Origin of the sequence: Streptomyces sp. NPDC048664 (assembly GCF_040650555.1) — a bacterium.
Classification (GTDB): domain Bacteria; phylum Actinomycetota; class Actinomycetes; order Streptomycetales; family Streptomycetaceae; genus Streptomyces.
Map to the genome: position 1 here is coordinate 230,303 of NZ_JBEZHK010000006.1, position 57,252 is coordinate 287,554.

Here is a 57,252-nt window from a genome sequence, read left to right on the forward strand (position 1 = left end):
CGCAGGACGCCGCGACCAGCAGGGCCACGAGTTTCACCACCGCCATGTCCGCGAACTGCGCGGCCGACCAGCCCTCCGGGTTCCGCGCCAGCTCCGCCACCTCGTCGAGCCCCTTGAACAAGGTCAGCCGGCCGCCCATGATCCCCAGCAGCCCCAGGAGCAGGCCGCCGACCGACAGCGCCAGAACGGGGTGCCGCAGGCGGGCGAAGGCGGCGTGGGCATAGGGGAGGGCGTACACGGCGGCCATCGCGAGCAGCGCGGCCGCGGAGGCGATCGCCATCGCGCTCACCACGTCCTGCCAGCCGGGGCGCCCGAAGGGGGGCAGGTTCAGGTCGAAGCTCGGCCGCCCCAGCAGGGTGGTGGTCAGCGCGCCCGCCGCGGCGGCGATCAGCGGCGCGAACACGTTGTCCCACAGCAGCCCCTTGACCGGCCTGCCCGCCAGCGCCTCGGAGAGCAGCAGCGCCGCCGCGACCGGCGTGCCGAACAGGGCGCCGATGGTCGCCGACTCCGCGAGCGACACCCACAGGTTCTCCGGCAGCCGGGGTGCCAGCCTGCGGCCCAGCCAGAAGGCCAGGGCGGCGTTCGACACGAGGACCGGGTTCTCCGGGCCCAGGCTCGGGCCGCCCGCCAGCATCAGCATCGCCGCCACCAGCAGGCCCGGCAGGACGCGGGGCGCCAGCGGGGTCGTCACGGACAGCCCGACGGTCGCCGGGTCGGGTCCGGCGTGCCCCGGGGCCTTCCAGACGACCAGACCGACCAGGGCGCCCGTCGCGGTGAGCACGACGAGCATCCACGGCGCCGTGTAGGGGCCGATGCCCAGGGCGTCGGGAAGGGCGCCCCACAGCACGTGCTGGAGCTGCGTGGCGAGCCCGCTCACCGCCAGGTAGAGCAGACTGGCGCCGACGCCGACGGCGAGCGCGGGAGCCACCAAGGGCAGCAGATCGCGCGCGGGGGTCGCCGGGGAGGCGGGTGCCTGCTGCGCGGTGTCCTGGGCCACTGGCCCACCATAAGGGGACACAACCGGCGTAACGCCCCTGGCGCGCGGACATCGGCGCGGTGTCCCGCGAGACGCGGGAGAAGGCCCCGGGACCGCGCTTGCACCTCACGCGGGGTGAGGACGCACCGTGGAGCGCGTACCGAGAAAGAAGTAAGGAGCGGAAGTGAGCTATTCCGTGGGACAGGTCGCCGACTTCGCCGGGGTCACGGTGCGCACGCTGCACCACTACGACGAGATCGGCCTGCTCACCCCGGGTGAGCGCAGCCACGCGGGCCACCGGCGCTACGACGACGCCGATCTGGACCGGCTGCAGCAGATCCTGTTCTACCGGGAGCTCGGCTTCCCGCTCGAGGAAGTGGCCGCCCTGCTCGACGACCCGGACGCGGACCCGCGCGCGCAGCTGCGCCGGCAGCACGAGCTGCTGACCGCCCGGATCGAGAGGCTGCGGAAGATGGCGGCGGCCGTGGAGCACGCGATGGAGGCACGCGAGATGGGCATCGACCTCACACCCGAGGAGAGGTTCGAGGTGTTCGGGGACAACGATCCGGAGCAGTACGCGCAGGAGGTGCGCCGGCGCTGGGGCGACACCGGGGAGTATGCGGAGTCCCGGCGCCGGACCGCCCGCTACACCAAGGACGACTGGAAGCGCGCGCAGGCCGAGACCGACGCCTGGGGGGAGCGCTACGCCGCCCTGATGGCCGCCGGTGAGCCGCCGACCGGGCAGGCGGCGATGGATCTGGCCGAGGAGCACCGCCGGCACATCTGCCGGTGGTTCTACACGTGCTCGTACGAGCTGCACCGGTGCCTGGGCGACATGTACGTGTCCGACGAGCGCTTCACGGCGTACTACGAGGCCATGCGACCGGGCCTCGCCGCGCATCTCCACGAGGCGATCGCGGCGAACGCGGCGCGGCACACGGCCTGAGGGCGGCGGCGAGGGGCACCCACCGCACCGTGGGCCCCGGGGTCATCGCTGGAACCCGGAGGGGACACCGAGCGTTGATAGCTTTGTCAGGCCATCGTCTGGCGGCAGCTCTCAGGACGCCGCACTTCCCCGACCCATCAGGAGCCCGGAACCGTGACGACGCTTGCCCTCGGACCGAGCTGGCTGGATCCGAACAACCTGCTGGACACCTTCGGAATCTGGGGCCTGCTCCTGGTGGTGTTCGCCGAGTCCGGCCTGCTGATCGGCTTCTTCCTGCCGGGTGACTCGCTGCTGTTCACCTGCGGCCTGCTGATCACGTCCCACCAGCTCGACTTCCCCCTGTGGGCCGCCATAGCCCTGATCTGCCTCGCCGCGATCCTCGGCGACCAGGCGGGATACATGTTCGGCAAGAAGGTCGGCCCCTCGCTGTTCAACCGCCCGGACTCGCGCCTGTTCAAGCAGGAGAACGTGGTCAAGGCGCACGAGTTCTTCGAGAAGTACGGTCCGAAGTCCCTGGTCCTGGCCCGGTTCGTGCCCATCGTGCGCACCTTCACGCCGATCATCGCCGGCGTCAGCGGGATGAAGTACCGCTCCTTCGTCGTGTTCAACGTCATCGGCGGCGTCCTGTGGGGCGCGGGCGTGACCCTGCTCGGCTCCTGGCTCGGCAACATCGCCTTCGTGAAGAGCAACATCGAGGCGATCCTCATCCTGGTCGTCCTCGTGTCGGTCGTCCCCATCGCCATCGAGTTCCTGCGCGCGCGCTCCAAGGCCCGGAAGAACCCCGCGCAGGCCCCGGCGGCCGAGCCGCGGCCCTCCTTCCCGCAGGACGCCGCCTACTCGCAGGGACGGTCCGGCTTCCAGAACCCGCCGGTCATGGACGACGCGACCACGCGGCTGCGCCCCGTGACCCAGGACCACGGCGGGTACGGGAACGGGAACCAGAACCACGGCCACCCCGCGCCGTCGTACGGCGAGCAGGGCCACGCCCCTCGGCCGGGCGCCGCCCAGCAGCCCTACGGCGGGGACCCGTACCCGAACCCGTACCGGAACCAGGGCGGCCACGACCAGCACCAGGGCCCTTACGACGAGTACCAGCACCAGGGCCACTACGGCGAGTACCAGGGCTACCCGCAGCAGCAGCCGTACGGCGCCGGGCAGGACCAGTACTGGGACCAGCACCAGCACCAGGACCCGGACGCCCATCACGACCCCCGGCAGGGCGAGCAGCCCCCCCACGGCCAGAGGTAGAGCCCCGCGCCCCGCGCCTCAGAAGCCGCGGGTCCGCTTGGCCGCGCGCCGGACCCCGGCGGAGCCCACGCGCACGAACAGTCGCGAGATCTCGGCTCCCAGGTTCACGCCGATCGCGATGGCCATGGCGAGCGAGGCGGCCTTGGCCAGGGACACCAGGCCCTTGTCGACGTCGTTCTGGGCCATCGCCAGCAGCCCGAAGTACGTCGCGGAACCGGGCAGCAGCGGCCCGATCGCGGCCGTGGTGTAGGGCAGCGCGGACGCGAACCGGTAGCGCGACAGCAACTGCCCGAACAGACCCACCAGCCCCGCCGCCACGGCCGTGGAGGCGACCGGCGAGAGGTGGCCCGGGTAGACCATGGCGCCGTAGATGACCCAGGCGACGCCCCCGTTGAGGGTCACCCACAGCACCGTGGACCGCTCCTGCTGGAGCAGCACGGCGAAGGTCAGCGACAGCAGCATCGACGCGATGATCTGCACGACGGGCCGCGAGGTGGCGCTCAGCGCCGCGTCGGGGTTGAGCGGGGCGCCCAGCTTCACGCCGAAGTACAGGATCACCAGGACCCCGATGACGATGCCGACGAAGAAGTACATGACCTCCAGCAGGCGGGCCGCGGCGGTGATGTAGAAGCCGGTCAGGCCGTCCTGCACGCCCGCCACCAGGGCCCGCCCCGGCAGCAGGGCGAACAGTCCACCGGTGACCACCGCGGACGCGTTCACGTTCACCCCCCCGACCGTCAGCGCGACGCCGATCGCGGCCGGGGGCATCGCGGCCATCGTGAACTGGTAGAACTCCGGCAGTCCGCGCCCCGCGCACAGCCAGGCCAGGCGGTCGCCGAGCATCGCGCCGATCGCGGCCGCGACGAACACGAGCAGATCGCCGCCGACCAGCACGGAGGCCGCGCCGGCGAGCAGCCCGCTGGCCCCGGTCAGCGCCCAGCCGGGGTAGGGGTGGCGGTTACGGCGGATCTCGGCGAGCCGCCGGTAGGCCTCCTCCAGGGAGATCGTCGTCTCCGGGTCGCTGAGATCGGCCAGCAGCGCGAACACGGCCGCCAGACGCGTGTAGTCCGTGCCGCGGCGCCGCACGGTCCGTGACGCGGTGACCGGGTCGTCGACCAGGGAGGGCTGGTAGGAGACCGACAGCAGGGTGAAGGTGGCGGTGGGCTCGCAGCGGTCCAGTCCGTAGGACCGGCAGACCGCGAACATCGCCGCCTCCACGTCCTCGGCGCCCTCGCCGCCCGCGAGCAGCAGCTCGCCGATACGGAGGGTCAGGTCGAGCACACGCGGCACGGCCGGGTTGTTCTCGCCGGTCCGCTGCACCGGCTCGGGAGCGGGCCGCTCGGCCACCGGCATGCGCAGCATGGTGCGCATCCGGTCCTGCCAGGGCGCCTCCTTGGTCAGCCGGACCGCGGGGAACCCCGCGGGCGGGGTGAACGCGGTCGGGGCCTGTCCCGCGAGATAGGTGCTGGGAAAGCTGAACGCCGACCCCTCCGCGTCCGCTCCGGCGGACTGCGGCGCCTGGAAGCCCTCCGGGAGGACGAAGTCGGAGGTCGTCTCCGGCTCGCCGCCCACCACCGGGGGCAGGGCGAGCCCCTCGGGCACGGCGAACTCGGACGTCGTGGACCCGTCCGCGACGAACGACGGCGACGACGCGGACGAGGACGGCAGGACCGTGGGAATCGTGAGCTCGGACGTCAGCGACGAGACGGACTCCGCGTCCGGGCCCGAGACGCTCTCCTCCTCGTCCCGGCCCTCGGGCGCGAACGCGCTCCTCGCCTCGTCCGACGGCGGCTTGCGGTCGTCCTCCTCCGCGTCCGCCGACCCCGTCTCGCGGCCCTCCGCGTCCGCCTCCGCCACCTGCTCCCGCCTCGTCTCGCCTGCGTGTACGTCTCTCGCCTACCTCCCGTACGCCTCAGTATGCGCACCGGTACGAGAACGGGCCGCGCAACCCCACCAGGGTCACGCGGCCCGCAAGGCTACGACGGTCAGTGACCGCCCTCCTCCTCGAACCGCTTGTAGGAGCGCTCGATCTCCTGCTCGGCCTCCACACGGCCCACCCAGTTGGCGCCCTCGACGGACTTGCCGGGCTCCAGGTCCTTGTAGACCTCGAAGAAGTGCTGGATCTCCAGGCGGTCGAACTCCGACACGTGGTGGATGTCACGCAGGTGCTCCACACGCGGGTCGGTCGCCGGGACGCACAGCAGCTTGTCGTCGCCGCCGGCCTCGTCCGTCATGCGGAACATGCCGATGGCGCGGCACTTGATCAGGCAGCCCGGGAACGTCGGCTCGTCCAGGATGACCAGCGCGTCCAGCGGGTCACCGTCCTCGCCGAGGGTGTTCTCGACGAATCCGTAGTCGGTCGGGTAGGCGGTCGAGGTGAAGAGTCGACGGTCGAGGCGGATCCGACCGGTCTCGTGGTCCACCTCGTACTTGTTCCGCGAACCCTTCGGGATCTCGATCGTGACGTCGAACTCCACCGGTGGCTCCTCCATGATCAGCACATAGTTCTGGTGATTAAGTGTCCCTCACGCAGCTGTGTGATCGCGAAAGGGGCTGGTGGTCATGCCGGAGCCGAGGGCCTGGCGGGCCGCGGGGCCGCGTCTGGCGCGACTCGCGCGAGCCGTGGAGCCGCGCCTGAAGCATCTGGCCCGGTCCGTGCGCCCGGGTGCGCGGCGGGACACCGAGACCGCCGCACCGCGCGTGGCACGGCTCGGCGGGGTGGTGAAACCGCACGTCGCGCGGGTCGCGCGCGCCGTGCGCCCGCGCTCCGGGGGGCTCACCACCCCCCAGCTCGCGGCCGTCGCGACCGTCGCCGGCCTCGCGCTCGCGGCGGGGGCCGTGACCGCCGCCGGTCCCTGGGACTCCGCGGGTCAGCGTACGGCCGAGCGGGAGCGGGCCGCGGCGTGGGGCGGCGAGGGTGGCGCAGATCACGCGGGTGATTCCGGTACGGCGGCCCGGACGCCGGTGGCCGCGCCGAGCGCCGTCCCGGTGCTCGCCGGGATCGGCGACGGTGCCGCGAACACAGCGAAGTCCGCGCCGCTCGGGCCGGAGCTGTCGACCGTGCTCGGCAGGTTCCTGAGCGACGGCGCGCTCGGCCCCCGGCGCTCCGCCGCCGTCGTGGACGTGGCCACGGGGCGGCGCCTGTACGGCAGGGACGTCTCCGGCGCGCTGACCCCCGCTTCCACGACGAAGATCGCCACGGCCGTCGCCGCGCTCTCCGCGGCCGGCGCGGACCACCGCTTCACCACCCGCACCGCGCTGGAGCCCGGGACCGGCAAGCTGGTGCTCGTCGGCGGCGGCGACCCGACCCTGACGGCCCGCGCGAAGGCCGACGGCTGGGCGAGCCTGCGCACGCTCGCGGACCGCACCGCGGCGGCCCTGAAGAAGCGCCACACGGCCTCGGTGACCCTCTCCTACGACGCCTCCCTCTTCACCGGGCCGGCGCTGCACCCGATCGGGGCCAACGAGAACCTCGCACCGGTCACCGCGCTGGCGGTCGACGAGGGCCGCCGGGACGGCTCCTCCAGCGGACCGGCCGAGCGGGGCACGGACCCGGCGGGGGACGCCGCCCGGGCCTTCGGCACGCTGCTGCGCGCGCGGGGCGTCACCACCACGGGCGGCACGGCCGCCGCCGCGGTCCCGGCCGCCAAGGCGAGCGCGCGCGCCGCCACGTTGGCCTCCGTCCAGTCGCCGCCCCTGTCGGAGGTGGTCGAGCGGATGCTGACCAACAGCGACAACGACATCGCCGAGGCCCTCGCCCGCCAGACCGCCCTGGCCCTGGGAGGGCAGCCGAGCTTCGACGGCGGCGCCGCGGCGATCCGCGCCCAGCTGGACAAGCTCGGACTCCCGCTCGCCGGGGCGGCGTTCCACGACGGCAGCGGTCTGAACCGGGACGACAGGCTCACCGCCGACCTGCTGACCCGGCTGCTGGCGACCGCGGGCTCCCGCGCGCACCCCGAACTCCGTCCGGTCCTGACCGGGCTGCCGGTGGCGGGCTTCACGGGCACGCTCAGCGACCGCTACGCGGACGCGGCCGACTACGCGGGCGTGGGGCTCGTCCGCGCCAAGACGGGCACCCTGACCGGCGTCAACACCCTTGCGGGGACGGTGGTGGACGCCGACGGCCGCCTGCTGGCCTTCGCCTTCCTGACGGACGGCTCGCCGGACCAGCAGGGGGCCAGAGCGGCCCTGGACCGCACAGCCGCGGCCCTGGCGGGCTGCGGCTGCCGCTGAGGACCGCTTCATCGGACCTGCACCTGCCTGGTGGCGCGGGGAACTGCGCGCCGAGCCACGGCGTGCCCGCACCTGCCGGAGGGAGGCGGGCTACCGTCCAGGGGCGCGGGGAACTGCGCGCTGAGCCACGGCGGACCCGCACCTGACCCGCTCCCCCCCGGAGGGGCACCGCGCGACAGGCGCCGGGGGACCCGCACCTGCCGGCGAGGGTGGGTCCTTGCTGGGGGCGCGGGGACCTGCGCGCCGAGCCACGGCGTGCCCGCACCTGACGGGAGGAGGCCGGCTCCGGCCCCGGGGGCGCGGGGAACTGCGTGACGAGCCACAGGTGCCCGCGCCTGACCCGCTCCCCCCGGAGGGGCACCGCGTCCGCACATCAGCACGTACGGTTGACACATGACGAGCATCGGTGGTGCCGAGATGGTCGACTGGAATCTCGCGGTGGCGACCGCGACCCGACTCGCGCGGCCGGGACCCGAGGTGACCCGCGACGAGGCACGAGCCGTCGTGGCGGAGCTGCGCCGCCACGCGAAGGCCTCCGAGGAGCACGTCCGCGGCTTCACCCGCATGGGTGACGAGAGCACCCACGACACCCCGGTCCTCGTCGTGGACCGCCCCGGCTGGGTCCGCGCGAACGTGGCCGGCTTCCGCGAGATCCTCAGGCCGCTCCTCGACAAGATGCAGGAACGGCGGGGGAGCACCACCGGCGGAGCCGTCCTCGGGGCCGTCGGCGGCAAGGTCACCGGGGTGGAACTGGGCATGCTCCTGTCGTTCCTGTCCTCCCGCGTCCTCGGCCAGTACGAGACCTTCGCCCCGCCCACCCGCGACCTGCCCGCCGGGCAGAACGGCGGTGGGCGCCTCCTGCTGGTCGCGCCCAACATCGTGCACGTGGAGCGCGAACTCGACGTGCGCCCTCACGACTTCCGCCTCTGGGTCTGCCTGCACGAGGAGACCCACCGCACCCAGTTCACCGCGGTGCCCTGGCTGCGCGATCACCTGGAGGGTGAGATCCAGTCGTTCCTCGGCGAGACCGAGGTGGACCCCATGACGGTCCTGGAACGCGTCCGGGAGGCCGCCCAGTCGTTCGCGGGCGGCCGCCCGGAGTCGGAGGAGGGCGAGGAGGACGGGCGATCCCTCGTGGAGCTGGTGCAGACACCCGCCCAGCGGGAGATCCTCGGCCGGCTGACGGCGGTCATGTCCCTGCTGGAGGGCCACGCCGACTTCGTGATGGACGGTGTCGGGCCGGACGTCGTCCCCTCCGTCGCCGAGATCCGCGAGAAGTTCCAGCAGCGCCGCGCGAAGGGTGCGTCCCGGCTCGACCTCGCCCTGCGCAAACTCCTGGGACTGGACGCCAAGCTGCGTCAGTACCGCGACGGCGAGCGGTTCGTACGGGCGGTCGTCGAACAGGTCGGCATGGACGGCTTCAACCGCGTGTGGACGTCACCGAACACACTTCCGACGAAGTCGGAGATCGCCAAGCCCGCGGAGTGGATCGCACGGGTGCACCGCAAGGCGGACTCGTGAGAGCCGGATCCACGCGAGCGTAGTCAAACGAATCCGGCCGTCGGCAGGTGAACGCCTCGCCAATCACCCGTCCGAGGGACCGTGAGCCATGCGTAGGCGTGCAATGCTCGGGGAACGGCCCGTTTCTGTCACCATCGACACACTCTGAGTGACCAGCTTCGGGTTCACCCCCCCGACAACTTCAGAAGGGAACCGGACATGGGTCCCCATCCTGCGGTCGCGGCGATACGCCTGGCGGTCCGCCGCGTCCTTCACGACATCCTCATCGAGCACACCGCGCAGCAGCGCACCGAACAGCGTCCGGCGGAACAGCTCGCCGGGCAGCGCACCGAGCCGCCCGGCGAGTGGCGCACCGGCCGCCAGGCCCCGCACCAGCGAGCGGCCGAGCCGCCCGCACCGGCCGCGCCACTCGTCCTCGTGGCGTGCTCCGGCGGCGCCGACTCCATGGCGCTGGCCTCCGCCCTCGCCTTCGAAGCCCCCAAGATCGGCGTCAGGGCCGGCGGCGTCACCATCGACCACGGCCTGCAGCCGGGTTCCGGGCTGCGCGCCGAGGAAGTCGTCCTGCGCCTGCGTGAACTGGGCCTGTCGCCGGTCGAGTCCGTCGCCGTGACCGTCGGCCGCGACGGCGGCCCCGAAGCGGCCGCCCGCGACGCGCGCTACGCCGCCCTGGACGCCGCCGCCGCCCGCCACGGCGCCACCGCGATCCTCCTCGGACACACCCGGGACGACCAAGCTGAAACCGTCCTGCTGGGTCTCGCCCGCGGCTCCGGCATCAGGTCGCTGTCCGGGATGGCCGCGGTCTCGGGGGCCGACGGCCGCTACCGCCGCCCGTTCCTGCACATCGACCGCCAGACCGCCCGCAAGGCCTGCATGGCCCAGTCCCTGCCCGTCTGGGACGACCCGCACAACACCGACCCCTCCTACACCCGCTCCCGCCTGCGCCACGAGGGCCTGCCCGCCCTGGAGAAGGCGCTCGGCAAGGGAGTCGTGGAAGCCCTCGCCCGCACGGCGCAGCTCTCCCGCGACGACGCCGACGCCCTCGACGCCTGGGCGAGCCAGGCGGAGTCCGCCGTGCGCGACGCCACCGGCCTGCTGGAATGCGCCAAGCTCTACGCGCTGCCGCCCGCCGTGCGCCGCCGGATCCTGCGCCGCGCCGCCATCGAGGCCGGCGCCCCGGCGGGCTCCCTCTTCGCCCGCCACATCGAGGAGATCGACCGTCTGATCACCGGCTGGCGCGGCCAGGGGGCCATCAATCTCCCGGGCAAGGTGGTCGCTCAGCGGCAGGGTGGCAGACTGGTGATCCGGCAAGGCTGAAAACGCGCCCCCCAGGGGGCGCCCGGCCGCCCCTCGGGGCAGGACCGGTCGGCCACGCGCGCGGGCCTCGACAGGCGCGCCGCGGCCGAAAGGGAGAGCGCGCTTGGGCCGTACGGGCCGCAGTCGCAACACTGCGGGCGTGTGCGGACCTCTCCGGGAACAGGCGGCCGCCGGCGACGGCGGCCACCGCACCTCGGCGGCGAGTGCGCGACAAGTGCGGGACGACCGAAAGTGATGCGGGTGGACGCGAAAGACATGGGTGCCGACCTCCAGCAGGTGCTCATCACCAAAGAAGAGATCGACGCGAAGCTCGCGGAGCTCGCCGCGAAGATCGACGCTGAGTACGCGGGCAAGGACCTGCTGATCGTCGGCGTGCTCAAGGGCGCGGTCATGGTCATGGCCGACCTCGCCAGGGCGCTGTCCACCCCGCTCACCATGGACTGGATGGCCGTGTCCTCCTACGGAGCGGGCACCCAGTCCTCCGGCGTCGTGCGGATCCTCAAGGACCTCGACGCCGACATCAAGGGCCGGCACGTCCTGATCGTCGAGGACATCATCGACTCGGGCCTGACCCTGTCGTGGCTGATCTCCAACCTCGGCTCCCGCGAGCCCGCCTCCCTGAAGGTGTGCACGCTGCTGCGCAAGCCCGACGCCGCCAAGGTCGCCATCGACGTGGAGTGGGTCGGCTTCGACATCCCGAACGAGTTCGTGGTCGGCTACGGCCTCGACTACGCCGAGAAGTACCGCAACCTCCCGTTCGTCGGTACGCTCGCGCCTCACGTCTACGGCGGCTGACGCCACGGGGTACGGCCGTCCGGGCGGCGGCCGTACCCGCGGGGCACGGTCCGTTCGAGACGAGCGGGAACCCTTCCGGGTCTCCCGCCGTTGGAGCATGCGTGAACGGTATGCCGGGAGTCCCCTGCGGCTTCGGGTGACCATCCTGGGGTACCGTCAGAAGAACTGTCTTTATCAAACTCACTATGGCAGGAGGGACGGGGCGACACCGCTCCGTATGGATGGACGTGAAGCGATACTTCCGTGGGCCGGTCATGTGGATCGTGCTGGCCGTCCTTGCCGTGGTCGTGTTGATGCAGGTCGTCGGGTCGTCCGGCGGCTACAAGACGGTTGACACCGGCAAGGTCGTCGCAGCGATCAACGAGAACAAGGCGCAGTCGGCCAAGCTGACCACCGGTGACGAGCAGATCCTCAAGGTCTCGCTCAAGAACGGTGTCAAGGTCGATGGCAGCTCCAAGATCCAGGCGAGCTACATCGGCAACCAGGGCGTGACCATCGCCAAGACGTTGCAGGACAAGTACCAGAGCAAGCAGATCCCGGACGGCTACACGGTCTCGCCGTCCAAGCAGAATCCCTTCGTCTCGATCCTGCTCTCGCTGCTGCCGTTCGTCCTGATCGTGGTCGTGTTCCTGTTCCTGATGAACCAGATGCAGGGCGGCGGCTCCCGGGTCATGAACTTCGGGAAGTCCAAGGCCAAGCTCATCACCAAGGACACTCCCAAGACGACGTTCACGGACGTCGCGGGCGCCGACGAGGCGGTCGAGGAGCTCCAGGAGATCAAGGAGTTCCTCCAGGAGCCGGCCAAGTTCCAGGCCGTCGGCGCCAAGATCCCCAAGGGCGTGCTCCTGTACGGGCCCCCCGGAACGGGCAAGACCCTCCTCGCGCGCGCCGTGGCGGGCGAGGCCGGCGTGCCCTTCTACTCGATCTCGGGCTCCGACTTCGTCGAGATGTTCGTCGGTGTCGGTGCCTCCCGGGTCCGCGACCTGTTCGAGCAGGCCAAGGCGAACGCCCCGGCGATCGTCTTCGTCGACGAGATCGACGCGGTCGGCCGCCACCGCGGCGCCGGCCTCGGCGGCGGTCACGACGAGCGCGAGCAGACGCTGAACCAGCTGCTGGTCGAGATGGACGGCTTCGACGTGAAGGGCGGCGTGATCCTCATCGCCGCCACGAACCGGCCCGACATCCTCGACCCCGCCCTGCTGCGCCCCGGCCGCTTCGACCGCCAGATCGCGGTGGACCGCCCGGACATGCAGGGCCGTCTCGAGATCCTCAAGGTCCACCAGAAGGGCAAGCCGGTCGCCCCGGACGTCGACCTGTCGGCCGTCGCCCGCCGCACCCCCGGCTTCACCGGCGCGGACCTGTCGAACGTGCTGAACGAGGCGGCGCTCCTGACGGCGCGCAGCGACCGCAAGCTCATCGACAACCTGATGCTCGACGAGGCGATCGACCGTGTGGTCGCGGGCCCGCAGAAGCGGACCCGGATCATGTCGGACAAGGAGAAGAAGATCACCGCGTACCACGAGGGCGGTCACGCCCTGGTCGCGGCGGCCTCGCCGAACTCCGACCCGGTCCACAAGATCACGATCCTGTCCCGCGGCCGGGCCCTCGGGTACACGATGGTGCTGCCGGACGAGGACAAGTACTCCACGACCCGCAACGAGATGCTGGACCAGCTGGCCTACATGCTGGGCGGCCGCGCGGCCGAGGAGCTCGTCTTCCACGACCCCACCACGGGTGCCGCGAACGACATCGAGAAGGCCACGTCCACGGCCCGCGCGATGGTCACGCAGTACGGCATGACCGAGCGGCTGGGAGCGATCAAGTTCGGTGGCGACAACACCGAGCCGTTCCTCGGACGCGAGATGGCGCACCAGCGCGACTACTCGGAAGAGGTCGCGGCGCTCGTCGACGAAGAGGTCAAGAAGCTCATCGAGAACGCGCACAACGAGGCCTGGGAGATCCTGGTCGAGAACCGCGACGTCCTCGACAACCTCGTCCTGGCCCTCCTGGAGAAGGAGACCCTGGGCAAGGAGGAGATCGCCGAGGTCTTCGCGCCGATCGTCAAGCGTCCGCCGCGGCCCGCGTGGACCGGCTCCTCGCGCCGCACGCCGTCCACCCGCCCGCCAGTGCTCTCCCCGAAGGAGCTCGCGCTGACGAACGGGGCGAACGGCGCGACGGCCGCGATCGCCAACGCCACGGAGTCCCTGCCCACGGAGTCCGCTCCGGAGGACCACCGGGACAGCTGACCGGCGCTTTCGCGCAGGGGCCCGAGGGCCCCGGGCTTCCAGCCGCGCCCCCCAGGGTTCTAGCCTGGGGGGCGCGGCCATGCGTGGACCCGCATCCGGCGCGTGTCATCCGCCGCGTCGCACAAGCAGGAACGAGGCACCCAGATGACCGACCCGGTGACGCTGGACGGCGACGGAGAGATCGGCGAGTTCGACGAGAAGCGCGCGGAGAACGCCGTACGGGAACTGCTCCTGGCGATCGGGGAGGACCCCGACCGCGAGGGGCTGCGCGAGACCCCCGGCCGGGTCGCCCGCGCCTATCGGGAGATATTCGCGGGTCTGTGGCAGCAGCCCGAGGACGTCCTCACGACGACGTTCGACCTCGGTCACGACGAGATGGTGCTGGTGAAGGACATCGAGGTGTTCTCCACCTGCGAGCACCACCTCGTGCCGTTCCGCGGGGTCGCGCATGTCGGCTACATCCCGTCCACCAGCGGGAAGATCACGGGACTGTCCAAGCTGGCCAGGCTCGTGGACGTCTTCGCCCGCCGGCCGCAGGTGCAGGAGCGGCTGACCACGCAGATCGCCGACTCGCTGATGGAGATCCTGGAGCCGCGCGGGGTGATCGTGGTGGTCGAGTGCGAGCACATGTGCATGTCGATGCGGGGGATCCGCAAGCCCGGGGCGAAGACGATCACGTCGGCGGTGCGGGGGCAGCTGCGGGACGCCGCCACGCGGAACGAGGCGATGAGCCTGATCATGGCGAGGTAGCGCCGCCGGGCGCGGGCCCCGGGGGGACCCGGCTCCAGGGCCTGTTGCGGGCCCTAGGCCGGGGCGGAGGTGTCGTCCTCGTCGTCCGGGAGCTTGCACACCCGCTCCAGGAAGAACGCCGCCGCTATGACGGCGATGCCGGCCACCGTCGAGAACCCGGCGTAGATGGCCTGGTCACGGATGGCCGGAACGTCCAGGGACTGGAGGAGGAAGACGCCCGTCCCGCCGTACATCCCCGCCACCAGCGACGCCACCAGGGCGCTCGCCTGGCCGAAGACGACCGCTCGGGCCGCCATCAGCGGGTCGACGCCCTTCGCGCCGGTCCGCCGCTCCCGCTGAGCCTTGAACCGCGCCCGCAGCGACAGCGCCGTGGCCAGCAGGACCACGGCGATCAGCGCCAGGACGATGGGCGCGGCCAGCGGGACGCTCGGCAGGGTGCCCACCGAGCTCCACAACCGGGCCCCCGACCAGGACAGCACCCCCGCCACGACGAACACCGCTGCCAGCGTCCTGATGCGCAGCTCTTTCACGATGCCCCTTCGTCAGCCCACAGCCCTGCTCGCTCGGTAGACCTTAACGACTACTCGGGCAGCCGGAGTTCCAGGTCCGCGCGCGGGGTGACGCCTTCCCGGGTGACGGCGGCGAGCAGTTCGGCCACCGGGCCATGGCCGGGCAGTCGGGCCTCCTGGTCGAGGTCGTGCCAGGGGGCGAGCACGAAGGCCCGCTCATGGGCCCGGGGGTGGGGCAGGGTGAGGACGGGGTCGTCGGAGACGATCTCGGCGTACGCGACGATGTCCACGTCCAGGGTGCGGGCCGCCCACCGCTCGTCACGCACCCGGTGGAAGGCCTCCTCGACGGCCTGGGCGCGCTCCAGCAGGGAGGAGGGCGGCAGGGTCGTCTTCACGACGATCACCGCGTTGAAGTACGCGGGCTGGCTGCCCGGCTCCACGCCCCACGGCTCCGTCTCGTACACGGGCGAGACGCCCTTGACCCGCATGCCCGGGGTGTCCTCGAACGCGTCGATGGCGCCCTGGAGGGTCTCCAGGCGGTTGCCCAGGTTGGCACCCAGGGAGATCACCGCCAGTTTGGGGTTCTGCAGGGTGGTGTCGGCGGCGTCCACGCGCTCCACCACGGACGTCGGCACCGGCTGGACGGTCGGGTCGCTCTGACCCCCGGTGAAGAATGCGGTCATACTCGGCTCCGGGTGATGGTGACGGTCACGTCGTCGAAGGGGACCGTGATCGGTGCGTCCGGCTTGTGGACGCAGACCTCGACCTCCAGGACGGGGGCATGCCCCAGGCAGGAGAACGCGATGCGTTCGGCGAGCGTCTCGATCAGGTCGACGGGCTCGCCCTCGATCAACGCCGCCACCTCCTCCGCGACGATGCCGTAGTGCACGGTCTTCGAGAGGTCGTCGCCGGCCGCGGCCGCCCGGGTGTCCAGGCTCAGGACGAGATCCACGACGAAGGTCTGGCCCTCCTCGCGTTCCTTGGGGAACACGCCGTGGTGCCCACGGGCCCTCAGGCCGCGCAGCGCGACACGATCCACGCGAATCACTCCTGCAATCGTCGGTAGCGGCAGGTCCTCACCGGGTGCGGTCGGAACACCGGTCTCGACGAATCTACCTGCGAGCACTGACAGCACCCGTGCGCGGGGGCACGCGACCCCGCGCCGTCCAGGCAGTCCCACCGACCGTTTTCCCCGGGGTACCGGGCGGCCTGCCGAATGGCCCGCCGTCCGTACCCGGGAGTAGGTGATTCCGACCACGTACCCGCCGCCTACCCAATCCCGGGCGGCTGACCACCCCCTCGTCCGGGGGATTCGTCCTCTTCCTCCTCGCCGGACTCCGTCAGCACGGGTGAGGCGTGGTGCGACCAGAGTTTCCAGCCGCCGGGTGTGCGCCGGAACACGTTCGTGGCGACCACCAGCTGACCGACCAGCGGGCCGAGCTCGGCGCCGTCCTCGGGCGCCGGGCCCCCGCTGAGGATGTTCTCGGTGCAGGTCACCAGGGCGGTGTCGCCGGTGACGGAGACATGGACGTCGGTCAGGAAGAACTGGATGTAGTCGGTGTTCGCCATGATCAGCGCGTACGACCGCAGCACCTCGCCGCGTCCGGTCAGTACCGGCCAGCCCGGGTGCACGCAGGAGATCACACCGGTGTCCGCCGGGTCGTGGTACTCCTCGTCCACGCCCAGGTCGGCGGGCGTGAGCCAGAGCGCGGACACCTCGTCGAAGTCTCCCCGCTCCATCGCCTCGTAGAAGGCGGTGTTGGCCCGCTCGACCTCTTCGACGTCGGTGTGGGCGGTGCTCACCTGGCTCCTTCGATGGCGCGTGCGACGCGTACGGCGTCGGCCGTGGCCCGGACCTCGTGCACGCGCACCGCCCAGGCGCCGGCCTGCGCGGCGAGGGCGGAGACGGCGGCCGTGGCGGCGTCCCGCTCGCGCGCGGGGGGCGGCGCGCCGTCGGCACCGGCCAGGACCCGGCCCAGGAACCGTTTGCGGGAGGCCGCCACCAGGAGCGGGTGCCCGAGCGTGCGCAGCCGGTCGAGCTGGGCGAGCAGCGCCAGATCGTGCTCGGCCTCCTTGGAGAAGCCGAGACCGGGGTCCACCACGATCCGGTCGGCGGCGACACCGCCCTCCAGCACGGCCTCCACGCGCGCGTGCAGCTCGTCCGCCACCTCGGCGACGACGTCCTCGTACACACCCCTGACGTTGCCCCCCTCCAGGAAGCCGCGCCAGTGCATGACGACGAAGGGGGCCCCGGAGGCGGCGACGGTCGGGATCATGTCGGGGTCGGCGAGGCCGCCGCTCACGTCGTTGACGAGGGCGGCGCCGGCGGCGAGGGCCTGTTCGGCGACCCGGGCGCGCACGGTGTCCACGGACACCGCGACGCCCTCGGCGGCGAGGCCGCGGACGACCGGGACGACGCGCCGCAGTTCCTCGGCCTCGTCCACGCGGGTGGCACCGGGGCGGGTCGACTCGCCGCCGACGTCGACCAGGTCCGCGCCCTCGGCGACCAGGTCCAGGCCGTGCTTGACGGCCGCGGTGGTGTCGAACCAGCGTCCGCCGTCGGAGAAGGAGTCGGGGGTGACGTTGACCACCCCCATGACCGCACAGCGGTCCCATGTCGGAAGCCCTGCCACGTGGCCCCGCCCGGTTTTGGTGCTCATACGTTCAGCGTAGGCCCCGCCGCCGGCCGCCTCGGCGGACCGCCCCCGCGGGACCGCCCCACCCGCCGGGTGCCGGGGCCCCGGACGGATGGTCGGGGCCCCGGACGCGGAGTGGCGGGTCAGGCCGGGCTGGTCTTCGAGACGCCGTGGGCGCAGGGGCGGGGCGACGACGAGCGGCGCAGCAGGCGGGGCAGGGCCAGGGTCACGAAGCCCTCCGCCTGCATCGCCGCGATGCCGATCCGCGGCAGGTCGCGGGAGGAGGCGTAGACCACGAAGCGCGGCTCCCAGCGCGGCTGGAACTTCGCGTTGAACTTGTACAGCGACTCGATCTGGAACCACCGGGAGAGGAAGACCAGCAGCCCGCGCCAGGCCCGCAGCACGGGCCCCGCGCCGATCTTCTCGCCGCGGGCCAGCGCAGAGCGGAACATCGCGAAGTTCAGCGAGACGCGGGCGATGCCCAGCTTGGGGGCGGCCTGGAGCGCGGCCACGATGAGCAGTTCGTTCATGCCCGGGTCCGCCGAGCGGTCGCGGCGCATGAGGTCCAGGGAGGCTCCGTCCGTGCCCCACGGCACGAAGTGCAGCACGGCCTTCAGGTCCCCGTACGAGCCCGTCTCCGCGTCGGCCTTGTGGGCCGTCGCGATCAGGCAGTCGCCGTCGGCCGCGTCACCGATGCGTCCCAGGGCCATCGAGAAGCCGCGCTCGGTGTCGGTGCCGCGCCAGTCCTCCGCGGCGCGTCGTATGCGGTCGAGTTCACCGTCGCTGAGGTCACGGATGCGCCGCACCCGGGTTTCGTAACCCGCGCGTTCGATGCGCTTCACCATCTGGCGCACGTTCCGCATCGCACGCCCGGACAGGGAGAAATCCGCGACATCCACCACCGCCTCGTCGCCCAGTTCGAGGGCGTCCAGGCCGGTCTCCCGGGTCCACACCTCACCGCCCGTCTCCGAGCAGCCCATGACCGCCGGGGTCCAGGAGTGGGCCTTGGCCTCGTCCATGAAGCGCTCGATGGCGCCGGGCCACGCCTCCACGTCGCCGATGGGGTCGCCGCTGGCCAGCATCACGCCCGACACGACGCGGTAGGTGACCGCGGCCTTGCCGCTGGGCGAGAAGACGACCGCCTTGTCGCGGCGCAGCGCGAAGTGGCCGAGGGAGTCGCGGGCGCCGTGCTTGGCCAGCAGCGCGCGCAGCTGCACCTCGTCCTCCTCGGTGAGCCGGGCGGCCGGGTGCTCGGGCCGGAAGGCGAGGTAGATCGTGGTGACCGAGGTCAGCAGGCCGAGCGCGCCGAGCGAGAAGCCCACCGTCCAGGAGGCGTTGCCGGTGTAGTCGACCGGGCCCTCGAACCCGAGCAGGCCGTACAGGACGTGCTCGATACGGTCCGACAGGCTCGGGTCGCCGACCATGCGGCGGGTGTGGACGCTGACGATGACCAGGCCCAGGCCCAGGGAACCGGCGCCCATGAGGATGAAGTTGGCGAGCGCCCGCCAGCGGCTGCGCGGATCGGGCAGGGCCGCGAACTCGTCGCGGTGGATCACCAGCGGCACCAGCAGCAGCACGGCGATCAGCACGCCGATCACCGAGTGGCGGTAGACGAACTCCGCGACGGCACCCGCCGGCAGCAGGACCACCGCCGCGCGCCAGGCACGGCGCTTGCGCCGCCGCAGTCCGTGCGCGAGCAGCAGCAGTAGAATGCCCACGCTCAGCGACAGGGCCGCGGCGAACGGGCCGAGTGAGCCCGGAAGGACCTCGGCCACCTGGTGCATGCGGCTGTTCCTGAACCGCGGGAAGACACCCGCCGCGATGTCCAGGAAGCCCACGAGCGTGCACGCCCCGGCGATCAGCGCGGGGACGGACTCCGGGCGGGGGCCGCGGAGTATGCGGCGTACCGCTGATCGCTCCGGAACCTGAGCCGGCTTTTCCCCATCTATCCTGACAGACATCGCATCCCGTAGTTCTGCGAGAGACCTTGAGTCCGGCGCCATTCGGGCATCCGGCGACATTGCGCCCTCTAGGACGGTGTCTTGGGGAGAGAGGTTCACTCCCCATCACAAAGCCGGTTCAAAACCGAAGGAAAGTCCGGGGCAAGTCCGCGCGAAAGCGTGGGGCGGGTCCGGGGCGGAAAGCGCAGTCGGGAAGAGCTCATGGGTCTCACGAGCAACAAGGTGCTGGTGCTGGCGGTCACGTTTGCCGTGCTTCTGTTCGTCGGTACGGTCTGGATCTGGCCGCGCCTGGCACGCCGCGGCTGGCTGCCCGTCAGCGGCCGGGTCGGTCTGCTGTTCGCCACTCAGCTCGCGCTCTTCGCGTCGGTCGGGCTGGCCTCCAACCAGGCCTTCGGGTTCTACGCCAGCTGGGCGGACCTGTTCGGCCAGGAGAACGAGCAGGGCCTGGTCATCGACCACGGCGCCGGGGGTGCGACCGGCGGTCCCCTCCAGGTGCTCGGCACGCAGCCGGTGTCCGTCTCGGGCGGGTCGCGCAAGGAGCTCGGCGGCCAGATCCAGAAGGTGGACATCACGGGCGGCGCCTCCCACCTCACCTCGCAGGCCTACGTCTACCTTCCGCCCGAGTACTTCCAGCCGCAGTACCGCACGCGGACCTTCCCGGCGGCCGTCGTGCTCACCGGCTACCCGGGCACGGCGGAGGCGCTCTACAAGGGGCTGAAGTTCCCCCAGACGGCACACGACCTGGCCAAGGAAGGCAAGGCGCAGCCGATGATCCTGGTGATGCTGCGCCCGACCGTGGCCCCGCCGCGTGACACGGAGTGCGTGGACGTGCCGCGCGGTCCGCAGTCCGAGTCGTTCTTCGCCAAGGACCTCCCCGAGGCGGTCCTGTCGCACTACCGGGCGGGCAGGAAGCCGGGCAGCTGGGGGATCATAGGCGACTCGACGGGCGGCTACTGCGCGTTGAAGCTCGCGATGCACCACCCGGAGGTGTACGCCGCCGGAGCGGGCCTCTCGCCGTACTACAAGGCACCGATCGACCCGACCACGGGCGATCTGTTCCGTGGGAACAAGGATCTGCAGAACCGTTCCGACCTCTTCTGGTGCCTCAAGAACCTGCCGGCGCCCGACACCTCACTGCTCGTCACCAGCAGCAAGGTGGGCGAGCACAACTACAAGTCGACGCTCAAGTTCATAGACGAGGTCCAGGCCAAGAACCGGACCCGGATCTCGTCGATCATCCTCGACAGCGGTGGCCACAACTTCAACACCTGGCGGCGGGAGATCCCGGCGGCGCTCCAGTGGATGAGCACGCGGCTCAGCGACCGCTGAGCGGCCGGGCCCCCGCACTGCTGTGAAGAATCCGTGGTGGCCGTGTTTTTACCGGGTGGGCCACCATGATTCGCCTACGCGCGGTAAGTTTCTGGCCATGCCACGTGGACGCCACCGCCATTCTCCGCCCTTGCACAGGCTGTTGCCGCCGTCGGTGATAGCCGGCGTCTCGGTCGTCTGCGCCGCGGGGCCCTGGCTGTTCACGGAGCCGACGGGGCTCCGTGTGCTGGCCGCGGCCGCCGCGGTGACGACGGCTGTGGGCGCCTTCGTCATGCGCAGCTGGGACGTGGCCGCGGGCAAACAGGTGGCCGACCTCACGCGCGCGCGGGTGAGCGACGAGTGGCAGTACGAGGAGCGGGTCGCCGAGCTGGAGGGCGATCTGGAGGAGTCGCGCGAGCTGCGGACCAAGCTGGAGCACAAGCTTCGGGCCAAGCGCACGGAACTCGCGAAGCTGCGCAACGAGCACGCCGCCCTGCTGCGCCGGTACGCCACGGCCGAGACGGAGCGGGCGAGCGCTCTGGAAGGCCGGCGGCTGCTCTCCGTCGAGACGGTGCCGGCCGCGAGGGCGCTGCCGGCGGCGGAGGCGGACAGGGCGGGCGCGCACACGGCGCCGGAGGCCGTGGAGGCCGCGTCCGAGAAGTCCGAGAGGTTCGAGAAGTCCGGGGCGGACGAGCAGGACACGGACGGCGGCCCGGGCGGGCCGCGCGCGTTCTCGCCGGAGGGTGCCGCGCTCTACCTGCGGGCCGGTTCCGCGCTGGCGCGCATGCTCCAGGCCGCCGAGGACGAGGAGGCCGCCCTGGACGAGGAGGCCGAGTCCTTCTCGGACACCCCGCCCGGCAGCGACGACCCCGGTGACGGAGGCGGCGGCCGGCCCCGCACCGCCGAGACCGCCGACGAATCCGAGACCGCCGAGGCTCCCGAGGCCACCGAGGCGGGTGGGGCTCCTGAGGCTCCCGAGCCGACGGCGACGGCGGAGCCGGAGCGGTCCCAGCAGTCCCCCGCCAAGCCGGCGCGCCCCAGCGGGCACTTCGCGGTGCCGACCGCCGTGGCCGTCGTACCCGAGGAGCCGCCGCGGCGACGCACCTCGGTGCAGGGCGGTTTCGACTTCTTCGGCGCGCAGCGGACGAGCGAGGCCATGGAGTCCGTGCAGAACGAGGACCTCGCCGACGTCGTCGGCCAGGAGGCCCTCGCGATGCACAAGGCGGAGTCCGAGTCCGGCTTCAAGCCCGCGCTCCCGAAGGAGCACGGCGCGGGCCAGGTCATCGACCTGACGGCCCACGACGAGACCGAGCAGATAGACGTCCAGAACCTCCGCACGGCGGCCTCCTGACCCCGCCCCGCCCCAGGGGGCCGGGGGGACCGCGGGCTCCCCGTGCGCCAGACTGTCCCCATGACCCCAACGTCGGAGACCACGGTCGGCATCGGCGGCGCAGCGGACCGCACCGACATGGTGCTCAACATCGGCCCCCAGCACCCCTCCACCCACGGAGTGCTCCGTCTGCGCCTCGTCCTGGACGGCGAACGCATCGTGCACGCGGAGCCGGTGATCGGCTACATGCACCGGGGCGCGGAGAAGCTCTTCGAGGCCCGCGACTACCGCCAGATCATCATGCTCGCCAACCGCCACGACTGGCTCTCCGCCTTCTCCAACGAGCTGGGCGTGGTCCTCGCCGTGGAGCGGATGCTCGGCATGGAGGTCCCCGAGCGCGCGGTGTGGATGCGCACGCTCCTCGCGGAGCTGAACCGGGTCCTGAACCACCTGATGTTCCTCGGCTCCTACCCGCTGGAACTGGGCGGCATCACCCCGGTCTTCTACGCCTTCCAGGAGCGCGAGGAGCTCCAGAACGTGATGGAGGAGATCTCCGGCGGCCGCATGCACTACATGTTCAACCGCGTGGGCGGCCTCAAGGAGGACCTGCCGGCGGGCTGGACGGCACGGGCGCGCACGGCGGTCCGCGACGTGCGCTCCCGCATGGACCGGTTCGACGACCTGGTGCTCGGCAACGAGATCTTCCGCGGACGCACCCGCGGCGTGGGCACCCTGGCGGCGGAGGCCGTCCACGCCTACGGGGTCAGCGGGCCGATCGCCCGGGCCTCCGGCGTGGACTTCGACCTGCGCCGCGACGAGCCGTACCTGGCCTACCCGCAGCTCCAGGACACCCTCAGGGTGGTCACCCGGCACGAGGGCGACTGCCTGGCCCGCTTCGAGTGCCTGCTGGAGCAGACGCACGTCGCGCTCGACCTCGCCGACGCCTGCCTGGACCGGCTCGCCCAGCTGCCGCCGGGGCCCGTCAACCAGCGCCTGCCCAAGGTGCTCAAGGCGCCCGAGGGCCACACCTACGCCTGGACCGAGAACCCGCTCGGCATCAACGGCTACTACCTGGTCAGCAAGGGGGAGAAGACCCCGTACCGCCTCAAGCTGCGCTCCGCGTCGTACAACAACATCCAGGTGCTGACGGAGCTGCTGCCGGGCACCCTGGTCGCGGACATGGTGGCCATCCTGGGCTCAATGTTCTTCGTGGTCGGCGACATCGACAAGTAGCCCGCCGAGCGGTGCGTCCGGGATCCCGACGGGCTGGAGCAGCCAGCCGAAGTCGCCCAGGCCCCCGGGCGCGGTCAGCTCGGCGGCGGCCCCGGCCTCGGCGAGGGCGTGCACATAGGCGACCGGGTGCGTGGAGGCGAGCGTCAGCGGGGGCCGCGCGCCGGTGACCCCGAGCGCGTGGAGCGCCGCGCGCTGGGTCAGCGGCCGCGCACCGGGCAGGGCGCACGCGTCCAGTGCCACGTGTGCGGTGAGGTCGCACGAGCCGTCGGGCACGGGCGCCGTCTCCCGGCCCGCGCGAAAGCCGGTGAGCGTCCCGAAGGGCGGCCGGGCGCCCGCGTGGTGGGTGTAGTCGACGGCGACGGCGAGCCCCCGGGTCAGGGAGGCGACGGCGGCGGCCCAGGCGGTGTCCCTGGGCCGGCCGATCTCGGCGCGGAAGCCCTCGCCGGGCAGCCGCCACCAGCGGGCCAGCCAGGCCGCGTCCGCGCCGGTCACCGGCTCGCCCAGGCGTTCGGTGCCGTCGGGTCGTACGAGGACCAGCCGGGGCACCCCGTCCGCGTCCGCCTCGGCCACGTCGAGCGGCACGTTGTCCAGCCACTCGTTGGCGAACAGCAGCCCCTCGACGCCCGTCGGGGGCTCGGACCGCCAGTCGATCCGGGGGTCGAGGCCGTCGGGCCGGGCGGCGATCTCCACGGCGCAGGCCCGTGTCCGTGCTGCGACCTCGGGCGGCAGGGCGTCGAGAACGCCGGTGACCAGTTCCCCGCGGCCGGCCGCCATGTCCACGAACGCCAGCTCGTCGGGCCGCCCGAGCGCGTCGTCGACCCGGCACAGCAGCCTGGCCACGGCGGTGGCGAAGAGCGGCGAGGCATGGACGGAGGTGCGGAAGTGCCCCGCCGGCCCCTCGGGTCGGCGGTAGAACCCCGACTCCCCGTACAGGGCCTCGTCGATGGCCACCCGCCATCCCCGCCACATGCCCTGCTCGACCATGCCCCCAGGCTAAGGGGCCCTTCCGGAAGGCCCGCCCGGGCGCGGCCCGGCATCGCGGCCTCCCGCGCCCGTCGTACGTCCGCGGCGCCGTCGTGGCCGGTCGCGCGGTTCCCCGCGCCTCTTTCGGGCGCGTACCTACCGTCCGGTATCACCGGGCATCCACCTTGCGGAGTACGTGTCCGGGCACGGGATCGCCCCACCGGTTGACCCGTGGCCACCCCACCTTTCCCTACGCTGGGTCACGTGCAGCGCCTCTACGACTTCTTCCGCAGACACCCCACGTGGGTCGACGGCTTCTGGGCCGTCGTCCTGTTCGGGCTGTCCTGCGTGAGTGTGATCAATCTCCGAGGGGCGACGAGCTACCACGGTTCGCTCAGGGCGGGTCTCGCGATCTCCGCCGTCCTGTCCCTGGTGGTGGCGCTGCGCCGCCGTATGCCCGAGAAGATGCTGGTCCTGGCCGGTGCCATGGGTCCCGCGCAGCTGATCCTCGACCAGCAGCCCATGGTCGCCGACTTCGGCATGCTGGTGATCATCTACACGGTCGCCTCGGACGGCGCCCGCTGGGCCTCCCGCGCCGCCCTGGCCGTCGGTCTGACCGCCGGGACCCTCTCCGAGATCCGCTGGTCCGAGGGGCGGGCGAGCATCCTCAGCAGTGTCGCGCTGGCCATCTTCCAGACCGTGCCCTTCGCGCTCGCCTGGGTCCTCGGCGACGCGTTGCGCACCCGCCGGGCCTACTTCGCCCAGCTGGAGGAGCGCGCCGCGCGCCTGGAGAAGGAGCGCGAGGCGCAGTCCAAGGTCGCGGTGGCCGCCGAGCGCGCCCGTATCGCCCGCGAACTGCACGACGTCGTCGCCCACAACGTCTCGGTGATGGTGGTGCAGGCGGACGGCGCCGCGTACGTCCTGGACGCCGCCCCCGACCAGGCGAAGAAGGCCCTGGAGACGATCTCCGGGACCGGTCGCCAGGCGCTCGCCGAGATGCGCCGCCTGCTCGGTGTGCTGCGCACCGGTGAGCATGTGGAGGCGGGGGAGTACGTGCCGCAGCCCGACGTCGACCAGATCGACGACCTCGTGGAGCAGTGCCGCAGCGCGGGGCTGCCCGTCGACTTCAAGGTGGAGGGCACCCCGCGTCCGCTGCCGAGCGGGGTGGAGCTGACCGCGTACCGCATCGTCCAGGAGGCGCTCACCAACACCCGCAAGCACGGCGGGCCCAACGCGGGCGCGAGCGTGCGCCTGGTCTACTTCGACGACGGGCTCGGGCTGCTGGTGGAGGACGACGGCAAGGGCGCCCCGCACGAGCTGTACGAGGAGGGCGGCGCCGACGGCCAAGGACACGGACTGATCGGCATGCGGGAGCGCGTCGGCATGGTCGGCGGCACCCTGGACGCGGGACCGCGCCCTGGGGGAGGCTTCCGCATCAGCGCCCTGCTCCCGCTGAAACCCGCCCCCTGAACCGGCGTCACCCCACCGCCCCCCACCGCGACACCCCCGACCGCGCCACCCCGACCGAAGGACCCCCGCCATGCCGATCCGCGTGATGCTCGTCGACGACCAGGTGCTGCTGCGCACCGGGTTCCGGATGGTGCTCGCCGCCCAGCCGGACATGGAGGTCGTGGCGGAGGCCGGAGACGGGGTCGAGGCCCTCCAGGTGCTGCGGGCCACCGAGGTCGACGTGGTCCTCATGGACGTCCGGATGCCCAAGCTGGACGGCGTGGAGACCACGCGCCGGGTCTGCTCGGAGCCCAACCCCCCGAAGGTGCTGATCCTGACCACCTTCGACCTGGACGAGTACGCGTTCTCGGGGCTCAAGGCGGGCGCCTCCGGCTTCATGCTCAAGGACGTGCCGCCCGGCGAGCTGCTGACCGCCATCCGCTCCGTGCACAGCGGCGACGCCGTGGTCGCGCCGTCCACCACGCGCCGCCTCCTCGACAGGTTCGCGCCGATGCTGCCGAGCGGCACCGCGGAGCCCCGCCACAAGGAGCTGGCCCGGCTCACCGAGCGGGAGCGCGAGGTGATGGTGCTGGTCGCGCAGGGGTTGTCCAACGGGGAGATCGCGGCGCGGCTGGTGCTGTCCGAGGCGACCGTGAAGACCCACGTGGGCCGCATCCTGACGAAACTCGCGCTCAGGGACCGGGTCCAGGTGGTCGTCCTCGCGTACGAGACGGGTCTCGTCCGCGCGGGCGGACACGGTTGAGCCGGCGCGCGGACGCGGGCGCGCGGGTCTCAGACCGCTGAGGGCGGGAGGTACGTGGTGAACCGCGCCACCGCCGCCTTCACGTCCGCCGGGGTCCAGTCCAGCCCGGCGGCTCCCACGGAGACCTCCGTGTAGGCAAGGTCCGGGCCGCCGCGGTCCCAGGCGTCGGCGAACAGCAGGGTGCCGGTCTCCTCGGCCTGGCGGACGGCGGCCTCCGCGAGAACGTCGGCGGGGTAGGGCAGCCAGAGCTGGAACTCGTGGGTGTGCGGCTCCGCCGGATGGACGCGCACCCACGGCACCCCGGTCCCGGTGAACGCCTCGCGCAGCGCGAGGGCGACCTCGCGCGCGTGGCGCACGTACTCCGGCAGCCGGGGCAGCTCGCGCTCCAGGCCGACGAGGGCCGAAAGCGCCGTCGGGAACTGCTGGAAGACGGTGCCGCCGTAGCGGTGCCGCCAGGTCCTCGCCTCCTCCACCAGCGTCCGGGGGCCCGCGACCGCCGCTCCGCCGTATCCGGCGAGGGACTTGTAGAACGACACGTAGACGCTGTCGGCGAGGGCCGCGATCTCGTCCAGCGGGCGACCGAGGCGCACCGTGGACTCCCACAGGCGCGCACCGTCGAAGTGGACCACCGCGTCCCGTTCGCGCGCGGCCGCCACCACCTCGGTCAGCTCCTCGAAGGTGGGCAGGACGAAACCGGCGTCCCTGAGGGGGAGTTCCAGCATCAGCGTGCCGAAGGGCTCCTCGAAGTCGTGGACCTCCTCGGCGGTCGGCAACCGGGGCTCGCTCGTCAGGCGCACCGGACGCAGCCCGCTGATCTCGCTGAACGCGTTGCGTTCGTGCACCTCGGGGTGGGCCAGGGAGTGCAGGGCCACCGCCGGGTTGCCCGTCCGGCCCGCCCAGCAGCGCAGGGCGATCTGCTGAGCCATGGTGCCCGTCGGGAAGAAGGCCGCGGCCTCCTTGCCGAGCAGCCCCGCGACCTTGTCCTCCAGCGCCTCGACGACCCCGTCGCCGTACATGTCCGAGCCCTCGTCCAGGTCGTGGACGTCCGCCGCTTCGTCCAGCAGGGCCAGCCGCTCCCGCAGCGTCCCCAGGCAGGCCCGGCGGGTCAGCGCGCGCTCGGCGCCGCGGACGGCCGTGGCACGGCGCTCCCGCAGCAGCCGCCGCACCTCGTCCGGGGTCGGCGCCGGCTCCTCGGTCCGCCGTGCGTGCGCCTCGCTGTGCCGCGTCGTCCGCGCCATGTGCCCCTCGGCCTTCCCCTCGGTTCCCGCCGCGCGCTCGCGCGTCCCGCCATCCTCCCGCCCCGGGGCCGCCCCGCGCGGTGCAGGCACATCCACGGCCTGTGGACGGCCGGCCGGCCCGGGAACCGATAGCGTTAACATGACGAGAAATCGTCCGGTACCGAGAGCGGACTGGAACGGGAAGGCCACCGTCGAGTGAGTACATTCCAGCAGCCAGACCCCAAGGACCGCCCCGCGCGGCTGACCGTGGGCGTGGTGGGCGCGGGCCGGGTCGGACCCGCGCTCGCCGCGTCCCTCCAACTCGCCGGACACCGCCCGGTCGCCGTGTCCGGGGTCTCCGAGACGTCCCGGCGGCGCGCGGCGCAGATGCTTCCCGACGCGCCGGTCGTCACGCCCGCCGAGGTACTTGAGCGGGCCGACCTGGTGCTGCTGACCGTGCCCGACGACGCGCTGCCCGGCCTGGTGGAGGGCCTCGCCGAGACCGGGGCCGTGCGGCCCGGGCAGCTGCTCGCGCACACCTCCGGCCGGTACGGCGCGAAGGTGCTCGACCCCGCGCTCCGCGCCGGTGCCCTGCCGCTCGCGCTGCACCCCGCGATGACCTTCACGGGCACCCCGGTGGACGTCCAGCGGCTGGCCGGGTGCTCCTTCGGGGTCACCGCGCCCGACGAGCTGCGGCTGGCCGCCGAGGCGCTCGTGATCGAGATGGGCGGTGAGCCCGAGTGGATCGCCGAGGACATGCGCCCGCTGTACCACGCGGCCCTCGCGCTCGGCGCCAACCACCTGGTCACCCTGGTCGCCCAGTCCATGGAGCTGCTGCGTGAGGCGGGCGTGACGGCCCCCGACCGCATGCTCGGACCGCTCCTGGGCGCCGCCCTGGACAACGCCCTGCGCTCCGGTGACGCCGCCCTGACCGGCCCCGTGGCGCGCGGCGACGCGGGCACCGTCGCCGCCCATGTGGCCGAGCTGCGCCGGCACGCCCCCGGGGCCGTCGCCGGCTACCTGGCGATGGCCCGCGCGACCGCCGACCGGGCCCTGGCGCACGGACTGCTCAAGCCGGAACTGGCGCAGGACCTCCTCGGGGTACTCGCCCACGGGGACGGCACCGAAGGGGACACCCGATGACCATCACCCTGCTGCGCACCGCCGAGGAGCTGCACGCACGCGCGCGGACCGGCCGCCGTGCCGTCGTGATGACCATGGGCGCCCTGCATGAGGGCCACGCCACCCTGGTCCGCTCCGCCCGCGAGCTCGTCGGCGCGGACGGCGAGGTGGTCGTGACGGTCTTCGTGAACCCGCTGCAGTTCGGCGCGGGCGAGGACCTCGACCGCTACCCGCGCACCCTGGACGCCGACCTGGGGATCGCCGAGGAGGCCGGCGCGGACGTGGTCTTCGCCCCCTCGGTCGAGGAGGTCTACCCCGGCGGCGAGCCCCAGGTGCGGATCTCCGCGGGCCCCATGGGGGAGCGGCTCGAAGGGTCCTCCCGCCCCGGTCACTTCGACGGCATGCTCACCGTCGTGGCCAAGCTGCTGCACCTCACCCGCCCCGACACGGCGCTGTACGGGCAGAAGGACGCCCAGCAGCTCGCCCTGATCCGCCGGATGGCGCGCGATCTGAACTTCGGCGTGGAGATCGTGGGCGTGCCCACCGTGCGCGAGCACGACGGCCTCGCCCTCTCCAGCCGCAACCGGTATCTGGCACCCGACGAGCGGCACACCGCGCTCGCCCTGTCCCGCGCCCTGTTCGCGGGCCGTGACCGGCACGCCGCCCAGGAGGCCCTGCGCGCGCGTGCCCGCGAAGTGCCCTCCACGCACGCGCGCGCGGAGGCCCTGAGCGCGCTGGGGGAGTCCCGCGCCGCGGCCGACGCGAACGCGGTCGCCAAGGCCGCGCCCTGCGGCCCCGACGCCGTCCGCGCCACCGCCCGCCTGGTCCTCGACGAGGCGGGCCGCCTGGATCCGCCGCTGGTCCTGGACTACCTGGCCCTGGTCGACCCGTCGGACTTCACCGAGATCGCCGACGAGTTCACCGGGGAGGCGGTCCTCGCCGTCGCCGCACGGGTCGGCGGCACCCGGCTGATCGACAACATCCCCCTGTCCTTCGGCGAGGACGAGTCCTTCGGCGAGGACGACCACACACCCCACGCACCTCAGGGAGCCGCCTCGTGACCGGCACAGGCATACGACTGCACGCCCCCCGACCGGGCTGGGCCCTGACCGCGGACGTCGTGGTCGTCGGCTCGGGCGTGGCCGGTCTCACCGCTGCCCTGCGCTGCCAGGCCGCGGGACTGACGACGGTCGTCGTCACCAAGGCACGCCTGGACGACGGCTCCACGCGCTGGGCCCAGGGCGGCGTCGCGGCGGCCCTCGGCGAGGGCGACACCCCCGAACAGCACCTGGACGACACCCTGGTGGCGGGCGCGGGCCTGTGCGACGAGGAAGCCGTGCGCATCCTGGTCACCGAGGGACCGGACGCCGTACGCCGGCTCATCTCGACCGGCGCCCACTTCGACACCGACGACGAGGGCGGCATCCAGCTCACCCGCGAGGGCGGCCACCACCGGCGCCGCATCGCGCACGCGGGCGGCGACGCGACCGGCGCGGAGATCTCCCGCGCGCTCGTGGAGGCCGTGCGCGCGCACGGGCTGCGCACGATCGAGAACGCGCTGGTCCTGGATCTGCTGACGGACGCCGAGGGCCGTACCGCGGGCGTGACCCTGCACGTCATGGGAGAGGGCCAGCACGACGGGGTGGGCGCCGTGCACGCCCCCGCCGTGGTCCTCGCGACCGGCGGCATGGGCCAGGTGTTCTCGGCGACCACCAACCCGTCGGTGTCCACGGGCGACGGCGTGGCGCTCGCCCTGCGCGCGGGCGCGGAGGTCAGCGACCTGGAGTTCGTGCAGTTCCACCCGACCGTGCTGTTCCTCGGCGCCGACGCGGAGGGCCAGCAGCCGCTGGTCTCCGAGGCGGTGCGCGGCGAGGGCGCCCACCTCGTGGACGCGGACGGGGTGCGCTTCATGGTCGGGCAGCACGAACTGGCCGAACTGGCCCCCCGGGACATCGTCGCCAAGGGCATCATGCGCCGGATGCGGGAGCAGGGCGCCGAGCACATGTTCCTGGACGCCCGCCACTTCGGCGCGCGGATGTGGGAGCAGCGATTCCCGACGATCCTCGCCGCCTGCCGGTCCCACGGCATCGACCCGGTGACCGAGCCCGTCCCGGTCGCACCCGCCGCGCACTACGCCTCCGGCGGCGTGCGCACCGACTCGCACGGCCGCACGACCGTGCCGGGCCTGTACGCGTGCGGCGAGGTCGCCTGCACGGGCGTCCAGGGCGCGAACCGGCTCGCGTCCAACTCCCTCCTGGAGGGCCTGGTCTACGCCGAGCGCATCGCGGCCGACATCGCGCGCGGCCACGCGGAGGGCCGCCTGCACGCGCGCGTGCCCGAGCCCGTCCCGTACCCGGAGCAGCCCACGCATCCGCTGCTCGCCCCCGAGGCCCGCTTCGCGATCCAGCGGATCATGACGGACGGCGCCGGCGTGATCAGGTCCGAGCGCTCGCTCCAGGAGGCCGCGGACCGCCTGCACCGGCTGCACGGCGAGGCGCGCGACGCCCTCACCGAGAACGGCAAGACCTCCGAGCCCGGCGTCGACTCCTGGGAGTCCACGAACCTGCTGTGCGTCGCCCGGGTCCTGGTCGCCGCCGCCCTGCTGCGCGCCGAGACCCGCGGCTGCCACTGGCGCGAGGACCACGCCGACCGGGACGACACACGCTGGCGGCGCCACGTCGTCGTACGGCTGAATCCGGACCGGACGCTGGCCGTGCACACCACCGGCACAGCAGACTTCCCCCCGACCCTCCCCGAGTCCCCGGGCGCCGCCCGAGCCGGGGAGACCCCGACGAACCGTCCTCTCCAGGAGCAGTGACAGCAGTGAGCACCCACGACCTTCCCCTCGTCCCCGCCGCCGGCTGCGGCGACGGCTGCGCCTGCGGCGCGGACGGCGACGAGGAGTACATGGAGTGCGGCCTCGACCCCGCGCTCGCCCAGATCCTGGCCGACGCCGGACTCGATCCGCTGGAGGTCGAGGACATCGCGAACGTCGCCGTCCAGGAGGACCTGGCGGGCGGCGAGGACGTGACGACGGTCGCGACGATCCCCGAGGACGCGGTGGCCACCGGCGACTTCACCGCCCGCCAGGCTGGCGTGGTGGCCGGTCTCAGGGTCGCCGAGGCGGTCATCTCGGTCGTCTGCGCGGACGAGTTCGAGGTCGAGCGCCACGTGGACGACGGCGACCGGGTGGAGTCGGGCCAGAAGCTGCTGACCGTCACCACCCGCGCCCGGGACCTGCTCACCGCCGAGCGCAGCGCGCTGAACCTCCTGTGCCGGCTGTCCGGCATCGCGAGCGCCACGCGCGCGTGGGCGGACGCCCTGGAGGGCACCAAGGCGCAGGTGCGCGACACCCGCAAGACCACGCCCGGACTGCGGTCCCTGGAGAAGTTCGCGGTCCGCTGCGGCGGCGGCGTCAACCACCGCATGTCCCTGTCGGACGCGGCGCTGGTCAAGGACAACCACGTCGTGGCGGCCGGCGGTGTGCGGCAGGCGTTCGCCGCGGTGCGCGAGATGTTCCCGGAGGTGCCGGTGGAGACCGAGGTCGACACGCTGCACCAGCTGCGCGAGGCCGTGGACGCGGGCGCCGACCTGATCCTCCTGGACAACTTCACCCCGGGCGAGTGCGAGGAGGCCGTGGCCCTGGTCGCGGGCCGCGCGCTGCTGGAGGCGTCGGGCGGGCTGACCCTGGAGAACGCCGAGGCGTACGCGGCCACGGGCGTCGACTTCCTGGCGGTCGGGGCGCTGACGCACTCCGCGCCGATCCTGGACATCGGCCTCGACCTGCGAGCTGCGGAGTAGGTAGAGCCATGCTGCTGACCATCGACGTGGGCAACACGCATACGGTGCTGGGTCTGTTCGACGGCGAGGACATCGTCGAACACTGGCGGATCTCCACGGACGCGCGCCGCACGGCGGACGAACTGGCGGTGCTCCTCCAGGGCCTGATGGGCATGCACCCCCTCCTGGGCGACGAACTGGGCGACGGCATCGACGGCATCGCGATCTGCTCGACCGTGCCGTCCGTGCTGCACGAGCTGCGCGAGGTCACCCGCCGCTACTACGGCGACGTCCCCGCGGTCCTGGTCGAACCCGGCATCAAGACGGGCGTCCCGATCCTGATGGACAACCCGAAGGAGGTCGGCGCCGACCGCATCATCAACGCGGTGGCGGCGGTCGAGCTGTACGGCGGCCCCGCGATCGTCGTGGACTTCGGCACGGCGACGACGTTCGACGCGGTCTCCGCGCGGGGCGAGTACGCGGGCGGGGTCATCGCGCCCGGCATCGAGATCTCCGTGGAGGCGCTCGGCGTGCGAGGCGCCCAGCTCCGCAAGATCGAGCTCGCCCGGCCGCGTTCGGTGATCGGCAAGAACACCGTCGAGGCGATGCAGGCGGGCATCGTGTACGGCTTCGCGGGGCAGGTCGACGGGGTGGTGAGCCGTATGGCCCGCGAGCTGGCGGACGACCCGGACGAGGTCACGGTGATCGCGACCGGGGGCCTGGCGCCGATGGTCCTGGGCGAGGCCGCGGTGATCGACGAGCACGAGCCCTGGCTGACGCTGATCGGCCTGCGCCTGGTCTACGAGCGCAACGCGGCCCGTCTCTGAGCGGCCCGGCGTCACCTGGGCGGCCTCGCGTTTGGCGCCCGCCCAGGTGACGGCCGGCTCCGCGCCCCGGCGGTCGCCGGGGCGCGGCCAGCTGAGGGAACGCGGGGGCGACACGACGCACTATGTGCCGGTTTTGTCCGATTAGCGCGTAGCGTCACCGCATGCCCACGCCATACGGATCCCGCGGCGGCCTGGCGTTCGGCGCGGAGGAGCTGTGTGTGCTCCGCCGTGCCCTCGCCCTCGCCCTCCAGCCTCGCACCGCTTCCGCCGAGGACGTCCAGGACTGCCTCCGCCTCGCAGAGTCCGTCGACGAGGCGGTACGCGAGGGTGCCCGCCTACGGGCCTTCCTGCTGGCGGACCTCGCGCGCTACCGAGCCGCCCTCCCCGGCTCCCTCAGCGGCTACCTGGCCCTCCTGGAGGACGCCCTGCGGGCCGGCTACCGCCCGGTCCCGGACGACCTCGCGGCGCTGCGCGCCCTGCGCGGCGCCCCCGCCGCCGCGGCCCTCCTCGACCGCTGCGGGACCCTCGCCGCACGCGAGGCGCACCCCACCCCCGCCGGCCCGCGCAGGGCGGTCATCCCCGCCTCCAGGGCCCGGCTGACGGCGCTGCCCGGCGGTCTCGCGGCCACGGAGGAGACGGACGAGAAGCCGGGCCGCAAGCCCGCCGAGAAGCCCGCCCGGAAACCGGAGAAGCCCGCCCCGGCAGGCGAGCCGGGAACCCCGCGCCCCGCGCGCCCCATCCCGACCCCCGGCGAGGTCTTCCCGCCCAAGCGCAAGCCCGGCCCCCCGCACGCGCAGCGGGAGCTGGCCGTCGGCTGAGGGCCGTGCCGCGATCGGGGGCGCGCTCAAGTCCCCCCGACCCGGACGCACCGGACAGGCCATGGCTACCCTGAACGCATGGACTACGTCTCCGCGCTCGTTCCCCCGGCCGTCATGGCCGTCTTCTTCATCGGGCTCATCCGGGTGATCGTGAAGACCCAGGGCGGCGCCAACAAGGCCAAGGAGGACGCGGCGGTCGACGCGGCCCTCGCGCGCGCCGAGAGCGCGGGCGCGGCCGCCTCGGACGCCGGCGCCTGACCCTCGGCGCCGTCCGGGCGTACGACTCACGCTCCACCCGAGTCGTACGCCCCTTTTGGTATCGCTTGAGGCGCACCTTCCCGTTCGGCACTATTATGCGGAACGTGCCTCGCCCCCTGGGAGAACTCGAAGACGCGGTCATGACGCGGGTGTGGAAGTGGAACCGCCCGGCGACCGTCCGAGAAGTCCTGGAAGACCTTCAGCAGGAGCGGTCCATCGCCTACACCACGGTGATGACCGTTTTGGACAATCTCCATCAGAAGGGCTGGGTCCGCCGGGAGGCGGAAGGGCGGGCCTATCGATATGAGGCGGTCTCCACCCGTGCCGCCTACGCGGCCGCCCTGATGCACGACGCCTGGTCGCAGAGCGACAACGCCGCCGCCGCACTCGTCGCCTTCTTCGGCATGATGAGCGAGCAGCAGCGGCAGGCGCTCAGCGACGCCATGCGCATCGTGCAGGGCCCGGAGAGTGTCCCGGCGGACCCCGCGCGCACCGAAACACCCGCGGCGAAGGACGCGGAATCCCTCGAATCCGCCACTTCCGAGGCGCCGGGCCCGAAGAACCCCGCCTCCACCGAGGACGGCGCCGAGCGATAACGTCCGCTCATGGCAGCACAGAGCCCCGAAGGCCGCACGAAAGCCATCACCGTACGACGGGCCAGGACGAGCGATGTCCCGGCGGTGCGCCGCCTCCTTGACGCGTACGTCCGACGCGGCATCCTGCTCGACAAAGCGACGGTGACGCTTTACGAGGACATCCAGGAGTTCTGGGTGGCGGAACGCGACGACAACGGCGAGGTCGTGGGCTGCGGCGCTCTGCACGTCATGTGGGAGGACCTGGCGGAAGTCCGCACTCTCGCGGTGGCCGACGGGGCCAGGGGGCTCGGCGTCGGGCGCCACCTGCTCCAGAAGTTGCTCCAGACCGCCCGGTGGCTCGGTGTTCGACGCGTTTTCTGTCTGACCTTCGAAGTGGACTTCTTCGGGAAGCACGGCTTCGTGGAGATCGGTGAGACGCCCGTGGACACCGATGTCTACGCGGAGCTGATGCGTTCCTATGACGAGGGCGTGGCGGAGTTCCTGGGTCTCGAACGGGTGAAACCGAACACCTTGGGCAACAGTCGGATGCTTCTGCATCTGTGAACGGTCACCGATCGCCTGAGATCGGCTCGGACTATTCAGTCGCGCTTCAAGCGGAGGGAGCTTGCCCAGGTTCCCTATGTCCGAAACGCGTATCTTTCCGGACTCCGGGGCGGTCGTGCCTCTCCCCTCAGGGGTTTGTGTTTTTCCCGCAAAAGCGGTTTGCTTTCCGACGTACTGCAGTACTGCATATAACAGGGGACGTGAAACGTGCGGCGCGAGCCGCTGACCCTCGGGCCCTGAAGATATCGATGAAAGGAAATCCGGTGGCACAGAAGGTTCAGGTCCTTCTTGTCGACGACCTCGATGGTGGCGAGGCCGACGAGACCGTCACGTTCGCGCTGGACGGCAAGACGTACGAGATCGATCTCACGACCACCAACGCGGACAAGCTTCGCGGCCTTCTCGAGCCCTACGTGAAGGGCGGCCGTCGCACCGGCGGTCGCGCGTCGGGCGCACGGGGCAAGGCGCGTGCCGCGGCCTCCGGTGGCGCCCAGGACACCGCGCAGATCCGCGCCTGGGCGAAGGAGAACGGCTACGAGGTCAACGACCGCGGCCGTGTTCCGGCGACCATTCGCGAGGCCTACGAGAAGGCGAACGGCTGAGCGCACGAGCGCCGCAACCTGACCCGGTGGCACTGTGCCGCCACCGTGTCGACCAGCCTCACCAGATCGGGGGCGTCTCCCTCGCCCCGCACCGCCGACAGTGTCGGCAGCCAGAGCTCGGCCTCGCATCCCGGTGCGGGGGGTCGCAGCCACACGGCGTCCCCCTGCGTGCCGGACCGGCCCAGGGGGAGCCGGCGGGCCGGGGTGCCGGAACGCCCCGAGGGGTGAGCCACGGGGGGATCCGCGACGGCCACGGGGGAAGCCGGGGCCGGCGCGGGAGACCTCCGGGGCGGCCGCGGAGCCCGCACATGCCCGCCCGCCCCGGTCGCCGTGAGATCCACGGCGAGCGAACCCCACTCCAGCCATGCCAGCAGCCCGGGCAGCTCCTCCGCGCTGCCCGCGGCCACCAGGAGCAGCATCCTCGCCCCGCACAGCGCCACCGGGGCCGCTCCGGGCGCACGGGTGGGACCCAGATGCCGCAGCGCGGCGAAGCCGGCGTCCGAGGGGACCTCCAGGACGTCGAAGCGGACCCCGGTCACCAGCCGGACCGGCTCACCGGGCAGTGTCGCCCAGCCCAGCTCCTCCTCGTACCAAAGGCGTGTGGCGCCGCTCGCCGGGTCGAGCGGCTCCCGGGGGAGCGGCACCGTGTGGACCATGCCAGAAGCAACCGGCCGAGGCCGTCCAGGGTTACGCTGGGTGGTGTCGATGTGACCCGTGGTGCGGAGCGAGGGGGCGCGCGGGGCGTCCGGCAGCGCAAGGATGTTCGCCCGTAGCGGAGGGATCCGGTGCGCGCGGCATGGAGTGTCCGTGCGTGCGGGTAAGACATCCCTAGTGGGAGGGGGCGTCCGCGCGGGAAAGGCGTTCTTGCGTTCGCCGTCGGCGTACCTGTGAGTGGGGTATCTGCCTGGCCTGCGGGAACATCGTCTCGCACCATCAAGTTGGAGCAGGTGTCGGCGTTCGGGGTCAAGGGAGGCAGGAACTCTGTCTTCGCGAGAGCGGAGGTGATCCGGACGGTGTCGGCAGTTGGAATGAGCGGTCCCCGCTTGCGGGACTAAGCTGCGGAAGGACAGTGAGGGGAGCGTCCCCTCACCGCCTGACCGCTCTGAGGAGCGATTAACGATGTTCGAGAGGTTCACCGACCGCGCGCGGCGGGTTGTCGTCCTGGCTCAGGAAGAAGCCCGGATGCTCAACCACAACTACATCGGCACCGAGCACATCCTCCTGGGTCTCATCCATGAGGGAGAGGGTGTCGCCGCTAAGGCCCTGGAGAGCCTCGGGATTTCGCTCGAGGCGGTCCGCCAGCAGGTGGAGGAGATCATCGGCCAGGGCCAGCAGGCCCCTTCCGGCCACATCCCCTTCACCCCCCGTGCCAAGAAGGTCCTGGAGCTGTCGCTCCGCGAGGCTCTTCAGCTCGGCCACAACTACATCGGCACGGAGCACATCCTGCTCGGCCTGATCCGTGAGGGCGAGGGCGTCGCCGCCCAGGTCCTGGTCAAGCTGGGAGCAGATCTCAACCGTGTCCGGCAGCAGGTCATCCAGCTGCTGTCGGGATACCAGGGCAAGGAGACCGCCACCGCCGGCGGCCCGGCCGAGGGCACGCCCTCGACCTCCCTCGTCCTGGACCAGTTCGGCCGGAACCTCACCCAGGCCGCTCGCGAGTCCAAGCTCGACCCGGTCATCGGGCGCGAGAAGGAGATCGAGCGGGTCATGCAGGTGCTGTCCCGCCGCACCAAGAACAACCCGGTCCTCATCGGCGAGCCCGGCGTCGGCAAGACGGCGGTCGTGGAGGGTCTGGCGCAGGCCATCGTCAAGGGCGAGGTGCCCGAGACCCTCAAGGACAAGCACCTCTACACCCTCGACCTGGGCGCCCTGGTCGCCGGTTCCCGCTACCGCGGTGACTTCGAGGAGCGCCTGAAGAAGGTGCTCAAGGAGATCCGCACCCGCGGCGACATCATCCTGTTCATCGACGAGCTGCACACGCTGGTCGGTGCGGGTGCCGCCGAGGGTGCCATCGACGCGGCCTCGATCCTGAAGCCGATGCTGGCCCGCGGTGAGCTCCAGACCATCGGCGCCACCACGCTGGACGAGTACCGCAAGCACCTGGAGAAGGACGCCGCGCTCGAGCGCCGCTTCCAGCCGATCCAGGTCGCGGAGCCGTCCCTGCCGCACACCATCGAGATCCTCAAGGGCCTGCGCGACCGCTACGAGGCGCACCACCGCGTCTCCATCACGGACGAGGCCCTGGTCCAGGCCGCCACCCTGGCCGACCGCTACATCTCCGACCGCTTCCTGCCGGACAAGGCCATCGACCTGATCGACGAGGCCGGCTCCCGGATGCGCATCCGCCGGATGACCGCTCCGCCGGACCTGCGCGAGTTCGACGAGAAGATCGCGGGCGTGCGCCGGGACAAGGAGTCCGCGATCGACTCCCAGGACTTCGAGAAGGCGGCTTCCCTCCGCGACAAGGAGAAGCAGCTGCTCGCCGCGAAGACCAAGCGGGAGAAGGAGTGGAAGGCCGGCGACATGGACGTCGTCGCCGAGGTCGACGGCGAGCTGATCGCCGAGGTGCTGGCCACCGCCACGGGCATCCCGGTCTTCAAGCTCACCGAGGAGGAGTCCAGCCGGCTGCTGCGCATGGAGGAGGAGCTCCACAAGCGCGTCATCGGCCAGGTGGACGCCGTCAAGGCGCTGTCGAAGGCGATCCGCCGTACGCGAGCGGGTCTGAAGGACCCGAAGCGTCCGGGTGGCTCGTTCATCTTCGCCGGTCCGTCCGGTGTCGGTAAGACGGAGCTGTCCAAGGCGCTCGCCGAGTTCCTCTTCGGCGACGAGGACGCGCTGATCTCCCTCGACATGTCGGAGTTCAGCGAGAAGCACACGGTCTCGCGGCTCTTCGGCTCGCCGCCCGGCTACGTGGGCTACGAGGAGGGCGGCCAGCTGACGGAGAAGGTGCGCCGCAAGCCGTTCTCGGTCGTCCTGTTCGACGAGGTCGAGAAGGCCCACCCGGACATCTTCAACTCGTTGCTGCAGATCCTGGAGGACGGTCGGCTGACCGACTCCCAGGGCCGGGTCGTGGACTTCAAGAACACGGTCATCATCATGACGACCAACCTCGGCACCAGGGACATCTCCAAGGGCTTCAACCTGGGCTTCGCCGCCGCGGGCGACACGAAGACCAACTACGAGCGCATGAAGAACAAGGTGTCGGACGAGCTGAAGCAGCACTTCCGCCCCGAGTTCCTCAACCGCGTGGACGACGTGGTCGTCTTCCCGCAGCTCACGCAGGCCGACATCCTGCGGATCGTCGACCTGATGATCAGCAAGGTGGACGAGCGGCTCAAGGACCGGGACATGGGCATCGAGCTCGCCCAGTCCGCCAAGGAGCTGCTGGCCAAGAAGGGCTACGACCCCGTCCTGGGTGCCCGGCCGCTGCGCCGCACCATCCAGCGCGAGGTCGAGGACACCCTGTCCGAGAAGATCCTCTTCGGGGAGCTGCGTCCGGGCCACATCGTGGTCGTGGACACCGAGGGCGAGGGCGAGTCCCAGACCTTCACCTTCCGCGGCGAGGAGAAGTCGGCACTGCCGGACGTCCCGCCGATCGAGCAGGCGGCCGGTGGCGCGGGTCCGAACCTGAGCAAGGACGCGTAACCTCCGGGTTTCACGAAAGGGGCTGCCCCGGGACTTCGGTCCCGGGGCAGCCCCTTTTCCACGCCCTGAAAGGGACCTTTCCGACCAAAACGGAGCGAAGGGCAGGGGCGGGGAATTGCCGGACGCGATCCGGATATCCGCCCGGCTTCCGCCAGGAAAAAGGAAAATACTTCGCGGATGCGAAGCCGCGGCTATGTTCCCGAATGCGCCTGGGTCACCAGGTCGATGGCGACCTCCAGGGTCGCCTTGCGGGTGTCCTCGGGGTCGGCGCCCAGATCCTGGAGGACGAACATTCCCGCGTGCAGGGTGAACAGCGCGCTGATGCACCGGACCTGGTCGGTCAGGGACGAGTCCGGATCCCTGACGATCTCGCGCATCCGCATCATGCGGTCCTTGAACTGCTCGCCGATGCTCAGGTCCCGGATCGTGGCCTGGTTCTCCTGCATGAAGCGGAAGAAGGGCGCCGCGCCGGACAGGGCTTGGCTGTAGCGGCGTAGCGCCTCCTGCTTGGTGCGCAGGGTGTGCGGCTGCTGCCTGCCCCATTCGATCAGCTCGTCGATCGGGCGGGAGAGGTCCTCGAAGATGCTGACCAGGATCTCTTCCTTGGTCTTGAAGTGGTAGTAGAGCGCGGCCTTGGTGACGTCGAGGTGCTCGGCGATCTCCCGCAGCGAGGTCTTCTCGTACCCCTGCTCGGCGAAGAGTTCGAGCGCCACGTCCTGGATGCGCTGGCGGGTGTCTCCGCGCCGCTGCCGCTTGGTGCCGTCCATGGTGGTGCCGCCCATTCTCGTGCTCCTCGCGTTCCCGTCCGGCCTGCCTGTCGGCTGAAGGGCAGGCTCCAGGAAAACTTACTTGACGCCCGGCTAGTTACGGGCTACCTTCCCTCAGTGTAATCAACTAGCCGGGCGGCAAGTAAGTAGCCGGACGGCCTGAGGTGCCCGTGGGCATCAGGGGAGTAAGGGAACACGATGGCGGACAACGCGGCACCGGTGGAGACCGGCAAACAACCACGGAGCGTGCGGGTCGTCCTGCTGGCGCTCATGATCGCGATGCTGCTCGCGATGCTCGACAACATGATCGTGGGCACCGCGATGCCGACCATCGTCGGCGAGCTCGGCGGACTCGAGCACCTGTCGTGGGTCGTGACCGGGTACACGCTCGCCACCGCCGCCTCCACCCCCCTGTGGGGCAAGTTCGGCGACATGTACGGGCGCAAGGGCTCCTTCCTGAGCTCGATCGTGATCTTCCTGGTCGGCTCGGCGCTCAGCGGCATGGCGCAGAACATGGGCCAGCTCATCGGGTTCCGTGCCATTCAGGGCCTGGGCGCCGGTGGTCTGATGGTCGGCGTCATGGCCATCATCGGCGACCTGATCCCGCCGCGTGAGCGCGGCAAGTACCAGGGCATGATGGCCGGCATCATGGCGCTCGCCATGATCGGTGGCCCGCTGGTCGGCGGCACCATCACCGACCACTGGGGCTGGCGCTGGGCGTTCTACATCAACCTGCCGCTCGGCGTGGTCGCCCTGGCCGCCGTCAGCGCGGTGCTGCACCTGCCGAAGAAGCAGGCCAAGACCCGCATCGACTACCTCGGCGCCGGCCTGCTGACCGTGGGCATCACCTCCATCGTGCTGGTCACCACCTGGGGTGGTTCGGAGTACGCCTGGACCTCCGCGCGGATCATGGAGCTGATCGCGATCGGCGTCGCCGCGCTCATCGGGTTCGTGTTCTGGCAGACCAAGGCGGCCGAGCCGGTCGTGCCGCTGCACATCTTCCGCAGCCGCAACTTCTCGCTGATGTCGGTCATCGGGTTCATCACCGGATTCGTGATGTTCGGCGCGGTGCTGTTCCTGCCGCTGTACCAGCAGTCGGTCCAAGGCGCGTCCGCCACCAACTCCGGCCTGCTGCTCCTGCCGATGCTCGGCGCGATGCTCGTCGTGTCGATGATCGCGGGGCGGGTCACCACCAACAGCGGCCGGTACAAGATCTTCCCGCTGGTGGGCAGCGTGCTGATGATCACCGGCCTGTACCTGCTGTCGCGGATGGACGTCGACACCACCCGGTTCACCTCGGGCGCGTACATGGCCGTCCTGGGCGCCGGCATGGGCTGCCTGATGCAGGTCACGATGCTGGTCGCGCAGAACAGCGTCGAGATGCGGGACATGGGTGTCGCCTCCTCGACCAGCACGCTCTCCCGGACCCTCGGCTCCTCCTTCGGCGTCGCGATCATGGGTGCGCTGTTCAACAACCGGGTCCAGCACGTGATGACGCAGCGCGCGGGTGCGCTCGGCTCGAAGATGACCGAGCAGTCGCCGCAGCTGGACGCGAAGAGCCTGCAGAAGCTGCCGGCGGCGGCGCGGGAGGCGTACCAGTACGCGGTGTCGGCGGGTACGCACTCCGCGTTCCTGCTGGGGTCCGTGGTGGCCGTGGGGGCGCTGCTCGCCGCGGTGTTCGTGAAGGAGGTCCCGCTGCGCGGGGCCGGACCGGAGAAGCCGGCCGGGGATGCGACCGGGGACGTCGCGGATGCGGTGCAGACGGTTGCAGAGGCCGTCTGATCCGCATCCCTCTCGGCCCGAAGGCCCCCGGCGTTGTCCGCCCCGGGGGCCTTCGCCGTTGCCGTTGCCGTGCGGCGCGGGTGCGTGGTCGGGTGCCGGGGGCGCCGTGGTTGGTTGCGCAGTTCCCCGCGCCCCTTTGGGGGTGGGTTCCGCGGGTGCGTTGTTGGGTGCGGGTGTGTCGTGGTGTTTGCGCCGTTCCCCGCGCCCCTGAGGGGGGTGGGTTCCGCGGGTGCGTTGTTGGGTGCGGGTGTGTTGTGGCTGGTCGCGCCGTTCCCCGCGCCCCTTTGGGGCGGGGGGTCAGGAGCCGGAGAGGGGGAGCATGGGGTAGCTGCCGGTGTTCGTGGGGGCGTGCTCCGGTAGCCACAGGACGGCCACCGCTCCCTCCGCCGCCATCTCCTCCGGCGCCCCCGGCGGCCGGATGTTGCGGAACGTCAGCCGAGCCCCCAGCACCCGCGCCTGCCCCGCCGCGATCGTCAGCCCCAGCCCGTGGCCGACGCCCGACCGGTCCGAGCGCCCCGTACGGAACCGCTGCGGCCCGTCCGCGAGCAGCTTCTCCGGGAACCCCGGCCCGTGGTCCCGCACGCGGATGACCCGGCCCTCCACCGACACCTCGATCGGCGGCTTCCCGTGCCGTGCCGCGTTCGCCAGCAGATTGAACAGCACCCGCTCCAGCCGGCGCGGATCCGTCGTCACCCACGACTCGTGGATCACCCGGACCTCGGCGTCGGGATCCTTCGCCGCCACTCGCCGGGTGATGAACTCGCCGAGCATGATGTCCTGAAGCTCCGCCCGCTCGGACGCACCGTCCAGCCGGGCCACCTCCAGCACGTCCTCCACCAGCGTGCGCATGGCCTTCGCGCGGTCAAGCACCAGTTCGGTGGGGCGCCCGGGCGGCAGCAGTTCGGCAGCCGTGAGCAGCCCGGTGACCGGGGTGCGCAACTCGTGCGCGATGTCCGCCGTCACCCGGCGCTCCGCGTCCAGACGCTCCTGGAGGGCGCCCGCCATCGCGTCCACCGCCCGCGCCAGATCGTCGGTCTCGTCGCGCACGACGCCACCGATCGCCTCCCGCACCCGCACCCCGGTCTCGCCCGCCGCGACCCGGTTGGCCGCCGCGGCGGCCTTGCGCAGGCGCCGTGACAACTGCCCGCCGATGAGGACGCCGAGAGCCGAGCCACCGAGGACGACCGCGATCGAGCCGATGACCAGCGCCTGGTCGAGATCGTTTATGACGTCGGCGCTGCGGTCCGTGAAACGAGTGTGCAGCGACAGCACCCGCCCGTCCTTGAGCGGCACCGCGGCCCAGATGTCCGGCACACCGTGCGCGCCCTCGGACACATAGGTGGCCCGCCGACCCTCCGCGACCCGCTCCAGCAGGTCACGGGGCATCGACGGGTCGTCGACCTTCACCCCGAAACTCTGGGTGCGCCCGGACTCGTACATCCGCTGTGCCACCTGGATGCGCTCGTCGGCGAGATCGCGGGAGTTGTCGAGCATCGACACCCGCGCCGCGTTGTGCACGACCAGGCTCAGCGCTATCGCGACGAGTGCGCCGACCAGGGCGATCGCCGCGCTGAGCTTCCATCTGAGGCCCGTCCGTATGGCGTCGTCCGGGACCAGGCGTCGGAGAATCCCCGGCATTCTTCCGTTCAGGCCCTCAACTTGTATCCGAAGCCGCGGACCGTTTCGATCCGGTCCTGGCCGATCTTGGTGCGCAGCCGCTGCACATGGACGTCGACGACGCGGGTGTCCCCGCCCCAGCCGTAGTCCCACACGCGTTCCAGCAGCTTGTCGCGGGACAGCACGGTGCCCGGCGCGGAGGAGAACTCCAGCAGCAGCCGCATCTCGGTGGGCGTGAGTGCTACCGGATGCCCGGAGCGCCGTACTTCCATGCCCTCGGTGTCGACCTCCAGTTCACCGAAGGTGAGGACCCCGCCGTCCATCGGCGAGGTGCCCTCGGTCCCCCGGTCGGCCCCGCCGGCGTGCCCGAAGCGGCGCAGCACCGCGCGGATACGGGCGACCAGCACGGCCCCGTCGAACGGCTTGGTCACGTAGTCGTCCGCGCCCGCCTCCAGGCCGAGCACGACGTCGATGGAGTCGGCGCGCGCCGAGACCATGATCACCGGCACCGTCGACTCGTCGCGGATACGGCGGCACAGACTGACCCCGTCGAGCCCCGGAAGCATCACGTCCAGCAGGGCGATGTCCGGGCGCTGGGCGCGGAACGCCTCCAGTCCGGACAGTCCGTCGGGCATGGCGGTGACCGCGAAACCGTCCCGCTCCAGGGCGAGCTGGGTGGCCTCGCGGATGACGTCGTCGTCCTCGACGAACAGGACGTGGGTCTGTTCTGCCATCCGTCCTCTCAGTTCCCGTTCTCAGTTCCCGCCGGGGGCACCGGTACCGCTGTTGCCCACCGCGTTGCTGTACACGTTGCGCGTACGGGACACCTCGGTGAAGCGGCTCGCCGCCCAGCGGTAGGTGATCACCACCTCGCTGGAGGGATACGACACCGGGTCGCCCTTCTCGTACATCTGCTGAGTCACCACCAGCTCACCGCGGTCTATCTCGGCGTAGACAGGGGGCTCCTCGGCCTTGAACACATTCTGGTACCTGTGGCCCCTCAGCTGGTACACGTACGAGCCCACGCCGACCGCGTCGCCACACGTCATGACGTTCACGACGATGTCGTTCGAGTCGCCGCCGGTCACGTCGCCGAAGGACACGTCGACGGGGTACTCGTCGGCCACGCAGGGCTTCAGGTCCTCCTTGACCGACTTCGCGACCGTGGGATCGTCCTTGACCATCTTCACCACGTCCAGCCGCGAGAGGTCCCGGGGGGCGGGGGAGGACGAGGGCGAAGGCGTCGCGGACTTCGCGACCACCGGGTCGCTGCCCGCCGGCCCCTCGTCCCGGGTGCCGGTGCCGCCGGTCGCGCAGGCGGACACGAAAAGCCCGAGGGCGGCGACCGCGGCGGTAGCCGTGGTCGCCGCCTTGACGGCGTCACTGGACCGTATGGCCCCCGTGCCTAGGCCGCGCAACGCTCCCGCTCCTCACGCTCCAGCGCGCGTGCGTCAAGGTCCCGTGCCTCCAGCTCCTCGCGGAGCCGGGCCAGGGCCCGGTGCAGCGTGCTCTTGACCGTCCCGGCCGACATGCCCAGGGCGGCGGCCGTCTCCTCGGTGGACATCTGCTCCCAGTGTCGCAGCACCACGACACTGCGCTGCTTCGGAGCGAGCACCTTCAGGATGTCCATCAGCAGAGCGCGGTCGGCGTGCTGCTCGGTGGAGTCGTCGACGGAGGCGTCCGGGAGCTGCTCGGTGGGGACCTCCTCCAGACGGCGGGCCCGCCACCACTCGGTGCGCGTGTTGATCATGACGCGGCGCAGGTAGGCGTCGGCGAGACGCTTGTCCGCGATGCCCTCCCAGCGGCCGTACGTACGAACGAGGGCGGTCTGCAGCAGGTCCTGGGCGTCGGTCGGGTCCGGAACCAGCCGGCGTGCGCTGCGCAGCAGCGCGTCCTGCCGGGTGCGGACGTACTCCTCGAACTCGAGCACCTCTCCCTGCGCCATTCCAACCGCCTCCATTCCCCGATTTCCGAGCTCCAGCGGCCGCGTTCCACAGCCGGGTGCCGGTCTTTCACAGTCCGATTCCTTGGTGTGCCGCTTGGTCGGTGGCACGCATATGAAGTTACGGACCGGTTGTCACGGGGTTGTGCGGGGCAGCCTGCGGAGAGCCCTCGGCTGTCCGTCGGTTGTGTAACGGAGAGTGGAACGGGGGAGGGGAGAACGGAAGTTGGGGTGTATTTGGGGGTTTTTGTCGGCCGGGTGGCCGTGAAGTTCTGTGACGGGGGGCGGCGAGCGATGTGCGGGAGCGAGCCGTCCGCTGTGACAGAGCTGAGAGGCGGCTGAGCGTCGCCCACGTGCCGCACCGCCCGGCGCGGCACGTGGGCGCGTGCGCGGGCGGTGCGGAGAGGCGGGCCGGGCGGGGGTCGCCCGGGGCGCTCAGGTCTGGGGCAGGCGGTAGAGCCCGCCGGGCAGTGGCTCCACCAGACCGTCGGAGACGAGGCCGTCCAGGGCGCGGGCGCGCTGCACCGGCTCGTCCCAGACCCGGTCGAGGGCGGACTGCGGCACCGGGGTCACGGACTCCCTCAGGACCGACAGCAGCCGGCCGCGCACCTGGCGGTCCGTCCCCGCGTACGTCTGTCCCTTGCGCGCGGGCCCCTCGTGCTCCGGCTTGCCCGCCAGCCGCCAGGCGCACTGGCCGGCGATGGGGCAGCGCGGGCACGTCTCGTTCTTCGCGGTGCACACCAGCGCGCCCAGCTCCATGGAGGCGGCGGCCCAGCGTGCGGCCGTGCCCTCGTCCTCGGGCAGAAGCTCACGGGCGAGCTTGCGCTCGGCGGCGGTGGTGGCGTTGGGCGGGTACTGCACCCCGGTGACCGCGCGGGCGAGGACCCGGCGCACATTGGTGTCCAGGACCGGGTGGCGCTGGCCGTACGCGAAGGAGGCCACGGCCGCGGCCGTGTACTCCCCGATCCCGGGCAGGGCCAGCAGCTGCGCGTGCGCGGTGGGGACGTCGCCGCCGTGCCGCTCCGTTATGGCCACGGCGGCACCGTGCAGGCGCAGGGCGCGGCGCGGGTAGCCGAGGCGGCCCCAGGCGCGGACGGCCTCGCCGGGAGGCTCCTTCGCCAGGTCCGCGGGGCGCGGCCAGCGGGCGAGCCACTGTTCGTAGACGGGCAGGACGCGGCTGACCGGCGTCTGCTGGAGCATGAACTCGCTGACCATCACACCCCAGGGGCCGGCCTCCGGGCGCCGCCAGGGAAGATCGCGGGCGTGCTCGTCGAACCAGGCGATGACCGGTGGGTGCAGGGCCTCGTCGGCGGCCTGGCCGCCGGGGGCGTCGGTGGTGTCGTCGGTCGGTGCGGGGGCGGCGGGGGTGGTGGGTGCAGTCATGACGCCTTCGATCCTGCCATGGGAAGGGCGGCGGGGTGGGGGACCGGGCCCCATCCGCGTGGTTTGTGTCGGTGGCCGTCCCGGCGGACGGGCGACGCGGGGCGGTCGGGACGGACCGTGTCGACCGGGTGCGCGGGGTGCCCGCCGCGAGATGATGATCCGGAAAAGTTGGGACCAGGGCGGCGGGTGGGGCCAGTCGGGGGGCCGATCTCTCGTACAGTTTGCGCCGTGGGATCTCTGCGCAATCCGGTCGGGCCGCTTCCCTCCTCCATCTACTGGCGACGGAGGGCCGTACTGCTGTCTGTGGCAGCCCTGTTGGCGCTGTTCGTCGCCTGGGTGGTCACCTCCTCCGGCGGCGGGGGCAAGAACAAGGCGGACGGCTCGGACGGCAAGCACCCCACGTCCTCGATCACGCCGGGGCCCGCCGGTTCCGGGCCGGCGATCAGCCAACACCCGGGCGGGCGGGACGGTTCGGGCGGCGGGGGCGGGGCGGGGTCGTCCGGTGCGGGGGACTCCGCGGGCTCCGGTGACGGCTCCGGCGGTTCCGGTGACTCCGCCGGCGGGTCGGACGGCGGGCAGAGCGGGGGCGACGGCGGCTCCTCGGGTGACCGGCTCCCGGCGGGCGCCGCGGCGTCCGTGCCCGACTGCACGCCCAGCGCGGTGCAGTTGACGCTGAAGAGCGTGCACAACAGTTACGCCCCGGGGCAGACGCCGTCCTTCGAGTTGGTCGCCGAGAACACGTCCACCGGTGACTGCAAGGTCGATCTCGGGCCCAAGAGCGCGGTGTTGACGATCACGCAGACGGGGAGCGACGGCGACCTCTGGTCCTCGGCGGACTGTCCGAGCGGCCCGGGAAGCGAGCTGTTCCGGGTCCCGGCGCATGGCCAGACCGTGTACACGGTGAAGTGGGACCGCAAGAAGAGCGCGCCCAACTGCGCGACGCCGCCGCCTGGTTCGGCCGCGCCCGGCACGTACCTGGTGGAGGCGCAGGCGAAGGGCTTCCCGAAGGCCCAGACGTCGTTCGTCCTGGCGAAGGACTGAGGGGTCCCTGCGGGGGCGGGGCGGGTTCGTGCCGTCGGCTGCGGGAGCGCCGTGGCCGGTCGGGCAGTTCCCCGCGCCCCTCGGCGCGGGGCGCGCATTGAGGGGCGCGGGGAACTGCGCGAGATCGCCCACACACCCGCGGATCACGACGCGCGCGAGCCCGCCCCCTGGGGGGCGCGGCGAACCGCGCACAGGTCGGCACGTGCCGCACGGCACGACGACCCCGGCTTCCCGGCGGAGCTACACGTAGCGTTCCAGGATCGAGGACTCCGCGAGCCGCGACAGCCCCTCCCGCACGCTCCGCGCCCGCGCCTCTCCGACCCCGTCCACCGTCTGGAGGTCGTCCACGCTGGCCGCGAGCAGCTTCTGCAGTCCCCCGAAGTGCTCCACCAGCCGCTCGATGATGGCCCCGGGCAGCCGCGGCACCTTCGCCAGCAGCCGGAACCCGCGCGGGGAGACCGCGGAGTCGAGGGTCTCGGGCGAGCCCGTGTAGCCGAGGGCCCGCGCCACCGTGGGCATCTCCAGCAGCTCGGCGTGCGACAGCGCGTCCAGCTCGGACAGCGCCTCCTCCACCGTGCGGGACCGCTTCGCCGTCGGCTCGGGCACGTAGTCGCGCACCACCAGCTCCCGCTCCGGCTCCACACCCGCGATCAGCTCGTCGAGCTGGAGGGCGAGCAACCGGCCGTCCGTGCCCAGCTCGACCACGTACTCGGCGATCTCGGTGGCGATACGCCGGACCATCTCCAGGCGCTGCGACACCGCGCACACGTCCCGGACCGTCACCAGGTCCTCGATCTCCAGCGCGGACAACGTGCCGGCGACCTCGTCCAGGCGGAGCTTGTACCGCTCCAGGGTGGCGAGCGCCTGGTTGGCCCGGGACAGGATCGCCGCCGAGTCCTCCAGGACCCGGCGCTGCCCGTCGACGTACAGCGCGATCAGGCGCATCGACTGCGAGACCGACACGACGGGGAAGCCGACCTGCTTGCTCACCCGGTCCGCCGTGCGGTGGCGGGTCCCGGTCTCCTCGGTGGGGATGGTCGGATCCGGCACCAGCTGCACACCGGCCCGGAGGATCTTCGACAGATCGGCGGAGAGCACCAGCGCGCCGTCCAGCTTGCACAGCTCCCGCAGCCGGGTCGCCGCGAACTCGACGTCCAGGACGAAGCCGCCCGTGCACATCGTCTCGACGTTCTTGTCCGAGCCGAGCACGATGAGCCCGCCCGTGTTGCCCCTGAGCACCCGCTCCAGGCCGTCCCGCAGCGCCGTGCCGGGCGCCACGGCGCTCAGCGACGCGCGCATCAGGCCATCGGCACCGGAACTCCCGCCGGACTTTCCGGGAGCTGCCGCCCGGTCGTTGGCTGCCACTGCACTCCTCCGGTCGCAGGTACTTCAGCCACCCCGTGCCGCACACTCGGTTCGTACGGACGGGCGAGACCAGGGCAAAGTCTACCGGCGGTCCTCCTCCTCCCGTGGGGCCTCCCGGCGACGCGAGCGCGGAAGGACCCGCAGGGCGTCCCCTATGTCGGCCACTTCCAGCACCTTCATCCCCGGCGGGGTCCTGCCCGGGTCGCCCGGCACCAGCGCGTGCGTGAAGCCCAGGCGATGGGCCTCGGCCAGCCGGCGCTGGACCCCCGTGACGCGTCTGACCTCGCCCGCGAGCCCCACCTCACCGATGGCGACCAGGTTCTTCGGCAGCGGGGTGTCACTGGCGGCACTCGCCAGCGCCAGCGCCACCGCGAGGTCCGCGGCGGGCTCCGACAGCTTCACCCCGCCGACCGTCGCCGAGTAGATGTCCCGCTTGCCCAGGGCGCTGATCCGGCCGCGCTGCTCCAGCACCGCGAGCATCATCGAGACCCGCGAGGTCTCCAGCCCGGACGTGGTGCGCCGCGGTGAGGGGATCTGCGAGTCGACCGTCAGCGCCTGCACCTCGGCCACGAGGGGGCGGCGGCCCTCCAGGGTGACGGTCAGGCAGGTGCCGGGCACCGGCTCGTCGCGGCGGGTCAGGAACAGGCCGCTGGGATCCGCGAGACCCGTGATGCCCTCGTCGTGCAGCTCGAAGCAGCCGACCTCGTCCGTGGCGCCGTAGCGGTTCTTGACGCCGCGTACGAGACGCAGGCGCGCGTGCCGGTCGCCCTCGAAGTGCAGGACGACGTCCACCAGGTGTTCGAGCAGGCGCGGGCCCGCGATGGCGCCGTCCTTGGTGACATGGCCCACGAGGAGGGTGGCCATGCCGCGGTCCTTGGAGGCGCGGATCAGCGCCCCGGCGACCTCGCGCACCTGGGCCATGCCGCCGGGCGCGCCGTCGATCTCGCCGGAGGCGACGGTCTGCACGGAGTCCAGGACGAGCAGCGAGGGCTTCACCGCGTCCAAGTGGCCGAGGACGGTCGCGAGATCCGTCTCCGCCGCGAGGTAGAGGTGGTCGTCGATGGCCCCGATGCGGTCCGCGCGCAGACGGACCTGGCTCGCCGACTCCTCGCCCGTCACATACAGCGTGCGGTGCTCGTCGCTCGCCGCCTTGGCGGCGACGTCCAGCAGCAGCGTGGACTTGCCCACGCCGGGCTCCCCGGCGAGCAGCACCACGGCACCCGGCACGAGCCCGCCGCCCAGGACCCGGTCCAGCTCGGCGACCCCGGTGGAACGGGCGGTCGCCTGCCGCCCGTCGACCTGGCCGATGGGCAGGGCGGAACTGGTCACCCGGCCCGGCGCCGTCGTCCGCACCGCGGGCGCGCCGTACTCCTCGACCGTCCCCCAGGCCTGGCACTCGGGGCAGCGGCCGAGCCACTTGGCCGTCTGCCAGCCGCACTCGGTGCACCGGTAGGACGGCCGGTCCTTGGTGGTCTTCGTACGGGCAGCCATGGACGAAACCGTAGCGGTACCCACCGACACCCGGGCCCCGGCGTCGTCCGGGGCGGGGCCGGGGCGGGCCGGGCCGAGGCTGGTGCGGGGCCGGGGCGGGACCGGCGCGGGTCCGGAATCCGAGGTTCCCCCCTCCTTATGAGGGATCGTTTCACCCGTACGGAGTAAAAGTCCGCAAGGGGGCAGAAGGCGCCACCCGCGGGCGCATACGGTCGCACGGGTGATGAGCAGCAGGCCGGACATCTCCCCACACGCCAGCGGCGCACATCAGGCGCGAAGAGACACGCACCAACGGGGCGGGCCGCCGCACGGCGCGCACCCCCACCCCCTCTCCCAGCGTCCCGCCGCTCGCTACGACGCCTATCTCGACGGCCTGTTCACCTACTGCCTGTCCGTGCTGTGCGATCACGAAGAGGCGACCACCGCCCTGGGCGACGCCCTCGCCCTCGCCGAGCGCCGCGGCTCGCGCCGCCCCGACACCGCCGACGACCGCCGCGCCTGGCTGTACGCCCTCGCCCGCTGGTCCTGTCTGCGCCGCCTGGCCGAGGCACGGCGGCGCAGACAGGCCGGCCACGCCGCCGGGCGGTCCGGTCACGGCGGGGGACGGGACGGCCGCGCGGCGGGCCCGGGCGCCGCCTCCCGCGCGCACAAGGACGCCGCCGACCGCAGGGCCGCCACGGCGATCGCCGGGAGCCGGACCGCCGAGCCGCACCCCGCGCCCGTGTCCGAGGAGACCGGCCAGCGGCGCCACCGGGAGCTGGCGCGGCTCGCCTGGCCGGAGGCGGCCGGCACCAGCCCCGAGCAGCGCGAGGCGCTCGAACTCGCCGTACGGCACCAGCTCGCCGTGTCCGAGGTGGCCGCCGTGCTCGGCATGGGCACCGACGCCGCCCGCGAACTGCTCGCCTCCGCCGCCTGCGAGGTGGAGCGCACCCGCGCCGCGCTCGCCGTCGTGGAGACCGGCAGCTGCCCGAGCATCGCCCGCCTCACCGGGGACGAGCGGCTGGTCCTCAGCGCCACCCTGCGCCGCGAGCTCGTACGCCACGTCGACGACTGCCCCCGCTGCCGCCGCACCGCCGAGCGCGCCGTGCCCGGCGCCTGGCCCGGCACCAGCGTCACCCCCGCCGCGCTGCCCGTCCTGGACGCGCCCCGCGCGGCCCTGCACACCGCGATGACGCACGCCTCACGCGCGCGTGGCGTCGCCCCGCGCTTCGACCGGCGCGGTTTCCCCATGGACCCGAAGGACCACGCGGCCCGCCGCGACCGGCTCCGCGCGCGTGCCGTGACGACCACCGTGGTCGCCACCGTGATCGCGGCGCCCGTGATCGCGCTGTGGGCCGCCCACCGCGGCCCGGCCGCCGGTGAGGGCACCGACGCGCAGGCCACCACGGCCCGGGAGACGCACGACGCCGGCACCCTCGGCGGCGGCGAACAGGGCGGCGGGTACGAGAACACGGGCAACACCCGCGCGAAACCCGACCACTCCTTCGGCAAGGACGGCCACGAGCCCGATGTCTCCGTCGAGGTCATCGGCGTGAGGACGGGGGCTCCCGAAGCGGGACGGCTGACGGTGGCGGCCGCGAACGACGGCACGACGACCCTCGTGACCCTCAGGGCGTCCGGGACCGCGCCCGTGCGCTGGTCCGCGTCCACCGGTGCCGGCTGGCTCTACCTGAGCAAGACCTCGGGGACACTGGCGCCGGGCGAGTCGCTCACGATCCGGGTCTACGTCGACCATCTGCGCGAGCCGTCCGGCCCCTGGCACGCGCGCGTGAGGGTCGCTCCGGCGGGCATGGTGGTCTCGATCGACGGATACGGGACGGCGGGGGAGTCCCGGCCCAGCCCCACCCCGGTGCACACCGCCCCGTCCAGCCCGGCGCCCAGCCGGCCGCCCACGACCAGCGCGCCCCCGACCAGCCCGGACCCCACCGGCAGCCCGACACCGAGCGGTACGCCCTCCTCGAGCCCGCCGCCCTCCTCCTCGCCGTCCACGACGCCGGCCCCCAGCACCGGTGCGACCGGATCGAACGCGTTCGTCTACCAGTAGACGCTCCCGGCGGCCCTCAGAGCGCCGGGTCGACCGGGTCCGCGGGGTGCGGCGCCACCAGGGGCAGGTGCGAGGCCAGGCGCTGCTCGCACAGCTGGACCAGCCGGTCGTACCCGGCCTTGCCCATCAGCTCGATCAGCTCGGCCCGGTACGAGACGTACACCGGGTCGCCCGCGCCGTGCGCCGACGTCGCCGAGGTGCACCACCAGTGCAGATCATGACCGCCGGGGCCCCAGCCACGTCGGTCGTACTCGCCGATGGACACCTGGAGCACGCGGGTGTCGTCCGGCCGGTCGATCCACTCGTACGTCCGCCGCACCGGCAGCTGCCAGCACACGTCCGGCTTGGTCTCCAGCGGCTCGCGGCCCTCGCGCAGGGCCAGGATGTGCAGCGAGCAGCCGGCGCCGCCGGGGAATCCGGGCCGGTTCTGGAAGATGCACGAACCCTGGTACGGGCGGGTCTGGCGGGAGCCCTCGTCGTCCTTCCCGACCCAGCCGGACTCGTGACCCACGTCGTGGTTCTGCCAGATCTCCGGCGTGAGCCGTGCCACATGCTCCGCCACCCGCTTCTCGTCGTCCTCGTCGGAGAAGTGCGCCCCCAGCGTGCAGCACCCGTCGTCCGCGCGGCCCGCCTGGATCCCCTGGCAGCCGCTTCCGAAGATGCAGGTCCAACGTGAGGTCAGCCAGGTCAGGTCGCACCGGAAGACCTGCTCGTCGTCGGCCGGATCGGGAAACTCCACCCACGCGCGCGCGAAGTCGATCCCCTTCTCGTCGCCCGGCGGCGCGGGCGCGGGGGCCGCCTTCGACCCCTTGGAGGATTTGTCGGCCTTCGTCTTTTTCGTCTTTGGCACGCATCCAGGGTAAGTGGCCTTGGGGCACATCGGGGAACGAGCATCGACGCGCGGGCAGTAGCGTTCCGTACATGAGACTCGGTGTCCTCGACGTGGGTTCGAACACGGTGCATCTGCTGGTGGTGGACGCCCACCCCGGCGCGCGCCCCCTGCCCGCGCACTCGCACAAGGCGGAGCTGCGGCTCGCCGAACTCCTCGACGACAGTGGGGCCATCGGCCCCGAAGGGGTCGACAGACTGATCGCCGTCGTCCTGGACGCGCTCCAGGCGGCGGAGGACAAGGGTGTCGAGGATCTGCTGCCGTTCGCGACCTCGGCGGTCCGCGAGGCGACCAACGCGGACGACGTGCTGGCCCGGGTCCAGGACGCCACCGGCGTGGAGCTCCAGGTCCTGACCGGCCCCGAGGAGGCGCGGCTGACGTTCCTCGCCGCGCGCCGCTGGTTCGGCTGGTCGGCGGGCAAGCTGCTCGTCCTCGACATCGGCGGCGGCTCGCTGGAGATCGCGTACGGCATCGACGAGGACCCCGACGCGGCGGTGTCGCTGCCCCTGGGCGCGGGGCGGCTCACCGCGGGGTGGCTGCCCGGGGATCCGCCGGACGCGGCCGACGTGAAGTCGCTGCGGCGGCATGTGCGGGCGCGGATCGCTCGTACGGTCGGGGAGTTCAGCCGGTTCGGGGCGCCGGACCATGTGGTCGCCACGTCCAAGACGTTCAAGCAGCTCGCCCGTCTCGCGGGGGCGGCGCGCTCCGCCGAGGGGCTGTACGTGCAGCGGGAGCTGAAGCGGGAGTCCCTGGAGGCCTGGGTGCCCCGGCTCGCCGGCATGACCGAGCGGGAGCGCTCGGACCTCCCCGGCGTCTCCGAGGGCCGGGCCGGGCAACTGCTCGCGGGGGCGCTGGTCGCCGAGGGGGCGATGGACCTGTTCGGCGTGGAGACGCTGGAGGTCTGCCCGTGGGCACTGAGGGAGGGCGTGATCCTGCGCCGCCTGGACCACATGGTGACAGGCTGACCACAGGCCCCGCCCCGTCAGGGCGCGGGGAACCACGCGAGTCACCACGACGCTCCCGCAGACATCCGACAGACGCGCGGTCTTGCACCACGGCCCCGCAGCCAACCGCCCACCCGAGGCGCCCCCGACAGGGGCGCGGGGAACGGCGCGACCAACCACGACGGGCCCGCAGCCAACCGTCGACCTGAGGCGCCCCCGATAGGGGCGCGGGGAACGGCGCGAGGAACCGGCGGCCCCCCCAACCCCCGCCCCCCAAGCCCAGCGCAGCGGCACTGTGCTGCTCTTCACACCCACCCCGACCGCCCCGTCATGTCAACGCGGCGCCCCGTACGCTGTCCCCGTGGCAGATCCAGTGGTGCGCATCCCGGATGCGAAGGTCGCACTGTCGACGGCCTCCGTCTACCCGGAGTCGACGGCGACGGCCTTCGAGATCGCCGCCCGCCTGGGGTACGACGGGGTCGAGGTCATGGTGTGGACCGACCCGGTCAGCCAGGACATCGAGGCCCTGCGCCGGCTCAGCGACTACCACCAGATCCCCGTCCTCGCCGTTCACGCCCCCTGCCTGCTGATCACCCAGCGCGTCTGGTCCACCGACCCGTGGATCAAACTCCAGCGCGCCCGCGCCGCCGCGGAGAAGCTGGGCGCCGGCACCGTCGTCGTCCATCCCCCCTTCCGCTGGCAGCGCCAGTACGCGCGGGACTTCGTGCAGGGAATCTGGCGCATGGCGCAGGAGACGGACGTGCGGTTCGCCGTCGAGAACATGTACCCGTGGCGCTACCGGGACCGCGAGATGCTCGCCTACGCCCCCGGCTGGGACGTCACCGACGACGACTACCGGCACTTCACCATCGACCTGAGCCACACCTCGACCGCCCGCACCGACGCCCTCCAGATGCTCGACCGCATGGGCTCACGCCTGGGCCACGTGCACCTGGCCGACGGCAGCGGGTCCAACAAGGACGAGCACCTCGTGCCCGGCCGCGGCGACCAGCCCTGTGCCGAGGTCCTGGAGCACCTCGCGCGCACCGGCTTCGACGGCCATGTCGTCATCGAGGTCAACACCCGCCGCGCCATGTCCAGCGCGGAGCGCGAGGCCGACCTCGCCGAGGCCCTCGCCTTCACCCGGCTGCACCTGGCCTCGGCCATGAAGGTGCCGCGTGGCTGAGCCGAGCGGCGAGGGCCCCGCCCGCCGCAGGGGGCGGCCCAGCCGCGATCGGACGGCGGCGGGCCCCGCCACCCGCGACCGCATCCTGGACGCCGCCCGCGAGGAGTTCTCCGAGCGCGGCTACGAGAAGACGTCGGTGCGCGGCATCGCCAAGGCCGCCGGTGTGGACTCCGCCCTCGTGCACCACTACTTCGGCACCAAGGAACGGGTCTTCGAGGCGGCCATCGAGGTCGCCTTCGCGCCCGCACTGAGCGCGCCGGACGCGCTCGCCGAGGGCCCGCCCGACGGCGTGGGCGAGCGCCTGACCCGGTTCCTCCTCGGGATCTGGGAGAACCCCGCGACCCGGACCCCCCTCCTCGCGATCGTCCGCTCCGCCGTGAACAACGACGCGGCCGCCGCCGTCTTCCGCCGCCTGGTCGCCGCCCAGCTGCTGCGCCGCGTCGCCGCCCAGCTGGACCTCCCGGACGCGGAGCTGCGCGCCGAACTGGCGGCCGCGCAACTCGTCGGGGTCGCGATGCTGCGTTATGTCATCAAGGTGGAGCCGCTGGCGTCGGCGGATCCGGAGCAGATCGTGGCGCGGGTGGCCCCGGTGGTGCAGGGGCACCTGACGCGCCCCTGACGCCGTCGCAAGCCCCCGGCGCCGAGACACGCGTCCCATATTCCGGACACCCGTGTCCGTCCCTTGGAGCACCGGCGTACGCTCGACGTGAGCTGAGATATCACCGAAGGAGCGAGCGACGATGCCCGAGCTGAGGTCCCGCACAGTCACCCACGGCCGCAACATGGCGGGCGCCCGCGCCCTCATGCGGGCCTCCGGTGTACCCGGCGCGGACATCGGCCGCAAGCCGGTCATCGCGGTGGCCAACTCCTTCACCGAGTTCGTGCCCGGCCACACCCACCTCCAGCCGGTCGGCCGGATCGTCAGCGAGGCGATCAAAGAGGCGGGCGGCATCCCGCGCGAGTTCAACACCATCGCCGTGGACGACGGCATCGCCATGGGCCACGGCGGCATGCTCTACAGCCTGCCCTCCCGCGACCTGATCGCGGACAGCGTGGAGTACATGGTGGAGGCCCACTGCGCCGACGCCCTGGTCTGCATCTCCAACTGCGACAAGATCACCCCGGGCATGCTGATGGCGGCCCTGCGCCTGAACATCCCGACGGTCTTCGTCTCCGGCGGCCCGATGGAGTCCGGCCGCGCCACCCTGGTCG

At 72.2% G+C, this 57,252-nt stretch carries 52 protein-coding genes (2 of these 52 only partly in view); 31 read left to right on the plus strand and 21 right to left on the minus strand.

Features of this window, described 5'->3' with window-relative positions; genetic code table 11:
• Positions 1-997, minus strand: partial view of an ion channel protein gene (locus AB0C59_RS09410; protein ID WP_363002277.1) — the 5' portion only. The gene continues 290 nt to the left of window position 1, outside the view; 997 of the gene's 1,287 nt are visible here — the first part of the coding sequence; it begins with the start codon at positions 995-997; its stop codon lies beyond the left edge, outside the window.
• Positions 998-1,160: 163 nt separating this feature from the next.
• Between AB0C59_RS09410 and AB0C59_RS09415 the strand changes: the two genes are divergently transcribed.
• Together AB0C59_RS09415 and AB0C59_RS09420 are read left to right on the plus strand one after the other, a co-directional pair.
• Complete coding sequence (locus AB0C59_RS09415; RefSeq protein ID WP_363002279.1) at positions 1,161-1,922, plus strand: MerR family transcriptional regulator; 762 nt, start codon at positions 1,161-1,163, stop codon at positions 1,920-1,922.
• 153 nt (positions 1,923-2,075) lie between these two features.
• Positions 2,076-3,170: a VTT domain-containing protein gene (locus AB0C59_RS09420; RefSeq protein WP_363002281.1), complete on the plus strand. Its 1,095-nt coding sequence runs from the start codon at positions 2,076-2,078 to the stop codon at positions 3,168-3,170.
• Positions 3,171-3,188: 18 nt separating this feature from the next.
• Here AB0C59_RS09420 and AB0C59_RS09425 read toward each other — a convergent pair whose 3' ends face one another.
• Together AB0C59_RS09425 and AB0C59_RS09430 are read right to left on the minus strand one after the other, a co-directional pair.
• Positions 3,189-4,838 (minus strand): threonine/serine exporter family protein, encoded by a 1,650-nt coding sequence (locus tag AB0C59_RS09425; RefSeq protein WP_363002418.1) that lies wholly within the window; start codon positions 4,836-4,838, stop codon positions 3,189-3,191.
• 317 nt (positions 4,839-5,155) lie between these two features.
• Entirely contained in the window at positions 5,156-5,647 is a 492-nt protein-coding gene (locus AB0C59_RS09430; protein WP_363002420.1) for an inorganic diphosphatase, read from the minus strand.
• Between the two features lie 85 nt (positions 5,648-5,732).
• On the opposite strand from AB0C59_RS09430, the gene dacB reads away from it, so the two are divergent.
• From dacB to folE, 6 genes are all read left to right on the plus strand, one after another.
• Entirely contained in the window at positions 5,733-7,403 is a 1,671-nt protein-coding gene (gene dacB, locus AB0C59_RS09435) for a D-alanyl-D-alanine carboxypeptidase/D-alanyl-D-alanine-endopeptidase (RefSeq protein ID WP_363002283.1), read from the plus strand.
• 393 nt (positions 7,404-7,796) lie between these two features.
• On the plus strand, positions 7,797-8,924 hold the full coding sequence (locus AB0C59_RS09440) for a zinc-dependent metalloprotease (RefSeq protein WP_363002285.1): 1,128 nt from the start codon (positions 7,797-7,799) through the stop codon (positions 8,922-8,924).
• A gap of 198 nt (positions 8,925-9,122) precedes the next feature.
• Entirely contained in the window at positions 9,123-10,238 is a 1,116-nt protein-coding gene (gene tilS, locus AB0C59_RS09445; protein ID WP_363002287.1) for a tRNA lysidine(34) synthetase TilS, read from the plus strand.
• Between the two features lie 234 nt (positions 10,239-10,472).
• Entirely contained in the window at positions 10,473-11,033 is a 561-nt protein-coding gene (hpt, locus tag AB0C59_RS09450) for a hypoxanthine phosphoribosyltransferase (protein ID WP_363002289.1), read from the plus strand.
• 221 nt (positions 11,034-11,254) lie between these two features.
• Positions 11,255-13,279 carry an ATP-dependent zinc metalloprotease FtsH gene (gene ftsH / locus AB0C59_RS09455; RefSeq protein WP_363002291.1) on the plus strand — a complete coding sequence of 675 codons (2,025 nt, stop codon included), beginning with the start codon at positions 11,255-11,257 and terminating at the stop codon, positions 13,277-13,279.
• A 144-nt stretch (positions 13,280-13,423) separates the two neighbouring features.
• Positions 13,424-14,029: a GTP cyclohydrolase I FolE gene (gene folE / locus AB0C59_RS09460; protein WP_363002422.1), complete on the plus strand. Its 606-nt coding sequence runs from the start codon at positions 13,424-13,426 to the stop codon at positions 14,027-14,029.
• Positions 14,030-14,082: 53 nt separating this feature from the next.
• Here folE and AB0C59_RS09465 read toward each other — a convergent pair whose 3' ends face one another.
• The 6 genes from AB0C59_RS09465 to AB0C59_RS09490 all read right to left on the minus strand — a co-directional run bounded on the left by AB0C59_RS09465 (position 14,083) and on the right by AB0C59_RS09490 (position 19,135).
• Positions 14,083-14,559: a DUF3180 domain-containing protein gene (locus AB0C59_RS09465; protein ID WP_363002293.1), complete on the minus strand. Its 477-nt coding sequence runs from the start codon at positions 14,557-14,559 to the stop codon at positions 14,083-14,085.
• Between the two features lie 50 nt (positions 14,560-14,609).
• A complete protein-coding gene (gene folK / locus AB0C59_RS09470) occupies positions 14,610-15,221 on the minus strand; it encodes a 2-amino-4-hydroxy-6-hydroxymethyldihydropteridine diphosphokinase (protein WP_363002295.1) in 612 nt (203 codons plus the stop codon).
• A complete protein-coding gene (gene folB / locus AB0C59_RS09475) occupies positions 15,218-15,577 on the minus strand; it encodes a dihydroneopterin aldolase (protein WP_363002297.1) in 360 nt (119 codons plus the stop codon). Before folB ends, folK begins: the two co-directional genes overlap by 4 nt.
• 230 nt (positions 15,578-15,807) lie before the next feature.
• Positions 15,808-16,341 carry a nuclear transport factor 2 family protein gene (locus AB0C59_RS09480; protein ID WP_363002299.1) on the minus strand — a complete coding sequence of 178 codons (534 nt, stop codon included), beginning with the start codon at positions 16,339-16,341 and terminating at the stop codon, positions 15,808-15,810.
• Positions 16,338-17,198 (minus strand): dihydropteroate synthase, encoded by an 861-nt coding sequence (folP, locus tag AB0C59_RS09485; protein WP_363002301.1) that lies wholly within the window; start codon positions 17,196-17,198, stop codon positions 16,338-16,340. Before folP ends, AB0C59_RS09480 begins: the two co-directional genes overlap by 4 nt.
• A gap of 119 nt (positions 17,199-17,317) precedes the next feature.
• Complete coding sequence (locus AB0C59_RS09490; RefSeq protein ID WP_363002303.1) at positions 17,318-19,135, minus strand: phosphatidylglycerol lysyltransferase domain-containing protein; 1,818 nt, start codon at positions 19,133-19,135, stop codon at positions 17,318-17,320.
• A 201-nt stretch (positions 19,136-19,336) separates the two neighbouring features.
• On the opposite strand from AB0C59_RS09490, the gene AB0C59_RS09495 reads away from it, so the two are divergent.
• From AB0C59_RS09495 to AB0C59_RS09505, 3 genes are all read left to right on the plus strand, one after another.
• Positions 19,337-20,464, plus strand: coding sequence for an alpha/beta hydrolase-fold protein (locus tag AB0C59_RS09495; protein WP_363002305.1), 1,128 nt, complete (start codon positions 19,337-19,339; stop codon positions 20,462-20,464).
• A 97-nt stretch (positions 20,465-20,561) separates the two neighbouring features.
• Positions 20,562-21,794: a hypothetical protein gene (locus AB0C59_RS09500; protein ID WP_363002307.1), complete on the plus strand. Its 1,233-nt coding sequence runs from the start codon at positions 20,562-20,564 to the stop codon at positions 21,792-21,794.
• Between the two features lie 60 nt (positions 21,795-21,854).
• Positions 21,855-23,006, plus strand: a complete 1,152-nt coding sequence (locus AB0C59_RS09505; RefSeq protein WP_363002309.1) for an NADH-quinone oxidoreductase subunit D — start codon at positions 21,855-21,857, stop codon at positions 23,004-23,006.
• Here the strand turns inward: AB0C59_RS09505 and AB0C59_RS09510 are convergent.
• Positions 22,971-23,990, minus strand: a complete 1,020-nt coding sequence (locus AB0C59_RS09510) for an SAM-dependent methyltransferase (RefSeq protein WP_363002311.1) — start codon at positions 23,988-23,990, stop codon at positions 22,971-22,973. The genes AB0C59_RS09505 and AB0C59_RS09510 overlap by 36 nt on opposite strands.
• Before the next feature lie 243 nt (positions 23,991-24,233).
• On the opposite strand from AB0C59_RS09510, the gene AB0C59_RS09515 reads away from it, so the two are divergent.
• Together AB0C59_RS09515 and AB0C59_RS09520 are read left to right on the plus strand one after the other, a co-directional pair.
• A complete protein-coding gene (locus AB0C59_RS09515; protein WP_363002313.1) occupies positions 24,234-25,439 on the plus strand; it encodes a sensor histidine kinase in 1,206 nt (401 codons plus the stop codon).
• A 70-nt stretch (positions 25,440-25,509) separates the two neighbouring features.
• Entirely contained in the window at positions 25,510-26,181 is a 672-nt protein-coding gene (locus AB0C59_RS09520) for a response regulator transcription factor (protein WP_363002315.1), read from the plus strand.
• Positions 26,182-26,210: 29 nt separating this feature from the next.
• On the opposite strand, the gene AB0C59_RS09525 is transcribed toward AB0C59_RS09520, so the two are convergent.
• Positions 26,211-27,419 carry a beta-eliminating lyase-related protein gene (locus tag AB0C59_RS09525; RefSeq protein ID WP_363002317.1) on the minus strand — a complete coding sequence of 403 codons (1,209 nt, stop codon included), beginning with the start codon at positions 27,417-27,419 and terminating at the stop codon, positions 26,211-26,213.
• A 195-nt stretch (positions 27,420-27,614) separates the two neighbouring features.
• Between AB0C59_RS09525 and AB0C59_RS09530 the strand changes: the two genes are divergently transcribed.
• The 10 genes from AB0C59_RS09530 (at position 27,615) to AB0C59_RS09575 (ending at position 35,944) form a co-directional block, all read left to right on the plus strand.
• Positions 27,615-28,541, plus strand: a complete 927-nt coding sequence (locus AB0C59_RS09530; RefSeq protein WP_363002319.1) for a DUF2520 domain-containing protein — start codon at positions 27,615-27,617, stop codon at positions 28,539-28,541.
• The gene (panC, locus tag AB0C59_RS09535) at positions 28,538-29,581 is read left to right on the plus strand and encodes a pantoate--beta-alanine ligase (protein ID WP_363002321.1); all 1,044 of its coding nucleotides are present in this window, start codon (positions 28,538-28,540) and stop codon (positions 29,579-29,581) included. The genes AB0C59_RS09530 and panC overlap by 4 nt, the downstream gene beginning before the upstream one ends.
• Positions 29,578-31,338: an L-aspartate oxidase gene (locus tag AB0C59_RS09540; protein ID WP_363002323.1), complete on the plus strand. Its 1,761-nt coding sequence runs from the start codon at positions 29,578-29,580 to the stop codon at positions 31,336-31,338. The genes panC and AB0C59_RS09540 overlap by 4 nt, the downstream gene beginning before the upstream one ends.
• A 5-nt stretch (positions 31,339-31,343) precedes the next feature.
• Positions 31,344-32,321: a carboxylating nicotinate-nucleotide diphosphorylase gene (gene nadC, locus AB0C59_RS09545; RefSeq protein ID WP_363002325.1), complete on the plus strand. Its 978-nt coding sequence runs from the start codon at positions 31,344-31,346 to the stop codon at positions 32,319-32,321.
• Between the two features lie 8 nt (positions 32,322-32,329).
• The gene (locus AB0C59_RS09550; protein WP_363002327.1) at positions 32,330-33,127 is read left to right on the plus strand and encodes a type III pantothenate kinase; all 798 of its coding nucleotides are present in this window, start codon (positions 32,330-32,332) and stop codon (positions 33,125-33,127) included.
• Positions 33,128-33,288: 161 nt separating this feature from the next.
• A complete protein-coding gene (locus AB0C59_RS09555; RefSeq protein ID WP_363002329.1) occupies positions 33,289-33,945 on the plus strand; it encodes a hypothetical protein in 657 nt (218 codons plus the stop codon).
• 78 nt (positions 33,946-34,023) lie between these two features.
• Positions 34,024-34,203, plus strand: a complete 180-nt coding sequence (locus AB0C59_RS09560) for a hypothetical protein (protein WP_363002331.1) — start codon at positions 34,024-34,026, stop codon at positions 34,201-34,203.
• 104 nt (positions 34,204-34,307) lie between these two features.
• On the plus strand, positions 34,308-34,799 hold the full coding sequence (locus tag AB0C59_RS09565; protein ID WP_363002333.1) for a BlaI/MecI/CopY family transcriptional regulator: 492 nt from the start codon (positions 34,308-34,310) through the stop codon (positions 34,797-34,799).
• Positions 34,800-34,808: 9 nt separating this feature from the next.
• Positions 34,809-35,342 carry an amino-acid N-acetyltransferase gene (locus AB0C59_RS09570; protein WP_363002335.1) on the plus strand — a complete coding sequence of 178 codons (534 nt, stop codon included), beginning with the start codon at positions 34,809-34,811 and terminating at the stop codon, positions 35,340-35,342.
• 263 nt (positions 35,343-35,605) lie between these two features.
• Positions 35,606-35,944 (plus strand): Lsr2 family protein, encoded by a 339-nt coding sequence (locus AB0C59_RS09575; RefSeq protein ID WP_363002337.1) that lies wholly within the window; start codon positions 35,606-35,608, stop codon positions 35,942-35,944.
• On the opposite strand, the gene AB0C59_RS09580 is transcribed toward AB0C59_RS09575, so the two are convergent.
• On the minus strand, positions 35,923-36,600 hold the full coding sequence (locus AB0C59_RS09580) for an SCO3374 family protein (RefSeq protein WP_363002339.1): 678 nt from the start codon (positions 36,598-36,600) through the stop codon (positions 35,923-35,925). The two genes, AB0C59_RS09575 and AB0C59_RS09580, sit on opposite strands and share 22 nt — an antisense overlap.
• A gap of 463 nt (positions 36,601-37,063) precedes the next feature.
• On the opposite strand from AB0C59_RS09580, the gene AB0C59_RS09585 reads away from it, so the two are divergent.
• On the plus strand, positions 37,064-39,589 hold the full coding sequence (locus AB0C59_RS09585; RefSeq protein ID WP_363002341.1) for an ATP-dependent Clp protease ATP-binding subunit: 2,526 nt from the start codon (positions 37,064-37,066) through the stop codon (positions 39,587-39,589).
• Positions 39,590-39,780: 191 nt separating this feature from the next.
• Here AB0C59_RS09585 and AB0C59_RS09590 read toward each other — a convergent pair whose 3' ends face one another.
• Positions 39,781-40,371: a TetR/AcrR family transcriptional regulator gene (locus AB0C59_RS09590; protein ID WP_363002343.1), complete on the minus strand. Its 591-nt coding sequence runs from the start codon at positions 40,369-40,371 to the stop codon at positions 39,781-39,783.
• 183 nt (positions 40,372-40,554) lie between these two features.
• Between AB0C59_RS09590 and AB0C59_RS09595 the strand changes: the two genes are divergently transcribed.
• A complete protein-coding gene (locus tag AB0C59_RS09595) occupies positions 40,555-42,138 on the plus strand; it encodes an MDR family MFS transporter (protein ID WP_363002345.1) in 1,584 nt (527 codons plus the stop codon).
• Positions 42,139-42,435: 297 nt separating this feature from the next.
• Here the strand turns inward: AB0C59_RS09595 and cseC are convergent, their stop codons facing one another.
• The 5 genes from cseC to AB0C59_RS09620 form a co-directional block, all read right to left on the minus strand.
• Entirely contained in the window at positions 42,436-43,776 is a 1,341-nt protein-coding gene (gene cseC / locus AB0C59_RS09600; RefSeq protein ID WP_363002347.1) for a two-component system sensor histidine kinase CseC, read from the minus strand.
• An 8-nt stretch (positions 43,777-43,784) separates the two neighbouring features.
• The gene (cseB, locus tag AB0C59_RS09605; RefSeq protein WP_363002349.1) at positions 43,785-44,489 is read right to left on the minus strand and encodes a two-component system response regulator CseB; all 705 of its coding nucleotides are present in this window, start codon (positions 44,487-44,489) and stop codon (positions 43,785-43,787) included.
• Positions 44,490-44,510: 21 nt separating this feature from the next.
• Positions 44,511-45,173 (minus strand): hypothetical protein, encoded by a 663-nt coding sequence (locus tag AB0C59_RS09610; RefSeq protein WP_363002351.1) that lies wholly within the window; start codon positions 45,171-45,173, stop codon positions 44,511-44,513.
• Positions 45,161-45,700 carry a SigE family RNA polymerase sigma factor gene (locus tag AB0C59_RS09615; protein ID WP_363002353.1) on the minus strand — a complete coding sequence of 180 codons (540 nt, stop codon included), beginning with the start codon at positions 45,698-45,700 and terminating at the stop codon, positions 45,161-45,163. Before AB0C59_RS09615 ends, AB0C59_RS09610 begins: the two co-directional genes overlap by 13 nt.
• Positions 45,701-46,132: 432 nt before the next feature.
• Positions 46,133-47,080 (minus strand): A/G-specific adenine glycosylase, encoded by a 948-nt coding sequence (locus AB0C59_RS09620; protein ID WP_363002355.1) that lies wholly within the window; start codon positions 47,078-47,080, stop codon positions 46,133-46,135.
• Between the two features lie 228 nt (positions 47,081-47,308).
• Between AB0C59_RS09620 and AB0C59_RS09625 the strand changes: the two genes are divergently transcribed.
• Positions 47,309-48,121 (plus strand): hypothetical protein, encoded by an 813-nt coding sequence (locus tag AB0C59_RS09625; RefSeq protein ID WP_363002357.1) that lies wholly within the window; start codon positions 47,309-47,311, stop codon positions 48,119-48,121.
• 240 nt (positions 48,122-48,361) lie between these two features.
• Here AB0C59_RS09625 and disA read toward each other — a convergent pair whose 3' ends face one another.
• Both disA and radA read right to left on the minus strand, forming a co-directional pair.
• Positions 48,362-49,486, minus strand: coding sequence for a DNA integrity scanning diadenylate cyclase DisA (disA, locus tag AB0C59_RS09630; protein ID WP_363002359.1), 1,125 nt, complete (start codon positions 49,484-49,486; stop codon positions 48,362-48,364).
• An 81-nt stretch (positions 49,487-49,567) separates the two neighbouring features.
• Positions 49,568-50,977: a DNA repair protein RadA gene (radA, locus tag AB0C59_RS09635; RefSeq protein ID WP_363002361.1), complete on the minus strand. Its 1,410-nt coding sequence runs from the start codon at positions 50,975-50,977 to the stop codon at positions 49,568-49,570.
• Between the two features lie 220 nt (positions 50,978-51,197).
• On the opposite strand from radA, the gene AB0C59_RS09640 reads away from it, so the two are divergent.
• Positions 51,198-53,021, plus strand: a complete 1,824-nt coding sequence (locus AB0C59_RS09640; protein WP_363002363.1) for a hypothetical protein — start codon at positions 51,198-51,200, stop codon at positions 53,019-53,021.
• 16 nt (positions 53,022-53,037) lie between these two features.
• Here AB0C59_RS09640 and AB0C59_RS09645 read toward each other — a convergent pair whose 3' ends face one another.
• Positions 53,038-53,871: a hypothetical protein gene (locus AB0C59_RS09645; RefSeq protein WP_363002365.1), complete on the minus strand. Its 834-nt coding sequence runs from the start codon at positions 53,869-53,871 to the stop codon at positions 53,038-53,040.
• Positions 53,872-53,942: 71 nt separating this feature from the next.
• Here AB0C59_RS09645 and AB0C59_RS09650 point away from each other — a divergent pair, with 71 nt between their 5' ends.
• The 4 genes from AB0C59_RS09650 to ilvD form a co-directional block, all read left to right on the plus strand.
• Positions 53,943-54,875: a Ppx/GppA phosphatase family protein gene (locus tag AB0C59_RS09650; protein ID WP_363002366.1), complete on the plus strand. Its 933-nt coding sequence runs from the start codon at positions 53,943-53,945 to the stop codon at positions 54,873-54,875.
• Between the two features lie 340 nt (positions 54,876-55,215).
• Positions 55,216-56,040, plus strand: coding sequence for a sugar phosphate isomerase/epimerase (locus tag AB0C59_RS09655; RefSeq protein ID WP_363002368.1), 825 nt, complete (start codon positions 55,216-55,218; stop codon positions 56,038-56,040).
• Positions 56,033-56,659: a TetR family transcriptional regulator gene (locus tag AB0C59_RS09660; RefSeq protein ID WP_363002370.1), complete on the plus strand. Its 627-nt coding sequence runs from the start codon at positions 56,033-56,035 to the stop codon at positions 56,657-56,659. The genes AB0C59_RS09655 and AB0C59_RS09660 overlap by 8 nt, the downstream gene beginning before the upstream one ends.
• A 121-nt stretch (positions 56,660-56,780) precedes the next feature.
• Positions 56,781-57,252 carry the 5' portion of a dihydroxy-acid dehydratase gene (ilvD, locus tag AB0C59_RS09665; RefSeq protein WP_363002372.1) on the plus strand. The gene runs 1,382 nt beyond the window's last position, so only the first 472 of its 1,854 coding nucleotides appear in the window; it begins with the start codon at positions 56,781-56,783; the stop codon falls past the right edge of the window.

Bases quoted from the DNA above. Each gene is read 5' to 3' on its own strand.
- AB0C59_RS09520 (WP_363002315.1), top strand. From the start codon at position 25,510: ATGCCGATCCGCGTGATGCTCGTCGACGACCAGGTGCTGCTGCGCACC.
- AB0C59_RS09560 (WP_363002331.1), top strand. From the start codon at position 34,024: ATGGACTACGTCTCCGCGCTCGTTCCCCCGGCCGTCATGGCCGTCTTC.
- AB0C59_RS09590 (WP_363002343.1), bottom strand. From the start codon at position 40,371: ATGGGCGGCACCACCATGGACGGCACCAAGCGGCAGCGGCGCGGAGAC.
- AB0C59_RS09440 (WP_363002285.1), top strand. From the start codon at position 7,797: ATGACGAGCATCGGTGGTGCCGAGATGGTCGACTGGAATCTCGCGGTG.
- AB0C59_RS09580 (WP_363002339.1), bottom strand. From the start codon at position 36,600: ATGGTCCACACGGTGCCGCTCCCCCGGGAGCCGCTCGACCCGGCGAGC.
- AB0C59_RS09500 (WP_363002307.1), top strand. From the start codon at position 20,562: ATGCCACGTGGACGCCACCGCCATTCTCCGCCCTTGCACAGGCTGTTG.
- hpt (WP_363002289.1), top strand. From the start codon at position 10,473: ATGCGGGTGGACGCGAAAGACATGGGTGCCGACCTCCAGCAGGTGCTC.
- folK (WP_363002295.1), bottom strand. From the start codon at position 15,221: ATGACCGCATTCTTCACCGGGGGTCAGAGCGACCCGACCGTCCAGCCG.
- AB0C59_RS09620 (WP_363002355.1), bottom strand. From the start codon at position 47,080: ATGACTGCACCCACCACCCCCGCCGCCCCCGCACCGACCGACGACACC.
- AB0C59_RS09570 (WP_363002335.1), top strand. From the start codon at position 34,809: ATGGCAGCACAGAGCCCCGAAGGCCGCACGAAAGCCATCACCGTACGA.
- AB0C59_RS09555 (WP_363002329.1), top strand. From the start codon at position 33,289: ATGCCCACGCCATACGGATCCCGCGGCGGCCTGGCGTTCGGCGCGGAG.
- radA (WP_363002361.1), bottom strand. From the start codon at position 50,977: ATGGCTGCCCGTACGAAGACCACCAAGGACCGGCCGTCCTACCGGTGC.
- cseB (WP_363002349.1), bottom strand. From the start codon at position 44,489: ATGGCAGAACAGACCCACGTCCTGTTCGTCGAGGACGACGACGTCATC.
- AB0C59_RS09595 (WP_363002345.1), top strand. From the start codon at position 40,555: ATGGCGGACAACGCGGCACCGGTGGAGACCGGCAAACAACCACGGAGC.
- AB0C59_RS09615 (WP_363002353.1), bottom strand. From the start codon at position 45,700: ATGGCGCAGGGAGAGGTGCTCGAGTTCGAGGAGTACGTCCGCACCCGG.
- AB0C59_RS09650 (WP_363002366.1), top strand. From the start codon at position 53,943: ATGAGACTCGGTGTCCTCGACGTGGGTTCGAACACGGTGCATCTGCTG.
- panC (WP_363002321.1), top strand. From the start codon at position 28,538: ATGACCATCACCCTGCTGCGCACCGCCGAGGAGCTGCACGCACGCGCG.
- AB0C59_RS09510 (WP_363002311.1), bottom strand. From the start codon at position 23,990: ATGGTCGAGCAGGGCATGTGGCGGGGATGGCGGGTGGCCATCGACGAG.
- folP (WP_363002301.1), bottom strand. From the start codon at position 17,198: ATGAGCACCAAAACCGGGCGGGGCCACGTGGCAGGGCTTCCGACATGG.
- ftsH (WP_363002291.1), top strand. From the start codon at position 11,255: ATGGACGTGAAGCGATACTTCCGTGGGCCGGTCATGTGGATCGTGCTG.
- dacB (WP_363002283.1), top strand. From the start codon at position 5,733: ATGCCGGAGCCGAGGGCCTGGCGGGCCGCGGGGCCGCGTCTGGCGCGA.
- AB0C59_RS09495 (WP_363002305.1), top strand. From the start codon at position 19,337: ATGGGTCTCACGAGCAACAAGGTGCTGGTGCTGGCGGTCACGTTTGCC.
- cseC (WP_363002347.1), bottom strand. From the start codon at position 43,776: ATGCCGGGGATTCTCCGACGCCTGGTCCCGGACGACGCCATACGGACG.
- AB0C59_RS09585 (WP_363002341.1), top strand. From the start codon at position 37,064: ATGTTCGAGAGGTTCACCGACCGCGCGCGGCGGGTTGTCGTCCTGGCT.
- AB0C59_RS09505 (WP_363002309.1), top strand. From the start codon at position 21,855: ATGACCCCAACGTCGGAGACCACGGTCGGCATCGGCGGCGCAGCGGAC.
- AB0C59_RS09550 (WP_363002327.1), top strand. From the start codon at position 32,330: ATGCTGCTGACCATCGACGTGGGCAACACGCATACGGTGCTGGGTCTG.
- tilS (WP_363002287.1), top strand. From the start codon at position 9,123: ATGGGTCCCCATCCTGCGGTCGCGGCGATACGCCTGGCGGTCCGCCGC.
- AB0C59_RS09525 (WP_363002317.1), bottom strand. From the start codon at position 27,419: ATGGCGCGGACGACGCGGCACAGCGAGGCGCACGCACGGCGGACCGAG.
- AB0C59_RS09490 (WP_363002303.1), bottom strand. From the start codon at position 19,135: ATGTCTGTCAGGATAGATGGGGAAAAGCCGGCTCAGGTTCCGGAGCGA.
- folE (WP_363002422.1), top strand. From the start codon at position 13,424: ATGACCGACCCGGTGACGCTGGACGGCGACGGAGAGATCGGCGAGTTC.